Source organism: Nonomuraea sp. NPDC050394 (genome assembly GCF_044459065.1).
In the GTDB taxonomy this organism is placed as follows: domain Bacteria; phylum Actinomycetota; class Actinomycetes; order Streptosporangiales; family Streptosporangiaceae; genus Nonomuraea.
Map to the genome: position 1 here is coordinate 392,770 of NZ_JBITIO010000005.1, position 55,821 is coordinate 448,590.

The following is a 55,821-nucleotide window of genomic DNA, read 5'->3' on the forward strand; positions in this document are numbered from 1 at the left end:
ATGTCCACGTCCGCCGGAAATCTCGCGAGGAAGGCGGGCTCGGCGAGGTCGGCCACGACGGCCGATCCGCCCGTCTCGGCCGCGACCTTCTCCGCCGCCTCCCTATCCCGGTCGACCGCCACCACCGCGGCCCCCAGCGAGGCCAGCTTGAGCGCGCACGCGCGCCCGATCCCCGCACCCGCACCCGTCACCAGGGCGGTCCGGCCGCTCAGCTCGTTCCCCATGCTCCCGACCATAGGCGCTGGCCGATTCCGGACGCATGGGTGCGGCCGACATACCTGGGTGTTGATCTATGTGGCCGCCGCCGAGGTGCTAGGGTTTGGCTCATGAACGCGTTTTCGTACTCCTGGTGGCCCGTCTCCTAGGCGGACCCCCTAGCGTTCATCTCTACGGCCGCCTCGACGAGGCGGCCTTTCGCGTTTTTCCCTCCGCCTTGCCGAGCAGACTCGACACCCGGAGGCGTCACGTGACCACCACCTGGCCCGCACTTCTCACCACGCTGCTCGGCGGCGGGTCGCTGTCGGCGCGCGACAGCGCGTGGGCGATGGAGCAGATCATGTCGGGCACCGCGACCGACGCGCAGATCGCCGGTTTCGCCGTGGCCCTGCGCGCCAAGGGGGAGAGCGTCGAGGAGGTCGCCGGGCTCGCCGACGGGATGCTCGCCTGCTCGGCCGCGATCCGCATCCCGGGCGACCCCGTCGACCTGGTCGGCACCGGCGGCGACAGGGCCGGCACCGTCAACGTCTCCACCATGGCCGCGATCGTCGCCGCCGCGGCGGGGGCGAAGGTGGTCAAGCACGGCTCACGCTCGGCCAGCTCCGACTCCGGGGCGGCCGACGTGCTGGAGGAGCTCGGGGTCGCCATCTCCCTGGACCCGGCGGCGGTGGCCGAAGTGGCGGAGGAGGTGGGGATCACCTTCCTGTTCGCCCCGATCTTCCATCCCTTCCTGCGCCACGCCTCCAAGGCGCGCGGGCAGCTCGGCGTCCCGACCGTCTTCAACTTCCTCGGCCCGCTCACCAACCCCGCCCTGCCCGCCGCGCAGGCGGTCGGCGTCTTCCACCCGCGCATGGCCGAGGTGATCGCGGGCGTCCTCGCCGAGCGCGGCGGGTCCTCGCTGGTCTTCCGCGGCGACGACGGGCTCGACGAGCTGACCACCACAGGTCCGTCCACCGTCCACGTGGTACGGCGCGGCGCGGTGCACCGGACCGCCTTCGACCCGGCCGACCTCGGCATCCCCAGGGCCACCGTGGCCGACCTGCGCGGCGGCGACCCGGCCCACAACGCCGGCGTCGCCAGGCGGGTCCTGGCGGGAGAACCGGGCCCGGTGCGCGACATCGTCCTGCTGAACGCCGCCGCCGCCCTGGTCGCCGCCGACGGGACGCCACCGGCCGGCGACCTGACCGAGGCGCTGGGCAAGGCGATGGGGCGTACCGCCGACGCCGTGGACTCCGGCGCCGCCGCCGGCCTGCTCACCCGTTGGGCGGCGGCCACACAGGCGGCGTACCTCAGGAGAGGGAATGCGGACCCAGGAGCGCCTTGACGTCGGCGTGGAAGGCGGGGCCGGGGGTGACCGTGTAGGCGGGCAGGCTCATCAGGACGTCCTTGCCCGCCGCACGGCGTACCCGCAGGTGGACGGGGGTCTGGCCGGGATGCGTGGCCAGGACGCGCCTGAACTCCCGCACCAGCCGGATCGTCAGCTTCTCCTCCTCCAGCCGGATCACGAGCGGCTGGTCGGGCACCGTCAGGAACGTGACCTCCTCGCCGTAGACGCTCAGCGTCTCGTCGCGGACGTTGACCCGGCCGCTGACGGACACCACGTCGTCCTGCGCCAGCGACTCCCCGCACAGCGTGTAGACCTTGGGGAAGATGAGGCATTCGACGGCGGCCTCGTGGTCCTCCAGCGTGACGACGGCCCAGGGGTGCCCCTGCTTGGTCACCTTGCGTTGCAGGCCGGAGACGATGCCGCTGACCCGGGTTTTGGCGTCCTGACGGCCCGAGGACAGCAAAGCGGCGATCGTGGTGTCGCGGTGGGCGCGAAGGAGCTGCTCGGCGCCGTCCAGCGGGTGGCCGGAGACGTACAGGCCGAGCATCTCCCGCTCGTGGGCGAGCAGCGTCGGCTGGTCCCACTCCTCGTCGGGGATCGGGGCCGACAGGGCGTCCTCGGCGAACAGTGAGTCCTGGCCGTGGCCCTGGTTGCGTTTGAGGCCGACGACCGCGTCCACGGCCTGCTCGTGCACGGCGACCAGCGCCCTGCGGCGGTGTCCCAGGCTGTCGAACGCGCCCGCCTTGGCCAGCGACTCGATGACCCGCTTGTTGCAGACGGCGGCGGGCACTTTGCCGAGGAAGTCGTTGAAGTCGGTGTAGGGGCCCTTCTCGGTGCGGGTGGCGACGATGGCCTCCACGACGTTGGCGCCGATGTTGCGCACCGCGCCGAGGCCGAAGCGGATGTCGGCGCCGACCGCGGCGAAGTCCAGCCGGCTGGCGTTGACGTCGGGTGGCAGGACCTTGAGTCCGACGCGGCGGGCGTCGGCCAGGTAGACGGCCATCTTGTCCTTGTCGTCACCGACCGAGGTGAGCAGTGCGGCCAGGTACTCGCTGGGGTGGTTGGCCTTGAGGTAGGCGGTCCAGTAGGAGACCAGGCCGTATCCGGCGGTGTGCGACTTGTTGAAGCCGTAGCCGCTGAACGGGACCAGGACGTCCCAGACGGCCTTGATCGCCGGATCGGAGAAGCCGTTGGCGCGCATCCCGGTCGAGAACCGGTCCCATTCGGCGTCCAGCACCTCCTTCTTCTTCTTGCCCATGGCCCTGCGCAGCATGTCGGCGGCGCCCAGCGAGTACCCGGCGAGCTGCTGGGCGATGGCCATGACCTGCTCCTGGAAGACGACCAGGTGGTAGGTGTCGCCCAGGATCGGCTCCAGGGCCGACTCCAGCTCGGGGTGGATCGGCTCGACCGGCTGCCTGCCGGTCTTGCGCAGGGCGTAGTTGGTGTGGGCGTTCATCTCCATCGGGCCGGGCCGGTAGAGCGCGTTCACCGCGGCGATGTCGGTGAACGTGGTCGGCCGCATGAGCCGCAGCAGGACCCGCATGCCGCCGCTGTCCAGCTGGAAGACGCCGAGCGTGTCGCCGCGGGCCAGCAGTTCGTAGGTCCTGGCGTCGTCGAGCGGGACGTCGAGGATGTCGATGTCCACCCCCTTGTTCTCCCGTACGCCGGCTGTCGCGTCCTGGATGACGGTGAGGTTGCGCAGCCCGAGGAAGTCCATCTTCAGCAGGCCCATGTCCTCGGCCTGGGTGAAGGGGAAGGCGGTCACGACCGGGCCGTCGGCCTTGGGCTTGGCCAGAGGGAGTACGTCCAGCAGGGGCACGCTGGACAGGATGACGCCGGCGGCGTGGATGCCGGTGCCGCGGACCAGGCCCTCGACGCCGGTCGCCGTGTCGATCACCTGGCGGACCTCGGCGTCGGCGGCGTACATCTGCCGGAGTTCCGCCGCTTCGCCGTGGCGGGGGTGATCCTCGTCCTGGATGGCCTGCAGCGGGATCTCCTTGCCGCCCACGGCCGCGGGGAAGGCCTTGCTGATCCGGTCGCCGAGCGCGTACGGGTGGCCGAGCACGCGGCAGGCGTCCTTGACGGCGGCCTTGGCCTTGATCGTGTTGAAGGTGACGATCTGGCAGACGCGGTCGTCGCCGTACTTGCGGGTGACGTAGTCGATCATCTCGTCCCGGCGGCGGTCGTCGAAGTCGAGGTCCACGTCCGGCATGGTGATCCGCTCGGGGTTGAGGAACCGCTCGAAGATCAGCTTGTGCTCGATCGGGTCGAGCTCGGTGATGCCGGTGCAGTAGGCGACCATGGAGCCGGTGGCCGAACCTCTGCCGGGACCCAGGCCGATGCCGTTCTCGCGGGCGTGCCGGCAGATGTCGGAGACGACCAGGAAGTAGCCGGGGAAGCCCATGGCGTCGATGACCGACAGTTCGTACTCGATGCGGTCCAGGACCTCCCGCGGCGGGTCGCCGGCGTAGCGGCGGCGGGCGCCGCGCAGCGACTCCTCGCGCAGCCAGCTGGACTCGCTCTCGCCCTCCGGCACCGGGAACCTCGGCGTCAGGTCGCGGTGGGCGAAGACCTCGGCGTAGTCGCCGACCCGCTCGGCCACGAGCAGGGTGTTGTCGCAGGCCCCCGGCACCTCGGCGTCCCACTGGGCGCGCATCTCCTCGGCCGGCTTGAGGTAGTAGCCGCTGCCGCCGAACCGGAACCGGTCGGCGTCGGCCAGCCGCTTGCCGGTGCCGATGCACAGCAACGCGTCGTGCGCCTGGGACTGCGACTCGGTGACGTAGTGGGAGTCGTTGGTGGCCAGGGGCGGCAGGCCGAGCGCGGTGCCGATGCGCAGCAGGTCCTCGCGGACGCGGCGCTCGATGGCCAGGCCGTGGTCCATCAGCTCCAGGAAGTAGTTGCCGGGGCCGAAGACGTCGCGGTGGCGGGCGGCGGCGGCGAGCGCCTGGTCGTACTGGCCGAGGCGCAGCCGGGTCTGCACCTCGCCCGAGGGGCAGCCGGTCGTGGCGATGATGCCTTCGTGGTGCTCGGCCAGGAGTTCATCATCCACGCGCGGATATTTCTGGACGTGTCCCTCCAGCCAGGCCCGCGACTGCAGCCGGAACAGATTCCGCAGCCCCGCCGCGTCCGCCGCCCACATCGTCATGTGCGTGTACAGCCCGCGCCCCGAGACGTCGCCGCCCGCCCCGGTCTCGTCGTTGGAGCGCCGCAGCGACAGGTCCTCGCTCCAGAACACCGGCCGCCGGTCCCGCCGGGAGGCCGGCGCCACGTACGCCTCGATCCCGATCACCGGCTTGACGCCCGCCTCGCGCGCCGCCTGGTGGAACTCGTAGGCCCCGTGCACGTTGCCGTGATCGCTCATGGCCACGGCCGGCATCCCCAGCCTGACCGCCTCCGCCATGAGCGGCGCCACCTTGGCGGCGCCGTCCAGCATGCTGTACTCCGTGTGCACGTGCAGGTGTGCGAAGGACCTCATGCCACTCCTCCTGGTTGTACGCTCGGCGCGGAACCCGAGCATTCGATCCGAGGCCGATATGGGTTGTCCAACAAACGACACGCGGAAATGCACAACGAGTGGTTGTGGCAGGAGGTAGTAGTGGAAGGTCCCGAGCTCGACCTCGGCGCGGTGCGCGCGTTCGTGGCGATCGCCGAGGAACGCTTCTTCGGCGAGGCCGCCGCCCGCCTCGGCATCAGCCAGCAGGCCGTCTCCAAACGGATCGCGAAGCTGGAGTCAGACCTCGGGCTGACGTTGTTCTACCGCACGCGCGGCGGCGCCGACCTCACCCAGGACGGCGCCGCCTTCCTGACCCACGCCCGCGCCCTGGTGGGCCTGGCCGACCAGGCCGTCGAACTGGCCGGGCGGCGGCACCGGGCGCTGCGCGTGGACGTGCTGGACACCCGGGTGGCCTCCATCGAACTGGTCCGCTCCTTCCACCGCGCCCACGGCACGGCCGACATCGACGTCGTCACCTCCAACGGCCTCAGGAGCGCCCGAGAGAGCCTCGGCAAGGGCCACGTGGACGCCGTCTTCGCCCGCGCAGAGGGAGTGCTGCCCGACACGCTGGAAGCCGTCCCCGCCTACCTGGAACCGCTCTGTCTCCTGGTCGGCAGGACGCATCCCCTGGCCGGGCGCAGGCAGTTCGAGACGGCCGACCTGGCCGGGATGACCATCTGGATGCCGGGCAACGAGGAGGGCAGCGAGTGGGCCGGCTTCTACGCCGAGATGGCGGCCGCCTTCGGGTTCACGGTGGACACCTCGGGGCCGGACTTCGGCTGGGAGCACTTCGTGGAGACGGTGGCGGAGGGGGAGCGGGTCAGCTTCGCGGGCGAGCGGACCCGCATCCCCCGGCATCCGGACACGACACAGATCCCGCTGGTCAACCCGTCACCGGCCTATCCGTGCTCGCTGATCTCGCACCGTCAGAACCGGCGGGCGATCCTGCGGGCGTTCGTGGGGCACGTGCGAGAGGGGTTTCGCACCGTCGCCCCGGACCGGCACTGGCTGCCAGCCCGGGACCGGGAGGCGTTCTGCCGGGACCGGGAGGAGTTCGGCCGGGACCGGGAGGCGTTCGGCCGGCCGGGCGAACCTGGGTGACCTCGGGTGGTTCGCCCTTCGGGTGACCGGGGTGGTTCCCCGCTCGGGTGACCGGAGGGTTTCCCCGCTCGGGTGGGTTGTGGTGACCGGGGTGGTTCCCCTCGGGTGGGCTGTGGTGCTTTCCCCTCGGGCGGGCCGAGGGGTTTCCCTGTCGGGTGGTCAAGGGTGGTCGTTGCGGTGGGGCGTGTGTCCGACGTGGGAAGCGACCCCCACGATCGGCGCCCGCCCGCGTCGGCGGGTGGGGGTGGGGGCGGCTTCGCCGTAACGGATGGGCGGTCACGAAGCAACGTATGGGGTCAGGAAGCAACGTATGGGGTCAGGAGGCGGGCTTGGTCATGGAGAGCACGTCGAGGAGAGCGTCCAGCTGGGGCTCGGTGAGGGCGCCGTTGGCGACGTGGCCGCGTTCGATGACGACCTGGCGGATGGTCTTGCGTTCGGCCAGTGCCTGCTTGGCGACCTTGGCCGCCTCCTCGTAGCCGATGTAGCGGTTGAGCGGCGTCACGATTGACGGGGACGACTCGGCGTACTCGCGCAGGCGCTCCACGTTCGCCGTGATGCCGGACACGGTGCGGTCGGCGAGCAGGCGTGAGATGGCGGCCAGCAGGCGGATCGACTCCAGGATGTTGCGCGCCATCACCGGAAGCTGGACGTTCAGCTCGAACGTGCCAGAGGCGCCGGCGAACGTAATGGCCGCGTCGTTGCCGATGACCTGGGCGGCGACCATGGCCGTGGCCTCGGGGATGACGGGGTTCACCTTGCCCGGCATGATCGACGAGCCGGGCTGCAGGTCGGGCAGGTTGATCTCGCCGAGCCCTGCGCGGGGGCCCGAGCCCATCCAGCGCAGGTCGTTGGCGATCTTGTTCAGGGAGACGGCCACGACCTTGAGCTGCCCGGACAGCTCGACGATCGAGTCCTGCGCGCTCTGTGCCTCGAAGTGGTCGTCCGCCTCGCGGAAGGCGATGCCGGTCGCCTCGCGCAGCTTCGCGATCGCCTGCTCGGCGAAGCCCGGCGGAGTGTTGATGCCGGTGCCGACCGCGGTGCCGCCCAGGGGGAGTTCGAGCACGTGGGGCAGCGCCGAGCGCACGCGGGCCAGGCCGTGCTCGATCTGCGCGGCGTAGCCGCCGAACTCCTGGCCAAGGGTGACCGGCGTCGCGTCCATGAGGTGCGTACGTCCGGACTTCACGTGGTCGGCGAACTCCGCCGCCTTCGCGCGCAACGCCGCCGCCAGGTGCTCGAGGGAGGGCAGCAAGTGGAAGGTGACCTCGGTCGCGGCGGCCACGTGGATCGAGGTCGGGAAGACGTCGTTGGACGACTGCGAGGCGTTGACGTGGTCGTTCGGGTGTACGGGACGGCCCAGCCGCTCTTCCGCGAGGCTGGCGATCACCTCGTTGGCGTTCATGTTGGACGAGGTGCCGGAGCCGGTCTGGAAGACGTCGATGGGGAAGTGCGCGTCGTACTCGTTGTCGGCCACGTCGGCGGCCGCCTGCGCGATCGCCTCGGCCAGGTCCTTGTCGATCACGCCGAGCTCGCCGTTGACCTCCGCGGCCACGGCCTTGATCAGGCCGAGCGCGGCGATGTGGGCCGGCTCAAGCGGGCGGCCGGAGACCGGGAAGTTCTCCACGGCGCGCTGGGTCTGCGCCCGCCAGCGTGCCCCCGCCGGCACCCGGACCTCGCCCATGGAGTCATGCTCAATCCGAAACTCGCTCATGGCTCCCAGTCTGTCTCATGGGGGTCTGCCTCATGAGGGTGGTCAGCTGACGAGCGCCACGATGAGGATCGCGATGATGACCGCGGTCGCCGCCGCCACGGCCATGAGGATGAGCATGCCGCGCTTGTTGCCGGTCTGCGGGGGCTCCTGATTGGTCCCGGCGATGGCGAACAGGTCGGTGCCCAGCCCCTTCTCCTCGAAGATCGGCGGCGGCTGCGGTGGCTGCTGCTGCTGGGGGCGCATGTGCGGGGGCGGCGGGTAGACCTGCTGGCCGGGCGGGTAGACGCGCATGGTGTTGACGTCCCCCTCGTCGACCGGCGGCCGGCGCACGGGAGGAGCCGGGGGCTGGGGGCGGGACGTGGGGTGGGGCGCGGTGCCGGCCGAGGCCGGGTAGGCGGGGGCCTGGGGGTTGCGTACGGGCGGGGCGGGCGGCTGGGGGTTGCGTACGGGCGGGGCGGGCGGCTGGGGGTTGCGTACGGGCGGGGCGGGCGGCTGGGCCGGAGGACGGCCGGCCGTGGGCATCTGGGGTGGTTTGGGGACCCGTACGGCGATCGTGCGGTCCGGGTCGTAGCCCTCGGCGGGCCTCGGGGGCCGCGGCGGCGCCTTCGGCAGTTCGTCCTTGATGATCGGAATCTCGCTGGTGGGCGTGTCGGCGACCATCCTGAGCATGGTCTCGGCCTGCGCCGCGCTCAGCCGCTGCTTGTAGTCCTTGTTCAACAGCCCGGTCAGCGCCGGGCGCAACGGCCCGGCCTGCGTGGGCAGGTCCGCGTTCTCGCTGAGCAGCGCCGCCAGCGTCTCGGCGATCGACGAGCGCTCGTACGCCGGCCGTCCCTCGACCGCGAAGTACAGGGTCGCGCCAAGCGACCAGATGTCCGATTCCGGCCCGGTGTACTCGCCTCTGGCGCGTTCCGGAGCGGTGTAGCCGGGCGAGCCGATCACCATGCCGGTCTTGGTGAGCTTGCTGTCGCCCTCCTGCTTGGCGATGCCGAAGTCGGTCAGCACCACCCGCCCGCTCGCGGTGACGAGAACGTTGCCGGGCTTGACGTCGCGGTGGGTGATGCCCTGGGCGTGCGCGGCGCGCAGCGCGCCCAGCAGGTCGACACCGATCTCGGCGACGAGCCGCGGCGGCAGCGGGCCCTCTTCGTCGATGACCTGCTCAAGCGAACGGGCCTCGACCAGCTCCATGATGATCCACGGGCTGTTGTCCTCGATGATGACGTCGTGGATCGAGGCGACCGAGGGGTGGTTGATCCTGGAGGCGGTACGGCCTTCCCTGACCATGCGCTCGCGCAGCTCGGCACGCTGCTCCTCGCTGAGCCCGGGATCCTGGCGAATCTCCTTGACCGCCACGTCCCGGCCGAGGGCGCGATCACGGGCGCGCCACACGGTGCCCATGGTGCCCCGGCCAAGCGGGGCTGTCAGCTCGTAGCGCTCCGCGAGCAGGCGTGTGTGCTGTTCCGGCATGGGTAGAAGATATCGATTCTCGCTTAGGAAGTGCTTTACCCTCGCTTGCGAAGTTCTCGTGGCCAGAAGCGACGAGGAAGGCACAACTTTATCACCGCAGCTTTAAATCGGGCATAAGCCGACAGAGTGGGGCGTGGTTCCACACGCTTGCGGTGCACGCCCTCGCCCTGCCTGCGCTCCATCCTGGGCCCCGGTACGGCCAGCGCGGCCGCCGTGGCCTCCGCCCGATGCAGCCCGCGATGCGCGGGCCTGCGCGCGAAAGACGGGGTGGTGATCACCGGCGTCGGCCGCGCGCCCCTTTTCACCGGCAGCGGTTCCTCGGCCGAACCGCCCGCCGCCACGCGGGCCAGCATCAGCGAGGCGCGCACCGAGTCGAGCCGGGTCTCCGGGTCGATGCGCAGCAGGGCGTCGAGCACGGGCGCCAGCGGGCCCGCCTTGGCCATCGGGATCGGCTCGCCGCTGGTCAGGGCGGCCAGGGCGGCGGCAGCCGTACGCCGGCCATGGAGGCCTCTGCCCTCGGCGGCGGTGTAGAGGGTCGCGCCGAGCGACCACAGGTCGGCGGCGGGGCTGGCCTTGGCGCCGAGCACCCGCTCGGGCGCGATGTAGCCCGCGGACCCCAGCACGATGCCCGCCTGGGTGATCGAGACGTCGCCTTCCAGCGCGGCCAGGCCGAAGTCGGTGAGCACCGCGCGGTCCTCGGTCACCAGCACATTGCTGGGCTTCACGTCGCGGTGCAGGATGCCCTTGGCATGGACGGCGCGCAGCGCGCCCAGGATCTGCCGGCCGATCTCGGCGGCCTTGCGCGGGTGGAGCGGTCCGTCCTCAAGGATGAGCTGCTCCAGGGACTTGGCCTGGAGCAGCTCCATCACGATCCACGGCCGGTCGTCCTCGGTGACCACGTCGAAGACGGTGATGACCGAGGGGTGGGCGACCATCGCGGTGGCCCGGCCCTCGCGCTCGGTGCGGGCGCACAACTCCGCGCGCAGCTCTTCATCGAGTACGGCGGGCAGCCGCACCTCCTTGACCGCCACGTGCCGGTCAAGCAACTCGTCATGCGCTCGCCAAACGGTGCCCATGCCACCGCGGCCGACCGGCTCCAACAACCGGTAGCGCGCGGCGAGGAGGTAACCGGCGGGCGCACGCATGGCAGGCAGCTTACCTATTTGTGTAAACCGACCAGTAGAGGCCGGGCCGATAAAAAGTTGCGAACTTTGGTCAACTCGCTTGACTTGTGACGTCAGCGAACCTACGCGTTACGTCGTCCCAGTTGATTAGGCTCCACAGCTTCTCCACGTAGTCCGGGCGGACGTTGCGGTACTGCAGGTAGTACGCGTGCTCCCAGGCGTCGAAGACCAGGAGCGGCGTGCTGTTCATGCCGACGTTGCCATGGTGGTCGTAGACCTGCTCGACGATCAGGCGCTTGCCGAGCGGTTCCCATGCCAGGATTCCCCAGCCGGAACCCTGTACCCCGGCGGTGGCCGTCGTCAACTGCTTCTGGAAGGCCTCGAACGTGCCGAAGTGCTCGTCGATGGCCGCCCGCAGCGCGCCGTCGGGGCGGTCGCCGCCGTCGGGGGAGAGGTTCTCCCAGAAGATCGAGTGCAGCACGTGGCCGGAGAGGTTGAACGCGAACGTCTTCTCCAGGCCGACCAGCCCGCCGAACTCGCCCTTGTCGCGGGCCTCGGCGAGGCGCTCCAGGGTGTCGTTGGCGCCCTTGACGTACGCCGCGTGGTGCTTGGCGTGGTGCAGTTCCAGGATCTCGCCGGTGATGGCGGGCTCCAGCGCCGCGTAGTCGTAAGGCATGTCAGGAAGGGTGTACTCCCCCATGTGTCCTCCTAGTCGATCACTGGCATCCGACACTATTGCAACTATCTCGCAGCTGCATCAGACCTGCGACCTAGGTCTCGCTCTTCTTGCGAGTTATTCGCAACTAAGACATCATGGCAAGAGTCAGTTAGGTCCTGGTCGTGCGGGCGAGCGGTCTCCGTTCGCCCGCACCGCCGTTTGTGGCTGCGGCCGGTTCGTCCCCAACTCCCGTTGTAGGGGGACCCCTGAACCCGCTTACGAAACCCTTGTCGCGTCTTGTCAGTGGGTTGTAGGTGTGCGGTAAGAGGTACGGCGCAGAGTGAAGCCATGAAGCAGGCAGGCAGCCCCCGAAACTGTCGGTCCCGATCGTCAGAATGAGGGCAAGCGCCCAGACCTTAGGGACGTGATGAAGATGCGTCAGACCCAGATCCGGCCCCGTCCGAAGAAGCCCGCCGGGACCGCGCTGGACCTCCGCACTCCGTCAGGGCGCAAGCTGCCCTTCTGAAACCCCAAGCTTTTTCCAGGAGTCACCTGAGAGGTGCACGATGTGCAGTCACCAGCCGATCTGCCCCACTGCCTACTCCGCCGACCGTGAGGCGTCGCACGTGATCTCGGCCCACCCTGACCAGGGCTGGAGCTTGCTGTGCAACGGCGTGGTGCTGTTCGAGGACACCGGGTTGCTGCTGCCGGACGGCACGATCGTCGCTCCCCATCGGGAGCCGGTCGCCGCCTGAAGGCAAGGTCCTCCACCTTGGCGCGCTTCGCGCGTTGGAGGTTCCGGGCGTTTCTCCAGTCGAGCTGAAGCTCGACCCCTGTCGGTCCTCGCTCCGCTCGGGCCCCCTCCCCAAGGCGCGCCTCCGGCGCGCGTGGCTGGCGCCCCAGGGTCAGGACGAGACACGCGACCGGGAATCTCAGCCGACCTTCCAGACGCTCAGTCCTGGAGGCGATCTAGCTGGCGCCTTCCGCGTTTCGCCTTGGACGCCTCCGGCGGGAGCCTGGACAAGAGCACCAATACCGGGCTCAGTTTCCGTCTGACTCGCCGGCGCGTCGCCGCCATTCCGGCTCCTCATACAGGTCCGACCGCTGCCCCCTTCGCAGCCTGTTCTGCCAGAAGGCGGCCACGACGGCAGCGAGCACCAGGCCGGCCATCGCCGCGATGCCACCCGCTGACAGCAGCAGTTCCGGGGCCCAGGCGCTCATCCCGCCTACTGTGATCGCTCCCGCGAACACCAGCGTGAGCACGACCCGGTCCGTGGTGCCGGTGGATGGCCCCTGGTCGACGTTCTCGGTCGGCTTGACGCCTTCGGCCGGGAGCGGCTCCCACACCTGCCCGCACGCCGGGCAGCGCCATGGTGAGGGGTTTTCCGCAGGTCGGTCGCATTCGTGTGTGCCGGGCTGCTCGTCCACCTGATCAGCCTCCTCCGGCGGGTCAGCCGCGTTCGCGCTCGGCGGCTCTGGCCCGCCGTACCAACGTGTTCAGGTTGTCTGACCAGACCTGCACGTCAGCGCCCCTGTGCTTGGCGTGAACCCGTCGCAGCGCCGAGTAGGCTCGGCCATCCTTGGTGAAGGGTGTGAGCGGGCGCTTCACAGGCCCATGACGCATCACCTTCTGTCACGGCCAACTGCACGTCATGTAGCAGCATAAGCAACTCACGAGCCACCACGTGATGCATGTCGTACTCATCGAACCTGAGAACGGCATTGCGTTCGAACGGAACCACAGGTGGCAAGCAGGGAGCGAACACATCTGCCCGCACCCCGAAGGGCGAGCAGTCGCCCACGGTGAAGACGGCCGCGTTGCGCCGCAGATGCGAACACTGCGAAACCGCGTCCGGAATGCAGGCCGGGCACGTCGGCGGCGCGTTGGTGTAGCCGTCGCCGTCATCTCCATAACCGGATGACAACAGCCACCAGATCCGGCCCGTGTTCCGATCCACAGCCGACCGCGCGCAGACCTGGCACAGCCGTTTTTCCATGCAGCGCCACTGCCGCAGCGTGTTGACCGTCCTAAAGTCTGGCCGCCCCACGCGGTTCTGACTCTGCCGCAGTAGGAGGACGCCACTGCGGAAGTCGTTCCGATGGGGCACGGCGTAGCCCAGTCGCAGCCCACCATGGCGCGGCACCCACTTCAATGGAGGATTCTGAGCCTCTCCTGTCCACCCGATCACGTACGGGTAGCGAAAGGCCGTCTCTCTGGCCTTGGCGACAGCGCTCATGAGGCGCTCTCCCAGTAGCCGGGGATCAGCGCCGCTACGCATTCGGGATGGCTTCCTGAGATCACCTCGACCTTGTCCAGTCGCGGCTCGTTGTCCTCGCCCCACTGTGCCAGCTCAACCATGTAGCTACCGGAACGGGGGCCTATGGTTACGGTGGCGACCCGCCAACCGGCGTTCGCGTAGATGATGAGTTCCGGAGGATGCCAAAGGGGCTCACGGGTTACGGCGATCGTGATCGCGCACCGGTCGGTACGCCGCTGGATCAGTTGGGCGTTGATGCCTGCCGTCTTCAGATGCCCAAGAACCTGGTCAAGTGCCGCGTGGTGCGTGGCGGCTTCCTCTCCGGTGATTGGCTGGCAGAGCGGGATGCCACCCGATCCTGTGGTGTGTGTGGGCGCCATGGTTCGACGCTAGAAGTGGGCGTTTTCCAGGGGCAATGATGTTGCCCCTAGTTGCCCCCAATCAGTCGGCCTCCTTGGCGGCGGCGATCAGACGCCGCGCCTGGGCACCGTAGGCTGCGATGTTCGCAAAGGCCGCGAAGCGTTCCGCGTAGAGGGCAATCTCCCACTTTTGCGTTAGCTGAAGATGGCCGGACACCAGTTCAACGCTGACCATCTCATCATCGAACATGGTGAACCCTTCAACGGGCGCAGCATGAGGCGAATGGGCTCTTGGCGCACCCAAGGGAACGATCCCGAGCGATACAGACGGCAGGCGTGTGATGCTTTCTAGGTGGGCTAGCTGCGCCTGGAGAATTTCCCGGCCATACAGCCGATACCTGAGAGCTGACTCCTCAAGCAGGAACGCGAAGGTACGTCCCGGCTGCCGGAGAATTGCCTGCCTCGCCAGGCGCTCTTGGACGGCCGCCGACAGGTCGTCGGCCTGGACGTTGTGACGCTGCTGCACGGCGGTGAGAACTGCCGTCGCATAGTCCGCTGTCTGGAGTAACCCGGGGATCATTCTCGGCTCATACGTGCGCACGGATGTAGCTCGATCGAAGATCGGGCGCACGCCTTTTTGGGCGGCGCGCAGCCCGGCGCGATTGATCCGGCGGGAATCGGTCCACATCCCGGCTGCCTCGCCACGCGCGGCAAGCAGTTCGTTCGTGCGCTCTGGCGGCACCCCGCAGACACGGCACCAGGCCCGCAGGTCTTCAGCCGAGATCGGGCGTGCCCCACTCTCGATCTTGGACACCTTGGATCGCCCGTGCCATCCGGCAGCCTCGGCCAGCTCATCACCAGTCAGTCCCGCATCCTCACGGATCTCGCGGAGCTGACCGGCAAGCGCCTGTCTGGCCTGCTGGGCGCTGGAAGAGGACGACGACGGCACGGCTACTCGACACGGGGGGAGCTCATGGCCGGTATTCGTCGTGCGGGATGGCGAGATTCCATACCGCCTCGAATGCTGTCGAACACAGCTCGACCACGCGGGGATCGTCGCTGAACTGATGCCCCACCACTTCCCCGGCACCGTCGAACACCGAGAACCTGACCAGGCGGTTATCGAACACCCAGTAGGGGTTGCCCGGCAGGGCAAGCGCTGACGAGAGATGCCGGGGCAGCCAGCGCAGTTGTTCTCCAGCCGCCAGTTGGAACGCGGGCGCAACCGCGTGCATGTACCTGGTGTAGTCGCTCACCGGCTCCGAGACGATGCGAGCCCGCCGGACGGTTACGCCTCGCGCGACAGCGGGCGCTACGACATCGACCCATGCACGAGCCTGGTCGTGGTTGATGAAGTCTCGCCCGGCCTTGAACGCGATGAACCCTGGATCTGCCGTCATGTGTGCGTCGTGGATCTCCAGGTGTACGGCTGACACGGTGCAGTCTGCGAGCAGCTCAGCGAACGTCGGCTTTTTCGCGCTGGGTCCGAATATCTTCATCGGGCCTGGGGTGCTGCCCTTCGGCGAATCTGCGCTTTCCGCGTTCGTAGCTCCCACTGACCGCCTCCATGATGATTTCCGCCATCGCGGCCGGAAGCATCACAACCGCCTCGGTGTCCTTGATCCTGCTGTCGGAGTTGATCCACGCCAGGACGTCAGGGTCCATCACCAGATCGCCCTGGAAGTAGAAGTTGCCCGTCTCCGGATCTACGAACACTGCCGGACAGTCGTCGGTGGCGTTGTCCGGGTCTACACCCACGAACTCTAGCCACATGCGCCTCTCCCCACTGGTGGAGTTGCCCAATGTTGCCCTGGCATGGTGAGCCTGCGCCCTGTGGGGTTGGAGCGTCAAGGAAGAGTTGGGTGTCGCCCGCGAGCCGGTCTGATGCGGATGTCGCCCCGGAACGACGAGAAGCCCCGGACTTCGCACACGCCAAGTCCGAGGCCTGCGGGAACAACAAGGCCCCTATCAGGACCGGGATCTATCTAGCGCGGCGGACGGGTGATCGACAGGACGGGGCCGGTCCGGTCGGTGAAGAAGTCCTCGCCCTTGTCGTCGACCACGATGAACGCCGGGAAGTCCGCCACCTCGATCTTCCACACGGCCTCCATCCCCAATTCGGGATACTCCAGGACCTCGACCTTCTTGATGCAGTCCTGTGCCAGCCGCGCCGCCGGCCCGCCGATGGAGCCGAGGTAGAACCCGCCGTACGCCGCGCAGGCGTCGGTCACCTGCTTGGAGCGGTTGCCCTTGGCCAGCATCACCATGGATCCGCCCGCGGCCTGGAACCGTTCGACGTAGGAGTCCATCCGGCCCGCGGTCGTCGGGCCGAAGGAGCCGGAGGCGTACCCCTCGGGCGTCTTGGCGGGGCCGGCGTAGTAGACCGCGTGGTCCTTCAGGTACTGCGGCATCTCGCCGCCGTTGTCCAGCAGTTCGCCGATCTTCGCGTGGGCGATGTCGCGGGCGACGACGAGCGGGCCGGTGAGCGACAGTCGCGTCTTGACCGGATATTTCGTAAGCTCGGAGAGGATCTCGTGCATCGGGCGGTTGAGGTTGATCTCCACGACGTCGTCGGACAGGTGCTCGTCCGTGGTCTCCGGCAGGAAGCGGGCCGGGTCGGTCTCCAGCTTCTCCAGGAAGACGCCCTCCGGCGTGATCTTCGCCAGCGCCTGCCGGTCCGCCGAGCACGACACCGCGATCGCCACCGGGCAGGACGCCCCGTGCCGCGGCAGCCTGATCACCCGCACGTCGTGGCAGAAGTACTTACCGCCGAACTGTGCCCCGATGCCGAGCTTCTGGGTCAGCTCGAACACCTTCTTCTCCAGCTCCACGTCACGGAAGCCGTGCCCGGTCGCCGACCCCTCCGTGGGCAGCGCGTCGAGGTAGCGGGCGCTGGCGTACTTGGCCGTCTTCAGCGCGTACTCCGCGCTGGTGCCGCCCACGACCACCGCCAGATGGTACGGCGGGCAGGCCGCCGTACCCAGTGAGCGGATCTTCTCCTCCAGGAACGCCAGCATGCGCTTCTCGTTGAGCACCGCCTTGGTCTCCTGGTACAGGAACGACTTGTTGGCCGACCCGCCGCCCTTGGCCATGAAGAGCAGCTTGTAACTGTCGTCGCCCTCGGCGTACAGCTCGATCTGGGCGGGCAGGTTGCTGCCGGTGTTCTTCTCCTCCCACATCGTCAGCGGCGCCATCTGCGAGTAGCGGAGGTTGAGCTTGGTGTAGGCGTCGTAGACGCCGCGGGAGATGTGCTCGGCGTCGCGCCCGTCGGTGAGCACGTGGCGCCCGCGCTTGCCCATGACGATCGCGGTGCCGGTGTCCTGGCACATGGGCAGTACGCCGCCGGCCGAGATCGACGCGTTCTTGAGCAGGTCGAGCGCGACGAAGCGGTCGTTGCCGCTCGACTCGGGGTCATCGACGATCTTCCGCAACTGGGCCAGGTGGCTGGGCCGTAGATAGTGGGAGATGTCGTGGATCGCGGTCTCGGTCAGCGACCGCAGCACCTCGGGGTCGACTTCGAGGAACGTCCGCCCGGCCGCCTCGACCTTCCGCACCCCCTCCGTGGTGATGAGCCGGTACTCGGTCTCGTCGGCGCCAAGCGGAAGCAGGTCGGTGTAGTCGAACTCGGGCATTCTCTCGATCCTTTCGGTCCCCTAGAGGGTACGCCCACCGGAGGTCAGCGCCCGCCCGCCTGCCGGGCGGCGGCTTCCACCCGGGCGAGGCGTTTCTCCCACCACGCGGCCTCGACGGAGGGGAGGTTGTCGTTGCTCCGGCGCAGCCCGGCGGCGCCGTCGATCAGCTCCCTGACGATGTCGGCGTGCCCGGCGTGCCGGTTCGTCTCGGCCGTCATGTGGACGAGCAGCAGATGGAGGGTGGGGTGCCGGCGCTCCTCCGGCCACCAGGGCACGGTGCCGGTGGTGTCGAGGTCCAGTTCCTCGATGGTGGCGTCGGCGTGGGCGCGCGCCCGCTCGTACAGGCTCAGGATGTCGGCGCGTGACTCCTCCGGTGTGGCCCAGAGGTCGGAGTTGAACTCGGCGTCCTCGCTGATCCAGGGCATCGGCTCGGGGAAGAGCCGCCCGAACACGCTTCCGAAGTAGCCGGCCTCGACCCCGGCCAGGTGCTTGACCAGACCGAGCAGGTTGGTGCCCGTCGGCGTCATCGGCCGGCGTGCGTCGTACTCCGCCAGTCCCTCCAGCTTCCACACCACGGCGTCGCGGGCGTCGCGCAGGTAGCGGTGGAGCTGCGCCTTGTGATCGGTCATGCTCAGAGTCTCCTGCACGGGAAAGGGGTGTTCCAGCAATGGTCAGGGATGACTTCCTCGCCGCCGCCCGCTCGGCGGCCGGGCTGCTGCGCGCGCCGGAGGTGGCCGCGGCCTGGGCCGGTCCGAGCGCGCTCGCCGACTTCAGCGTGTCCGGCCTCGCCGGGCATCTCGCCTATCAGGTTCTGGGTGTACGGCAGGCGCTGGCCGGCCCGGTTCCCGAGGAGGAGACGGTCACCCTGCTCGGCCACTACGCCCGCGTGGAATGGATCGGATCGGCTCCCGACGACCCGGTGAACGTCCGGATCAGGGACGGCGGCGAGCAGGTCGCCGCAGAGGGCGCGGACGCCCTGGCCGATGCGCTCGACGCGGCGGTGGACGAGCTGACGCGGACGCTGGCCGTGGTGCCGGAGCGGGCGGTGCGCATCCCGCTGTGGGGGCCGTGGTCGCTGTCGTTGTCCGACTTTCTCCGCACGCGGATGATGGAGCTGGCGGTGCACAGCGACGATCTGGCCGTGAGCGTGGGGGTGGCGACTCCGGTTCTGCCCGACGGGGTGATGGAGACGGTGATCGACCTGCTGGCGCGGCTGGCCGTACGGCGTCATGGGGGGACTGAGGTGTTGCGGGCGCTGTCCCGGGCCGAGCGTTCGCCGGGGAGCATCGCCGCCTTCTGAATGAGACGAGACGGTCCGTCTTGACATGGGTGGGGCGCGCCTGCATACTTCTCGAAGCGAGACGAACCGTCTCGGTTCACTTTCTGGGGAGACACAGTATGCGTACCGCCCAAACGTGGTTCATCACCGGTGCCAGCCGCGGCCTCGGCCGCGCGTTCACGGAGGCCGCGCTGGAGCGCGGCGACAAGGTGGCGGCCGTGGCCAGGAACGTCGAGCCCTTGCGTGAGCTGGGGGAGAAGTACCCGGACGGGCTGCTGGTCCAGGTGCTCGACGTGACCGACCGGGACGCGGTGTTCGCGACCGTGAAGGCCGCGCACGAGCACTTCGGCCGCCTGGACATCGTGGTCAACAACGCCGGGACCATGTCCTCCGGCATGATCGAGGAGTTCACCGAGCAGGAGGCCAGGGCTCAGTTCGAGGTCAACTTCTTCGGGGCGTTGTGGGTGGCGCAGGCGGCGATGCCGTACCTGAGGGAGCAGAGGTCGGGGCACATCGTTCAGATCTCCAGCATCGGGGCGCTCGGCGCGTTCCCCACGACGGGCCTGTACAGCGCGAGCAAGTTCGCGCTTGAGGGCATGAGCGAGGCGCTGGCCATGGAGGCCGCCCAGTTCGGGGTCAAGCTCACGATGGTCCAGCCGGGCGGCTACTGGACGGATCTGTACACGAGCATGGCCACGGCCGAGCCGCGCCCGGAGTACGCGGAGCTGCGGGCCGAGCTGGCCAGGCAGTGGGCGGAGGGCTCGGTGGACAGCGAGCCGCGCCTGGCCGCCGAGGCCATGCTGAAGCTGGTCGACAGCCCCAACCCGCCGCTGCGGCTCCTGCTCGGCAGCCTGGTCTACGACCTGGCGTTCAGCGTCTCCCAGCAGCGTATGGAGACGTGGGCCGCCTGGGAGGAGGTCAGCCGGGCGGCCGAGAAGGCGGTGCCCGCTCCCGGGCTCAGTGCGTGAGCATGGAGACGGCGGTGTCCACGGCCTCGGCCACGTCGTCGTCCTGCGGGTACAGCAGCGCCCGGCCCGCGACCAGCCCGCGCACGCCGGGCAACTGCAGGGCCTTGCGCCACGCCGCGTACGCGAGGTCGGGCGCCTCGCCGGGATCGCCGCCCAGCAGAAGCGTGGGCAGGGTGGTGGCGGCCATGACACGCTCCATGTCCGCCACGACCGGGATCTTCAGCCAGGTCCTGGCCGAGGTCGCGCCGAGACCCTGGGCGACGTTGACGGCCCTGATGACGCCCTCAGGCGACAGGTCGTGGCCGGAGCGCGCCGACCAGAACGGCTCGACCATGGCGATCAGGCCACCGGCCGCGAGCTCGGTCACCGCCCTGCCGCAGGACTCCAGCGTGGCGGCGGTGCCCGGCTCGTCGAGGGCGATGCGGCAGAGCATCTTGCCGCCGTCCAGCCGCATCCGGGCGATCGTCGGCACATCGTAGGCGGTGAAGCGGTCGTCGAACTCGAAGGCCGCTCCCTGGATGCCGCCCCGGTTCATGGAGCCGATCACGATCTTGCCGTGCAGCGCGCCGAGCAGCAGCAGGTCCTCGACCACGTCCGGCGTGGCCAGCAGCCCGTCCACGCCCGGCCTGGCCAGCGCGGTCACCAGGCGGTCGAGCAGCTCCACCCGGCTGCCCATGGCCAGCGGGCGGCGGCCCGCCCCGAGCGCGCCGCGCGCGGGATGGTCGGCCGCGATGATCATGAGCTGGCCCCGGGCGCCGGTGGCGGGACGGCGCCGCCGCGAGGCCGCCGCGTCCGCGATGCGCTCCGGGTACAGGGCCCTGATCTGCCTGATCTCGCGGTAGTCAGTCAAGGCCCACCATCACGACACCTCCGTGATCTCTGTGATCTCGACGGGACGCCGCTCGCGCCGCGACAGCTCCGCCGCCTCGGCCACGTAGAGGGCGGCCAGCGCGTCCTCGATCGTGCACTGACTGGTCGAACCACGCAGAAAGGCATCGATCTCAAGCGTGTACGCGTCGGCGAACCGGCTGACGAAGTCCGGCCAGGGCGGCCCGTCGAACCCGCTGATCGGCGCGCGCGGGCCCAGCCCGACCGCGTGGGTGGCCTTGCTGCCGGCCAGTTCCATCCGCACGTCGTAACCGGCGCCGTTGTAGCGCGAGCCCTGAAGGGTGGCCAGCGTGCCGTCGTCGAGCGTGAGCAGCGCGGCGCTGGTGTCCACGTCCCCCGCGGCGGCGAAGAAGCCGGCCGGGCCCAGGTTGGCGCCGGTGGCGTAGACGGTGGCCACCTCGCGGCCGGTGATCCAGCGCACGAGGTCGAAGTCGTGGATGTGACAGTCGCGGAAGATCCCGCCCGAGGTGGCGACGTACTCGGCGGACGGCGGAGCCGGATCCGCGGTGATGAGGTGGAGCCGGTGCAGCTCGCCCAGCTCACCCGCGCGCAGCGCCCGCGCGGCCGCGGCGAAACCGGGGTCGAAGCGGCGCTGGAAGCCGATCTGCACGTGCGCGCCCTTCTTGGCGGCCAGTCGGGCCAGCGCGCGGGTCTCCTCGACGGTCGCGGCGACCGGCTTCTCGCAGAAGGCCGGGATGCCGCGCTCCATGGCCGTCCTCAGCAGCTCGGCGTGCGTTCCGGTCGGCGTGGCGATGACCAGCGCGTCGCAGGTGAACGGGTCACCCGGCCGCCCGTGCGGCGACGTGCGCACGGGGTCGGCGACGACCAGTTCCTCGACGAGCGGGTGGGCGGCCAGCGTGGCCGCGTGGAAGGCTCCGATCCTGCCCAGGCCGAGCAGTCCCACGCGCATCGCGCCTCCAAGGGTGTCGGTCTTCTTTCTAGGCGACGCCTCTGTCTCAGTCAATACTTTGTCCTGACATTCTGACCTTTAGCTCCCGTACGGCTCCCGCCGCCCGATGAACCGGTACCCGCGCGAAGCCGACCACCATCGCCGGCGGCCCCGGGCTGAACCGCATCGGCCCCACCGGCTCGGCGGCCAGCCCGAGCGCCTGCGCCGCGGCGGCCGCGGCCGGCTCGTCCCAGTGCTCGGGCAGCTCCAGGTAGACGTGCAGCCCGGCCTCGATGCCCCGCACCCGGATCTCGGGCAGCTGCTCGTTCAGCGCGGTGACCAGCGCGTCCCTGCGCCTCCTGTACTCCCTGCGGGTGCGCCGCAGGTGCCGGTCGTAGCCGCCGGTGCGCAGGAAGTGGGCCAGCGCGTACTGCTCGATCACCGGGGAGCCCAGGTCGAGCTCGCCGCGCGCCCGCCGTACGGCGGCGGCGAGGTCTTCCGGCGCGGCCACCCAGCCCAGCCGCAGACCCGGCGCCAGCGACTTGCTCACGCTGCCGGAGAGGATCACCCGGTCGGGCGCGAGCCCTTGCAGGCAGCCGACGGGGTCGCGGTCGAAGCGGAACTCGGCGTCGTAGTCGTCCTCCAACACGATCCCGCCCCACTCGATGAGCTCGGCGCGGCGGCCGGGGGAGAGTACGACGCCGGTCGGGTAATGGTGGGCCGGCGTGAGCAACACCGTGTCAGCCCCGCTGGCGGCCAGTGCCTTCACGTTCAGGCCCTCGTCGTCGCTGGGCACCGGTACCGGCGTGGCGCCCGCCCTCCTGACCAGCGGGACCTGGCGCGGGCTGCTGGGGTCCTCGATGGCCAGCCGTTCGACGCCGAGCACGAGCAGGCTCAGGCTGAGGCCCTGCGCGACGCCGCCGACGACGATGAGGTTCTCCGGACGTACGTCGGCGGCCCTGACCCGCTTGAGGTAGCCGGCCAGCTCCTGCCTGAGCTCCGGCACGCCGCCCGGGTCGCCGTAGTCGAGCGCGTCGGAGGGCAGCGTGGTCAGCACGTGCCTGACCGAGGCCAGCCAGCGCTCGCGCGGGAAGCCGCTGAGGTCGGGCGAGGTGGGGCGATGGCCGTAGAAAGGGGCGCAGACGGTGTCCTGACGCGGCGGCGGTGCCTGGCGCGGCGCGGCGACGGCGGCGGCCACGTGGGTGCCCTTGCCCACCCGCGAGACCAGGAACCCCTCGGCGACCAGCTGCTCATACGCCTCCACCACGACGCCTCGCGAGACGGCCAGATCGGCGGCGAGGTCGCGGCTGGCGGGCAGGCGGGTACCGGGCGCGAGGCGGCCGTCGCGGATCGACCCGCGCAGCTCGGCGGCGATCTGCGCGGCCAGCCCGCCCCGCTCCCGATCGAGCGGAACATGAAGATCGGTCACATTGGTCCCCGTTTATCGCGGGATATTGGACTGTTTCGGCAAGCCATTGTCTTTCTAGCATGCTGCCCATGAGAAACGGAGCCCTCGGCGCGGCCACGGCCATGTTCATGGTGGGGACACTCGCCGCCGTGTCCGGCCTGATCAAGGACTATCCCGTGTACGGCGGGCAGGCCGTGCGCTACCTCCTTGCCGCCGTGGTCCTGCTGGTGGTGACCAGGGCGCTCGGGCTGCGGTTCGTCCGGCTGACACTCCGGGAGGCCGGTTGCCTGGTGGGGCTGGCCGTACTGGGGCTGGTGGTGTTCAACATCTGCGTGATCGAGTCCACCCGTGACTCCGGCCCGGCGCTGGTCGGCACCGTGCTGGGGACCGTGCCGCTGGTGCTCGCTCTGGTCAGCGGGCGGCCGGCGCCGCGGCTGCTGGCGGGGGCCGTCGTCGTCGTGGCGGGGGCGACGCTGGCCACCGGGCTCGGGACCGGGAGCACCGGCGGGCTGCTGTGGGCGCTCGGGGCGCTGGTGGGGGAGGTGAGCTTCTCGCTCCTGGCCATTCCGCTGCTGCCGAAGCTGGGGGCGATCCGGGTGTCGGCGTACTCGACGGCGCTGGCGGTGCCCATGCTGGCCGTGGCGGGGGTGGCGGTCGAGGGCACGTCGATGTTCCGGACGCCCACGATGCCGGAGGCGCTCGGGCTGCTCTACCTGGCCGTTGTGGTGACGGTGGTGGCGTTCTTCCTCTGGTACTCGGCGTTGCCCAGGCTCGGGGCGGGGCGGGCGGGACTGTTCGCCGGAATGATCCCGGTCGGTGCGATCGTGACCGGGGTGGTGCTCGGCGTCGCCACGCCCTCCGCGTACGACCTGCTGGGCGCCGGGCTGGTGATCGTCGGCATCGTGGCCGGGCTCACCGCTCGGCGGGGATCCTCCACGGCTAGCGTTTCAGCGTCGGCCACTGTCCGCTCTTGATGCCGCTGAGCACGATGAAAACGGTGGCGACCCCGATGCCGCCCACGACGAGCAGGCCGATGACCGCGACGACGATGTATCCGACTTCCATGGCGGCCTCCCTCCTCTTACCGGGTGAAACGCCGGGAGGGAGGCACCCGGTGTCCCGATATTTCGCGTTTTACCGAGATTTTGCGCCATGAACAACCAGGGCCCACATGAAGCACCCGAACGACCCCGTAGCCGCCAGGGCCCGCACGATGTTCCACGTCACCCACCTCGCCTCGAAGGCGGCCCGCACCGCCCCCAGATCCGCGATCTTGTCCGGGTCACCCGCCGCGGCGAGCTGATCGTTCAGCGGAACGTTCACACCCGCGGTGATGAAGAACATCACCAGATAGAGCACGAACCCCGCGATGACCCACGGCAGCACGGGCCGCAGATCACCCCGCCAGTGCAGGATCACCGCCGCCAGCATGAACAGCAGGCCGCCCATGAAGACACTCATGAACAGCGGGTTGAGAATGGCGACGTTGATCCGCTGCATCGCCTCGACAAGCGTGCGGTCGCCGCTCTGTTCCAGACCCGGCATCACCGAGTAGGCGAACGCCGCGAACAACCCGGCCATGAGACCGGCGCTGAGCGTGGACAGGATCAGTGTGAGCGTGCTGAGAGCTTTCAAGCTGTTCTCCGTGGTGCGGTACGGCAGGCGAACGTCACCCTGACGCACCCCACCCCAAAACACCAACCCAACACCCCTGCACGCGGTAGCACCCCATCCACGTCCCCACCGCACCCCGGCCCACCGCACCCTGACCCACCGCACCCGCTCCCCCCGGCCCCACCGCGCCCCGGCCCACCGCGCCCTGGCCCACCGCGCTTCCGGCCCACGCGCCCCGCTCCACCGCGCCCCGGCCTCCCTGTGCCCTTTAGCCCCACCGCGCCCCCGGTCCGGGCTGCCCACGCCGGTTCAGGCGGCCTGGGCAGGGAGTTTGGGGTGGAAGCCGGGGGCCAGGGCGATGATGGCGGCCGCCAGGACCAAGGGTGCCGCGAACGCCACCTGCATCCCGGCCGCGTCCGCGATGCCGCCGACCAGCGCGGCGCCCACGATGAAGCCCACATAGTTGAAGAGGTTCACGCGGGCGATCGCCACCCCGGTGCCCGCCGGGTCCAGGCGCCCGGCGGCCGAGAACGACTGGGGTGCCACCACCGACAGTCCCACCCCGGTCAGGCCGAAGGCGACGATGGCGAGCGGCTGGTTCGGGGCCAGGACGATGCCCAGGAAGCCCAGGGCGGCGATCGCGCCGCCGATCCGGACGATGGCCGCGGGGCCGTACCTTCTGACGGCGAAGTCGCCGGCGAGGCGCACGAGCAGCGTGGTCGCCTGGTACGCGGCGTAGGCCAGCGGGATGACCGAGGCGCCGGCGGCCAGGACGTCCTTCATGTAGACGGTGGAGAAGTTGGAGATGGCGGCGTCCCCGACGTACAGGAAGGCCATCGCCAGGCAGAGCGGGATGATCGGCTTCCACGGGAAGCGGGCGGCGGCGGTCGTGGTCTGCTCGGTCTTCTCCTCCTCGATCGTGCAGAGCAACGGCCCGGCGACCAGTGAGCCCGCGACGGCCAGCACCATGGGCAGGGCCATCGTCAGCGACAGGGGCAGGACCGAGGCCATGGCCGATGCCCACAGCGCGCCGAGCAGGCTGGCGACGCTCCATACGCAGTGGAAGCCGTTGAGCAGCGGCCGGCCGTACCGGCGCTCGACGGCGACGCCCTGCATGTTCATGCCGGCGTCGACCGCGCCGACGCCCAGCCCGAACAGGAGCAGGGCGACGAGCAGGACGGGCACGTTGGGCGCCAGGCCGGTGAGGACGACGGCGGCGGCGACCAGCGGCTGGGCCAGGCGGAGCAGCCATTTGCTGCCCAGGCGCGCGGCCAGTGTGCCCGCGCCGACGCTGCCGACCCCGGCCAGGACCGGGACGATCAGCAGCAGGAGGGTCAGTTCGCCTTCGTCGAGCCGATGTCGGCCCTGAATGGCGGCGACCTGCGTGAGCAGGGTGGCGAAGGAGAGTCCTTGCACCGCGAACACGGCGAACGTGCCGGAGCGGGCCAGGCGGTTTCGGGGGGTCTTCACCGCGTGCCTCCTGCAGTAAACGTGAGGTGGCGTCAGGTTAGTGCCTTGGCCTCTCTCCTGACCAGGTCCTTCCGCAGCAGCGGCGCGAACCCCCACCACAGCAGCAGCGTCGTGCCCCCGCCCAGCAGCACGCCGCCGATCGTGTCGGAGAACCAGTGGGCGCTGAGGTAGGTGCGGTCCCAGACCATCAGGACCGTGAAGACGGCGGTTGCCGTCAGCCCGGCCCGCATGTTCCCGGCGGCCATCACGGCCACGATGACCAGGCAGAACGTCACCGCCGTCACCACGTGCCCCGAAGGAAACGAGCCGACGTCCACGCTCACCATCGGATCGGCCGGCCGTTCGCGCAGCACCAGCCGCTTGACGCCCTGCGCGACGACGGTGGTGGCGGAGGCGGCGGTGAGCAGCAGCACCGCGCCCCAGCGCCGCCCCGTCACCAGCCACCAGGCCATCAGGAGCGCCATGATCACCAGACTGCCCCGCCCGCCGCTGAGGTTGAGGAGGTGGGACAGCGCGGTGAGCGCCTCGTTGCGGGTGCCCAGCATGGCCGCGTGCCACGCCGTGTCGAAGCTCTGCGTGAACGGCGCCGCCGGGTCGGCCAGCATGATCCCGGTGAAGACGGCGCCCAGGGCGAGGAGGGTCAGGCCGCAGGCGAGCGTCCAGCGGGGGCGGGTTTCCATGCCCGGGAAGATAGGCGAGCCCCTTACTGCTTGGTAGGTTTGTTGCAATTATGTGACCTGGTAAGGTGCCGGGGTGAAACGCCGGGGATACGCCACTGGGGAGGCACGGCGCGAGCGCATCCTCGCCATCGCCCTGCTCGAGTTCGCCGAGAACGGCTACCGCGGCGCCTCACTGGCCCGCATCGCCGAACGCGCGGAACTCACCCAGGCCGGCCTGCTCCACCACTTCAAGAGCAAGGAACGCCTGCTCCTGGCCGTTCTCGACTACCGGGACGAGATGGACATGCGCCGCTACGGCTTCGACGCCAGCGACGGGCAGGAGATGCTGAAGGTGCTGGTGGACGTGGTCGAGTACAACTCCCGCGTGCCCGGCCTCGTGCAACTGTTCTCCGTCATCAGCGGCGAGGCCGTGACGGCCGACCACCCCGGCCACGAGTGGGCCAGGAACAGGTACCACCGCCTGCGCGAAGGCGTCGCCGCCGCCCTGCGCCGCAGTGCCGAGAGCGGCCAGTTCCGGGCCGACCTCGACGCCGAGGCCCACGCCGACCGCCTCATCGCCATGATGGACGGCCTGCAGACCCAGTGGCTCCTCGACCCGGACCGCGTGGACATGCCGGCGATCTTCCGCGGCTACGTCAGCGACCTGGCCACCGCCCTCCGCAGACCCTGACCGCGCGCCGCGCGGCCTGACCACGCACAACGCCCGGGACGCCTGACCGCGCACCGCCCGGGACGGCCCGACCACGCGCAACGCTCCGTACGGCCTGAGCGCGTTCAACCGGAGGCCGCCTCCCGGACCGGGCCGACGGCGGGAGTCGGTGCGGGACCCCTGAGGCCGGCCCAGGCGCCCAGGGCGATGACCGCGGCCACCTCCGTGGCGGCCATGCCGCGTTCGACCAGGCCGAGCGGCATGACCTGCCACCAGGCGAGACCGTTGCGGGTGGCCAGCACGACGGCCGCGCCGATGCCCGCCACCCACATCACCGACCCGAGCCCGAGCAGGAACGTCACCCAGGACATCCCGTGCCGATGCCGCCACGGCCGGGCGATGACCAGCGCCGCGATCGGCAGGCTCAGGAAGGCGATGAAGCTGCCCACCCGGTGGATGCTGCCGCTCAGGCTCGGCCCGACCGCCCAGTCGTGCTTGGGGAACGACGCGGTGATCAGCAGCCCCGCACTCCAGGCCAGCAGCGCGACGGTCCCGAACCGGCCCGCGATGCGCCGCCTGGCCAGCGACAGCCCGATCGCCGCCGAGCCGACGGCGAGCGTGCCCACGCCGAGTCCGAAGATCCATCCCTGGTCGCCCAGGCCGTGCTCGCTGATCGTGCGGCGCAGGGGATTGACCTCGCCCAGGTAGGCGAGGTCCAGCCCGATGATCACCGCCACCCCGGCCACGACCGCCCCGAGCCCTGCCCGTGCCGCTCTCTCCATGCAGAAGACAACGGCCGCGATCCCGGCCCGATTCCGGGTGGAAACGTGGAGGGGCTGGGTTACGTTCGGAAGATGGACAAGGGGATGCTTGCCGAATGCCGTCACCTGCTCGATCACGGCATGCCGCAAGAAGCCCGCACGGCGTTCGACGCCGATCGGGGCTATCTGCCGCTGGCCATGGACAGGTCGGGTGAGGGCGGGGCGGTGGCGGTGCTCTCCGATCGCAACGGCGGGCCCATGATCATGGTCCACCTGTTCAAGAAGCGGGGTGGCGACTGGGAGCACCGGGGCGGCGGCGGAGGCGGGACGATCGAGTATCCGCTGGTCGGCCGCGTGCCGGCGAAGGGGCCCGGGGACTACCTGCGGTGCCCGGGTAACGGCGGGGTGCTGATGAACCCGGAGCACCGGCTGCCCTGGACCGGCTGGTATCTGCGGCACGCCGAGCTGACCGCCTCGGCCGAGGTACGGCGGGTGCGGGTGCGCGGACGCCTCATCGAAGTCCCCTTCCACGGCTTCCTGATCGTGGTCTGGTCGGCCCGCCGGGCACCCGAGGTGGAGGCGCTCGGCGAGAACGGCGAAGTACTCGCCACACTGGACGTGAGCGGCCCCACCCTTCATTGAGCCGAAACGTTAGGCGTCGGCACCGACAGTTTCCGCCGCGCGCCGGATATCGTCGAAGTGTGAATGAACGTCCCGGATCCTGGCTGCCGAAGCTCGCCGAGGTGGGCGAGCGGCTGGCCGAGGAATGGCAGTCGGCGCGCGGCCAGCAGCCCGCGAGCGACCTGCCCCAGCCGCACGAACTGCGCGCCTCCGACGCCGACCGCGAGCGCGTCGCCCAAGTGCTCCAGGACGCCCACGCCGACGGCCGCATCACCCTCGACGAGCTGGAGGAACGCCTCGGCGTCCTCTACTCCGCCCGCACCCTCGGCGACCTGGCCGGCCTCACCGTCGACCTGCTCCCCGCCGACGAGCAGCCCCTGCTGCTGGATGGGCGGCCGGTCGCGGCGATCTTCAAGAAGGAAGAGCGCGGCGGCCGCTGGGTGGTGCCGGCGGAGCTCGCCGTGACCGCGATGTTCGGGACGACCAAGCTCGACCTGCGCGACGCGATCCTGCAGAACCGGCGCGTCATCATCAACGCGACGCTGGTCCTCGGCGGGCTGGAGATCCAGGTGCCCGAGGGTCTTGAGGTGATCCGCGTGGCCAAGGACAAGACCGTGCGCCTCACCAAGCAGCCCACCGAGCCCGACGGGCCGGTGGTCGAGGTCCGCACCACCAACTTCATGGGCGACGTGAAGGTCAAGGAGCCGCCTCGCCGTAAGCGCCGCCGCTGACTTCCGGTACGGCCCGCCGTACCGGAAGCCGGGAAGGCGGGCTCAGCCCGCGGTGTCGAAGTTGATCGCGGAGTAGGCGCGCAGCTTCCAGAGCTGGTGCTCGCTCTCGATCTTCCTGATCGTTCCCGAACGGCCGCGCATCACCAGCGAGTGCGTGACCGCCACGCCGCCGCGGAAGCGCACACCCTGCATGAGCTCGCCCTGCGTGATCCCGGTCGCGGCGAAGAAGACGTCGTCGGAGCGGACGAGGTCGTTGGTGGTGAGGACCTGGCCGAGGTTCAGGCCGGCGTCGAGTGCCTTACGCCGCTCGGCCTCGTCACGCGGCCACAGCTTGCCCTGGATGACGCCGCCCAGGCACTTCAGCGCGCAGGCCGCCACGATGCCTTCCGGGGTGCCGCCGATGCCGAGCATCAGGTCGATGCCGGTGCCGGCGCGCGCGGCCATGATGGCGCCGGCCACGTCGCCGTCGGGGATGAACTTGATCCGCGCGCCCGTCTCCCTGATCTCCTTGACGATCTGGTCGTGCCGCGGGCGGTCGAGGATGACCACGGTGACGTCGGCGGGGGAGGAGCCCTTGGCGCGGGCGACGGCCTGGATGTTCGCCGCCACGGGGGCTTCGATGTCCACCACGTCGGCCGCCTCGGGGCCGGTGACGAGCTTCTCCATGTAGAACACGGCCGACGGGTCGAACATCGAACCCCGCTCACTCACCGCGATCACCGAGACGGCGTCCGGCATGCCGAGCGCCGTGAGCCGGGTGCCGTCGATCGGGTCGACGGCCACGTCGCACTCGGGGCCGCTGCCGTCGCCGACCTGCTCGCCGTTGAACAACATGGGCGCGTGGTCCTTCTCGCCCTCGCCGATCACCACGACACCGTTCATGGACACGGTGTTGATGAGCTGGCGCATCGCGTTGACGGCGGCTCCGTCCGCGCCGTTCTTGTCGCCTCTGCCCACCCAGCGCGCGGCGGCCATCGCGGCCGCCTCGGTGACGCGGACGAGCTCCATGGCGAGGTTTCGATCAGGGGCGTGCTCGCCCGTGGCCAGCGCTGCGGGTACAGACGTCTGATCGGACATGATGGTGGGGCCTCCTCGTCGACAACTGCCTCGATCGTAGTTGCCCCTCTATCCCCGGTCAGCGGAGGATAATGTGCCTCTCATGAGCAGCGATGTGGAACGGGCGGTGACGGGCCGGGGCGCGGCCACCCGTGTCGGCCTTCTCACGGCGGCCAAAGAGGTCTTCGTCTCGAAGGGCTTCGCGGAGGCGGGCGTGACCGATGTGGTGGCGCGCGCCAACGCCAGCGTCGGTAGCCTCTACCACCACTTCTCCGGCAAGGCCGACCTCTACCTCACGCTGTTCGAGGACTTCCAGGGCAGACAGACGCAGCGGACCAAGCGGGCCGCCCGCGAGGCCCGTGAGACGGGCGAGCAGGACCCGATGCGCGTCTTCCTGCGCGCCGCCCGCGCCTACCTCGACGGCTGCCTGGAAGAGCGCGAGCTGGCCGCGCTGTTCCTGCGCGGGGACGGGCCGCCCGGTTTCGAGGTCGTCATGCGCGACCGGCTGCGCACGTGGGCCTCGCGCAACGCCGCCCTGTTCGAGGGACAGCCCGCCCTGGTGATCGCCATCACCGGCGCGCTGGCCGCGGCCGTGAACGAGGTCACGCTCTCCGGCGACCGCAAGCTGGCCGACGACGTCCTCGCCATCATCGGCCAACTCCGACCCGTCACCCCGGCAGGGTAGCCTCATCAGTTGTGCGGTTGACCCGAACTTTCTACTCCTACGCGGTGGCCCTGTTCGTCTGCCTGGCGGCGGTGGGCCTGTTCCTGCTCATGACACCCCAGAGCAGGACCGAGCGCATCCCCAAGCGGGACTACTCGATCACGCTGGCCAACTTCAACCGGGCCGTGCCGTACAAGGTGTGGGGCCCCGCCCAGGACCCCGGCGGCTGGGTCCCCAACAGCAACCGCATCGCCGACGGCGCGAACGGCGCGAAGGCCCTCTATCTGGGGTACGCGACCGCGAAGCGCGAGCATGCCATGTTCGTCCAGTCGGGTGAGCAGCCCAGCGCCGGATTCGGCAACCGCATGGCCAACAGCGACAAGTCCGTCGGCACCGAGCAGGTCAACGGCCAGCCCTGGGACAAGCGCTTCCGCGAGGACAAGAACCAGCGGACGCTGATCAGAACGCTGCCCGGGGTCACCCTCGTGGTCACCGGCACGGCAGACTGGCCCGAACTCGCCCAGCTGGCCGCCGCTCTCAAGGAAGTCCCCAAGCCCGCCTGAGCTACCGCGCGATCACCCCGACCAGCGCGTCGAGCCCGTCCTTGATCTGCTCGACCGTGAACCCGCGCTCGGTCCGCTGGAAGTTGAGCAGGCCCACGTTGACGGGCGCGAGCAGTACGTCGGCCAGGAACCGCTGGTCGGCGCCCGGCCGGAGCTGGGCGAGCAGGGCGGTCAGGTGGGTGTGGTAGACGTGGTACGGGCCGGTGAAGCGGGCCTTCGGCGAACTCTTCTCCAGGAGCAGAAAGAGTTCTTCCTGCCCGAAGAAGTGGTCGACGAGCGCCCGCAGGAACGCGGAGATCCGCTCGCCGGGCGTGCCACCCGGCCCCAGAGGTGAAGGACCGCTCAGGAACGCCGCCTGGAAGTGCCGCTCCCGTTCGTCGATGAGCGCGTAGAGGAGCCCCGCGCGGTCGCCGAAGCGGCGGTAGACGGTCCCGACTCCCACGCAGGCCTCGCGCGCCACCTCGTCGAGCGAGAGCTGCTCGGCGCCGCGTTCGGCGATCATGCGGGCGGCGCAGTCGACGATCTTCTGCCGGTTGCGTGCGGCATCGGCGCGTTCGGGAGGAGGCTGCCCGAGAACGGGGAGCTGCTGGCGTTCGCACACAGCTTGAGCATAGCCACTTGGAAACGGAGACTTCTCCGGTTACTCTGATTCGGAGAGTTCTCCGTTTACATGTCTTGGGAGTGGCAATGCCGAACGACTTCAACCAGCAGGTGATCGAGGAGTTCCGGGCCAACGCCGGCAAGGTGGGCGGATACTTCGAAGGCCACGACCTCGTCCTTCTCACCACCAAGGGCGCGAAGACCGGCAACGAGACGACCTCGCCGGTGATGTACCTCCCGGATGGCGACCGCTACGTGATCATCGCCTCGAACGGCGGCGCCGACAACCATCCGGCCTGGTACCACAACCTGCTCGCGCACCCGGAACTGACCGCCGAGATCGGCACCGAGACGTTCTCCGCGAAGGCCCAGCAGATCGACGGCGCCGAGCGTGACGAGCTTTATGCCCGCATGGTCGCCATCGCCCCAGGTTTCGCCGAATACGAGGCCAAGACCTCCCGCCGCATCCCCGTCCTGTCCCTGCACCGCACCTGACGCCGCCCCTTGGCGTGTGGTCCGCCTCGATGGGGCGCGAGTTCGCGTGCCTCTCGCGGGCGCTCGAAACCCCGCCCATCCCTTACGGCCCAGCCAAGTGAGCCCCACCCGCCGCCCGTGGCTGGGCCCCGTCCAGGGGAACGGTCGTCCAGCGTGCGTGGCGGGCCACCGTAACGGCCGCCCCGCCGGCCACCCGCGTGGTCCACGGGCCCGACCACGCGGCACCCCACCCAGCCCGGCCACCAGCACACCGCCAGCCCCCGAACCACGCGCATGCCACCAGCCCGAACCAACCGCAGACCGTCAACTCCTCACCACGCGGCGGTCTCACCGGCCGGAACCAGGCGCAGACCGCCGGTTCCTCGCCACGCGGCGTAGAGCCGGCACGCGGCGTGAAGCCGGAACCGGGAGCGTGGAACCATCACGGGGGCGTGAAGCCGGAACCGGGGGGCGTGGAACCATCACGGGGGCGTGAAGCCGGAACCGGGGGGCGTGGAACCATCACGGGAGCGTGAAGCCGGAACCCGGGCCGTGGGGCTAGAACGGGGCGTCGTTGGTGGGTTCGGTGCGGCGGGCCATGGCGGCGGCGAGTTTGACGCGGGCCCCCTGAAGCCACTCCTCGCACACCGCGGCCAGCTTCTCCCCCCGCTCCCACAGCTCGATCGACTGCTCCAAGGTCAGCCCGCCCGTCTCCAGGCGGCGCACCACCTCGGTCAGCTCCTCCCGAGCCTGCTCGTACGACGGTGTCCTGTCGGAGGAGGCCCCGGGTGCGTTCTCGTCTGCCACGCGACCCACCCTAGAGTCAGACACCGACAATCGCGCCCTGGCCCGCCGATGACCGGGCCGGCGTGACCTGGTTCGCCTAGGGCTCGTCGAGGGCAGGCTGCTCGGGCGCCGCCTTCTTGCGCGGCTTCCTGGCAGGCTTCGCCGCCGCTCCACTCCCCGCACCAGCGCCGCCGCCGCCCCCGCCGCCCGCGCCGCCCGCGCCACCTTGGCCTGTGCCGCCTGTTCCTGTGCCGCCTCTGCCTCTGCCGCCGGTGCCGGTGCCGGTGCCTGTGCCGCCCTCGGCCCGTACGGCCAGCCGGTCGTCGCTCAGCCGGATCGTCAGCACGTCGCCCGGCGCCACGTCCTTGGCCAGCCGTACCACGTCCCCGTCGGGGCGCTGCACGATCGCATACCCGCGCTCCAACGTCGCCGCCGGAGACAGGGCCACGAGCTGGGCCCGCAGGTGCGACAACGAGTCGGCGGCCCGGTCCAGCGAACCCGTCAGGCTGCGCCGCGTGCGATCCCGCAACGCGTCGACCTGCTCGGCCCTGCGTTCGAGCTCGCGTACCGGATCCGCCAGCGACGGGCGCGAACGCACCGACGTCAGCCACGACATCTCGCGGTCGAGCCAGCCGCCCATCACCCGGCGCCCCCGGTCACGCAGCTGCCGCACCAGCGTCAGCTGCTCGCCGACGTCCGGCACGACCTTCTTGGCCGCGTCCGTCGGCGTGGAGGCGCGCACGTCGGCCACCAGGTCGAGCAGCGGACTGTCCTGCTCGTGGCCGATCGCGCTCACCACCGGGGTACGGCAGGCCGCCACCGCCCTGACCAGGCTCTCGTCCGAGAACGGCAGCAGATCCTCCAGCGAACCCCCGCCCCGCGCGACCACGATCACGTCGACCTCGCGGTCGGCGTCGAGCTTGCCGAGAGCCTCGGTGACCTCGCCCACGGCGTAAGGGCCCTGGACGGCCACCTCCTCGACCTTGAACCGCACCGCCGGCCAGCGGCGCCGCGAGTTCTCCAGCACGTCGCGCTCGGCCGCCGAGTCACGGCCGCAGATCAGCCCGATCGTGCCCGGCAGGAACGGCAGCCTGCGCTTGCGGTCGGCGTTGAACAGCCCTTCGGCGGCCAGCAACTGCCGCAACCGCTCCAGCCTGGCCAGCAATTCGCCCACGCCGACCGGCCGGATCTCCAGGGCGGTGAACGCGAACGATCCCCTGTTGACCCAGAAGTCCGGCTTGACGTGCACGACGACCCTGGCGCCGTCGGTCGGCCTCGGCACGGTCGCCTCGTAGACGCCGCGCGGCGCGGTGACCCGCGCGCTGACGTTGGCCACCGGGTCGCGCAGGGTCAGGAAGACCGTGCCGCCCCGGGCGCTCAGGTCGGTGATCTGGCCCTCGACCCAGACCGTGCCGAGCTTGCCGATCCAGCCGCCGACCATCTGCAGGACCGTACGGATCGGCAAGGGCGACTCGGGAGAGGTCTTCGAGCTCATGGCGGCAGACTACGGTGCCCGGCCGACTATTCTCCGGCTTCGAGCTTGGCCAGGCGGTTCTCGTACATCTTCACGACCTCCGGCCGCCCCTGCGTGGCCCGCTCGTAGGCGAGCAGCTCACCGATCTGCGCCGCGCTCTTCCCACGCATCCGCGCGCGGAGCGAAGCAACCGTCAGCTCCCCATACCCCACCAAAGGCTCCCCAGGTACGGCTCCCGCCGCCTCGACAACCTCCCCGGCAACCGGCTCGGCAACCGCCTTCTTGGCCGCGGGCTTGGCAGCAGCCGCCCTTGAAGCGGTGGGCTTGGATGCGGCGGCCTCAGAGGCGGCGGGCTTGGATGCGGCGGCCTCAGAGGCGGCGGGCTTGGATGCGGCGGCCTCAGAGGCGGCGGGCTTGGATGCGGCGGGCTTGGAAGCAGCGGCCTTGGAGTCGGCAGGCTTCGCGGCGGCGGTCCTGGCGGGCGTCTTGCGCGCGGGCTTCTTGACCGGCGCCTCGGCCTCGGCTTCGGTCCCGACCGCGGTGTCGGAAGCGGCAGCAGTGGGCGCGGCCTCCGGGGTCGCGGTCTTCGGGGCCGTGGTCTTGGGGGCCGCTGTCTTCGGCTTGGCGCTCGCACGCTTGGCGGTCGTGCGCTTGGCCACAGGCTCGGCCGACTCGACGACAACCGCCTCGGTGACGGCCTCCTTGGCGACAGCCCCGGTGGCGACGGCCTCGGCGGTGGTGGCGGGCTCGGTGGTGGTGGCTTCGGTGGTGGCGGGCTCGGGGGCGGCGACCTTGGTGGTGGCGGCCTCCGTGGTGGCGGGCTTCTCGGTAGCCGGTTCCTCCACGACAACCGGCTTGACCTCGACGGCCTCAGGCGCGGAACCAGCCTCGGTCTCGGCGGCGACCGGGGCCTTGGCCTCGGCTGCCGGAGACGCGGACACGGTGGGCTCGGCGGCCGAAGGGTCCGGCTTGGTGGCCGGGGTGAAGATGACCGGGTCCGCCTTGGCCTTCGGGGCGGTGCCGTTCGGCTCGGCGGCGCCCGTGGCGCTCGGACGGGGCGCGAAGATGACCGGCTCCCTGCGCGCGGGCTTGTCCTCCGCGCTCTCGGCCAGTTGTTCGGCGGCGGGACGCTTGGTCTCCTCCGCCTCGTCCCGTGAGGCCAGCCCCTTGATCGAGTTCTTGACCCGGTCCACGAGCAGCAACGCCTGCCCGGCGGCGCTCAAGGTGGACTGGATGACGACGAGTGGCAGCTCCTTGGCCTTTTCCTTGTTGGTGATGGTCTTGGCGATGTTGCGTATCACGTCGCTGAGGGACATGAGGACTCCCTGGTTTACGCGGGGCGGGGGGCCCGTATTGGACGGCTAGTCTGGCAAACGCGTAACGGGCACGCACGCGCCGGCCGGTTCGCCGCTCCACGTAGCATAGGGAGCATGGAGCCGAAGACCCCCACCAGCCGACGCGTCCTCGTGGCCAAGCCCCGCGGCTACTGCGCCGGAGTCGATCGAGCCGTGGTCGCGGTCGAGAAGGCTTTGGAGCAGTACGGCGCCCCCATTTACGTGCGCAAGCAGATCGTCCACAACACCCACGTGGTCAAGACGCTGGAAGCCAGAGGCGCCATTTTCGTCGAGGAGACCGAGGAGGTCCCCGAAGGGGAGATCGTGGTCTTCTCCGCCCACGGCGTGAGCCCGGCGGTCCACGAAGAGGCCCGCAACCGGCAACTGCGCACGATCGACGCCACCTGCCCGCTGGTGACGAAGGTCCACAACGAGGCCAAGCGCTTCGCCGGCCAGGACTACGACATCCTGCTCATCGGCCACGAAGGCCACGAAGAGGTGGAAGGCACCGCGGGCGAGGCCCCGGAGCACATCCAGCTCGTCGACGGCCTCGACTCGGTCGAGCGCATCCAGGTCAAGGACCCGAGCCGGCTGGTCTGGCTCTCGCAGACCACCCTGTCGGTGGACGAGACCGTCGAGACGGTCAACCGCCTGAAGGAGCGCTTCCCGACGCTGCTCGACCCGCCGAGCGACGACATCTGCTACGCCACCCAGAACCGCCAGGTCGCGGTGAAGGAGATCGCCGCGGAGTCGCAGCTCGTCATCGTGGTCGGCTCGGAGAACTCCTCCAACTCCAAGCGCCTGGTCGAGGTGGCCAAGGACTACGGCGCCGATGCCTCCTACCTGGTCGACTACGCCGCCGACATCCGCGACGAGTGGCTGGAGGGTGTCGACACGGTCGGCGTGACCAGCGGCGCCTCGGTCCCCGAGGAACTGGTCGAGGAGGTGCTGGTCCGCCTGGCCAAGCACGGCTTCGACGACGTGCGCGAGGTCCAGCCGGTGGACGAGCGCGTGCGCTTCGCCCTGCCCCACGAACTGCGCAAGGACCTGCGCGCCTCCTGAGCCTGACCGGGCAGCGCTGGGGCTGAGCTGAGCCTGACCGGGCAGCGCTGGGGCTGAGCTGAGCCTGACCGGGCAGCGCTGGGGCTGAGCTGAGCCTGACCGGGCAGCGCTGGGGCCGGGCGTCCTGAGCGTGCGGGGCCGCGACGAGGGGCCGGCGGTCAGGGCTCGTCGCGGCGGGCGGTGCCGTACACGCGAGGCTCGAAGTAGCCCTCGGGCTCGGGCGCGAAGGCCTGTTCCCTGCGCGGGCGCGGCACGTCCGTCACGGACCGCAGCTCCTCGCGCAGGTCGCGCACGTTGTCGCGCAGGCCGCGCCGCCAGGCGACGGCCAGCACGATCGCCGACCCCGCGAACAGCCACGGCGCGCCCGCCGACATCGAGGTGTAGAGGCCGAGTGCGAGCGAGCCGAGCACCGACGCGGAGCTGAAGGCCCGCAGCAGCTCGACGATGAACGTGGCGCAGAAGAACACCAGCGGCGGCGTCACCACCAGCGACAGCAGTTCGCGCCGGTTGACCAGCATCGCCCCGAACAGGTTCCCCGCGATGAAGACCAGCCCCATCAGGAACCCCAGCCCGAACACCGATGCCAGGACATATCCCGCCACGGTGGCCACGAAGGCGAGCGCGACCGCGCCCCGGGCGGTCAGCTTCACAGCCGAACGCCTGCCTTTCCCACTCACCGGTCCCGCCCCCCTTACTGCGACCCGTTGGCCAACTTACCGTTCGCCTGCGAAATCAGAGACGAAGTTTCCAGTAGTTCGGGGGAGGCGAGGGGCCTGGGCAGCCCCTCAAGCATCTCGGGCACGTCGAGGTCGCCGTCGACGACGCCGAGATCGTGAAGCTTGCGCGCCGTGACCAGAACACGGCTTTCGAGCGAACCGACCGTCTTGTTGTACGCCTCCACGGACCGCGTCAGAGCCTTGCCCAGCGCGTCCACGTTACGCCCCAGCGACGACAACCGCTCGTACAGTTCCTTGCCCAGCTCGAACACCGCCCGCGCGTTCTCGCTCAGCGCCGCCTGCTGCCAGGCGTAGTGCGCGGTGCGCAGCATCGTGATCAGCGTGGTCGGGGTGGCGATGTGCACCCGCCTGACCATCGCGTACTCCAGCAGCCCCGGGTCACGCTCCAACGCCGGCGCCAGGAACGCCTCGCCCGGGATGAACAGCACCACGAACTCGGGCGACGGGTTGAACCCCTGCCAGTACGCCTTCGCGGCCAGCTGGTCGATGTGCTGGCGCACGTGCTTGGCGTGGGCGTCGAGGCGTACCGAGGCCAGGGACTCGTCCCCGGCCTCCGCTGCCTCCAGGTAGGCGGCGAGGGAGACCTTGGAGTCGACCACGATGTTCTTGCCGCCGGCCAGCCGTACGACCATGTCGGGGCGCTGGGCGCCCTCGGTGACCTGCTCGTCGAAGTCGCAGTGGCGCTGCATGCCGGCGATCTCGGCCACGCGGCGCAGCTGCAGCTCGCCCCAGCGTCCGCGCGCCTCCGGCCGCTGAAGGGCGCGCACGAGCGCCGTCGTCTGGGAGCGGAGTTGTTCGTTGCTCTGCCGTACGAACTCCATCTGCTGGGACAGCTCGGCGCGGGCGGCGCGCGCGCCCGACTCGCTGTCGCGCAGCTGCGTCTCGACCCGGGCCAGCAGGTCCTTCAGTGGTTCCACCAGGTGCTCGACGGCCTGTTTGCGCTGCTCCAGCTCGCCGCTGGCCTCGGCGCGGGTGGCGGCGAAGCGGGTCTCGGCGAGTTCGAGGAAGCGGATGTTGTTGACGTCGAGCGCGCGTGTCGACAGCGCCTGGAACCGCTCCGCGAGCTGCCCCTCGACGTAGGCGAGCTTGTCGGCGGACGCCTTGGCCCTCGCGTCGGCCTCGGCCACGCGTACCGCCATCCTGGTCCGCGCCAGCAGGAACCCGATGGCGACCCCGACGGCCAGTCCGATGAGAAGCGAGACGACATCCACTCCACGCATGGTCGCACGACATCGGGCAGTGGATCTTCCCGACACGCTTGTGCATTCCGCTTGTGCGGTACATCTCGCGTCACTCAGAGTACCCATATGGCTACCGGATCGCGGATGATCGTCTCGCTCGCCGCCACCGTCGCGGTGGCCGCCGTCGTGGTCGCCGCGGCGAGCACGGTGATCGCGGGCCGGTCCGGGCCCCCGCCGCCCCCACGCGCCCAGCCGCCCCGCCAGACGCTGATGTGGTCGCCCGGCGCCTGCGTGAGCCGCGACGGCGCCCGCTTCGCGCTGGCGCCGTGCGTCAGGGGTGCGGCCGAGGTTCTCACGCTCGCCGCCGACCCGCCCGGCCGCGGCCAGTGTCCCGACGACACCGACGAGGTAGTGCGGGTCGGGCGGGGCCGTACCGCCTGCGTGCGCGCGTTCCTGGAGCCCCATCCCGGCCGCGCGGGAGCGGGCGGCGGCGTGCTGCGCGCGGGCGACTGCGTGGCCTTGGACGGCCGCGAGCGTTCCTGCGCGAGCTCCGGCTGGTACGGCAGAGCCGTCGCGATAACCGGCGAAGCGGACGCCTGCCCCGCGGCCACCCTCGACGCCCTGGCACTCAGGGACGGCGTCGTCTGCCTCGGCAGGGGCGGGGACGTCCTGGCCGAAGGGATGTGCGTGGCGAAGCCGGGCAAGGGCGTGGTCATGCGTTCGGCCATCGCGGGCGTACCGTGCTCGTCGCGGCGGGCCTGGGCCCGCGTCACCTCGTTCGAGACCTCGGCCCGAGCCTGCCAGAAGGGCTCCGACCGCTATCTGCGCGCTCGCGGCGCCTTTCGCCCAGTGACCTGCTTGCACCTTGTGAGCAAGTAAACTCACCCGACGTGAGAGAGCGCAGCGAGCGAACCATCAAACACAGCAGTCAGAGACTGGCGCGAGCGACGGAGTCGATCGCGTGAGTCTCTCCATCGGCATTGTTGGTCTGCCCAACGTCGGCAAGTCCACGCTCTTCAACGCGCTGACCAAGACCGGCAACGCGCTGGCGGCCAACTACCCGTTCGCCACCATCGAGCCCAACGTGGGCATCGTGGGCGTGCCCGACGACCGGCTGCCCAAGCTGGCCGAGATCTTCGGCTCGGCCAGGATCCTCCCGGCGAAGGTCGAGTTCGTGGACATCGCGGGCCTGGTGCGGGGCGCCTCCGAGGGGCAGGGCAGAGGTAACCAGTTCCTCGCCAACATCCGCGACACCGACGCGATCTGCCAGGTCATCCGGGTCTTCGCCGACCCCGACGTGACCCACGTCGACGGTGAGATCTCTCCCAAGCGCGACATCGAGACGATCAACACCGAGCTCATCTACGCCGACCTGCAGACCGTGGAGAAGGCGATCCCGCGCCTGCAGAAGGAGGCGCGCACCAACAAGGACAAGAAGAGCGCGCTGGAGGCGGCGGAGGCCGCGGCCAAGGTGCTGGAGACCGGCAAGACCGTCTTCGAGAGCGGGCTTGACCTGGACGGGCTGCGCGAGCTGCACCTGCTGACGGCCAAGCCGTTCCTCTACGTGTTCAACCTCGACGCCGACGAGCTCATCGACCCCGCCCTGCGCGAGCAGCTGTCCGCGCTGGTGGCTCCGGCAGAGGCGGTCTTCCTCGACGCCAAGATCGAGTCCGAGCTGGTCGAGCTGGACGACGAGGAGGCCCTGGAGCTGCTCCAGTCGGTCGGCCAGGAGGAGTCCGGACTGTCCCAGCTGGCTCGGGTGGGCTTCGAGACGCTGGGTCTGCAGACGTACCTGACGGCCGGTCCCAAGGAGACGCGGGCCTGGACGATCAAGAAGGGCGCCACCGCGCCCGAGGCGGCCGGAGTGATCCACACCGACTTCCAGCGCGGCTTCATCAAGGCCGAGATCGTCTCCTTCGGTGACCTGGTCGATGCGGGTTCGATCGCCAATGCCCGGTCGGCGGGGAAGGCCCGGATCGAAGGTAAGGACTACGTCATGCGCGATGGTGATGTCGTCGAGTTTCGCTTCAACGTTTGACCATCTACGTCAACCCCTCCCGGCGCTCATGCGTCGAATCGTCACGGCGTTCACGCTGACTCGGGAGGGCCTGATGATCCGTCGCATACTTCGCAAACGACGCCCCACGCCGTCGCTGACCGGCATCAGCACGGAGGAGGAGCTCGCCTTGCTCAGGGTTGAGCTCATGTACGGCCTGCGGGTGAACCGCGAGGCCTATCTGCGCAGGAAGGTCGATGAGCGGGCCGAGGCGGCCGCCCGCCTGCACGGCGCGGACGCCGCGGACATCCTTGCCGGGCTGCGCGACTCGCTGGAGCGCGCGCTGCCCCGGCACAGAGCCATCGACCGGGGCTCCCGGCGCAATGTCATCGACCTTCGTGGCCGCAACGTCGTCGAGTTGCACGGGCGTCGCCAGGCGGAGGATCCTGAGCCCGCCTGACCAGCGCGAAGATCGTCAGACCGCACTCCACTCGGGGGTGCGGTTTGTCGCGTCTTATACCAAATGCGCAGATCGGGACAGTCCCCGCGCCATTTGGACAGCAATCTCTGGCCGTTGGGTAATGGGCGGCGCGCATCAGGCCTGGTCGAATGCCAATTCCACAGGAAAGGGACAGGAGGCGGCACTCCGTCCTGTCATACGGACTCGGTTTGCCCCCGAGCGGCGATGCCTGCAGCATGGGCGTGGCTTTCCTGGAACAATTGGCGGGACCGGATAAGGTGACACCTTCACCACGGATGATGGGGATCGGCAACGGACGACACCGCGCCAGCCGGGGGGACGGGCGCGAGCGGAGGCGTGATGGCTCGTAGGTCAACCGTCCAGCACGGTCCTCGGACCTCTGGCGACCCTGACCTTTCCGCGCGCCCTGAAACGGCTGACTTCGGCGCGCCGGCCACCAGGCCGCGGCGTGGCCGCTGGTCGGGCGGTGGCGGACGCTGGCTGGTCTGGGCCGGCCGCGCCATTCTCTGGGCGCTTATTGTGGTTATCGTGGTGAATGGGGTTCGTGCCCTATTCGAGCGGGCCACCCAGTCGAATACTCCGGCCGCGAATGAGACCTCGCAGGTCGCGCAGGGATTCCCCAGCGACCAGGCCTCCGCCTTCGCCGCGCAGTTCGCCGGCGTTTACCTGAATTTCACCGCGGCCGAGGCGCCGAGCAGGGCGGGCAAGCTCGCGGCCTTCCTGCCCGACGGCGCCGACCCGCAGTTCGGCTGGGACAGCTATGGCCGCCTCGGCGCGGTCGGCATCCAGCCGTACACCATCGACGTCACCGACGCGAAGAACGCGGTGGTCTCGGTGGTCTTCCAGACGGGCAACCGCAGATTGCTGCTGTCCGTGCCGGTCTACTACTCGGGCGACGACGGCGGGCGGAAGTTCGTCGTGTCCGGCAGGCCCGCCCTGCTGCCCGCTCCCGGCGCGGCCGACCTGCCCCAGGTGGCCGGGCCAGAGGGCGACGAGGCGGCGCAGACGGAGCTCAAGCCGCAGCTCGAAGCCTTCTTCAAGGCCTATGCGCAGGGCGACACCCAGTCGCTCAAGCGCTACTTCGTCGCGGGGGAGACCCTGCCCGACCTGGGCGGGGCGCTGTCCTTCGGCGAGCTCAAGAGTGTCGTGGTGCCTGTGGGGGGTGCCACCAGAGAGATCAAGGCCGAGGTGGTGTGGGTCGTGCCGACCGGTGCGACGCCGTCGGCCGAACCGACCGCCGACCCCAACACGGTCGGCGGCCGTCTCGAGCAGGCCTATCGCCTCACTGTCGTGAAGCAGGGCGACAAGTGGTACGTCCAGGACATCCGTGGCGCCGGTCGGGCCATTGGATAGACGCACACACTCGCGTTGCTGATCGGCACCCCCCGGGAGGACAAGAAGTGATCTTGAAGACCGTAGTGCTCAACCTGATCGACCTGGCGGCGGCGCTCACGCCCTCGCCCGCACCGACGGGCCCCGACACCTCGGGGCTCGCCAACTTCCTGCGCGGCTTCTTCGCCCCGCTCTTCCTCGTCGTCGTCTCCGTGGTCGCGCTCTTCTTCCTCTTCACCCGCGAGATCACGAGATTCGTGCAATTCCTGATCTTGGCTGTGGGGATCGGCGTGATCTTCTACGTTCCCAACATCATCGAAGTCACGGCCAAGGCGATCGCTGGGGCCCTGGGTATCAAGTAAGGGTTGAACCCGGGCCCTGGCGGTCATTGAACGAGCGAGCGGGTGGAGAGGAGGACCGCGTGGACCTGCCCACGTATACCAATATCTGGCGAATTGAGAAGCGGCTCTACAAGCTGTACGACCTACGGCTGCCGACGCCGCTCCCCATCGTCTGGATCGGGATCTTCGCCGGTGTCCTGGCCCCGTGGTCGTTCCTGCTCTACATCGTCGGCCTGCCGTTCGAGACTCCGTGGCACGTGGTCTACCTCGTGCCTCCCGGCATCGTCACCTGGCTGTCCACCCGCCCCGTCATCGAGAACAAGCGCCTGACCGAGGTCATGCAGTCGCAACTGCGCTACATGGGCGAGCCGCGCGCCTGGACCCGCATGGCCCCGGCGGCCGAGCCGGAGGCGGTGACGTTCTCCGGCCGGGTCTGGCGGGTGCTGCCCGTCCGGGCGAAGGCGCCCAAGAAGGCCCGCCACGCGATGCGCAAGCCCGCCACGGCTCCCGCGCCCTCCGTCCGTTCCGTCCGCCCCGCCGTGGCCGCGGCGGCGGCCGCCGCCACGTCAGCGCCGGTCGCCACCCCGCCCACCCGCTGGGGCGCCGTGACACCGGGCCGCCGCGGCGCCGCTCCGGCCCTGGCCACCGCCGCCGCTCAGCTCTCTCCCGCCGAGCCGGCCGCCGACACGCCCGTGCGGGCAGAAGAGCCCAAGCGCGCGCCCGGGTCGAGGCGCGCCACCAGGCGCCCCGCAGAGATCCCGGTACGGCACGCCGACCCGACCCCCTCCGAGCAGACCCACCCCGAACCGGTACGCCCCGAAGCGGCACGGCACGAAGGCGCACGCCCTGGCGCGGCGCACCCGGAGACGGCGCACCCGGAGACGGCGCGACCGGAGACGGCGCACCCGGAGACGGCGCGACCGGAGGCGGCGCGGGAGGACACCAGAGCGGCCGGGGCGCCTGGCCAGGGTGTCGCCGGGACCGGCCCCGGGGTTGCCGGGACGGGTCGTGAGGCTGCCGGGGCCGGGCGCGTACCGGAGAAGGGCGTCGCGGCGGGGAAGCCGATCGACGCCGAGGCGTTGCGCAGGCTGCGGCGGCTCGCGGCCACCGCGGACCCTGGTGCCGCACAGGGCGAGGGCGCCGCCGTTCAAGGTCCGCCGCTGCCCGAGGCGCCGGGTGGGCAGGAGGCCGGGGCGCAGGGTCCGGACGAGGCGCGGTCGCAGCACCGCAAGGGACAGCCGCCCAGACCGGGTGCTCCGCTGCCGTTGCCGGGAGGTCACCCCGCCTGGCCGTCCGCCAAGGAGCCCAAGGAGCCAAAGCCGGTTGCGGACCCTCTCACCAAGCCGGTCACCATCCCCGTGACCAAGCCGGTCACAGCCCCAGACGCCAAGCCGCCGACAAGCCCCGTCGCCAAGCCGGTGACGAGCCCCGTCGCCAAGCCGGTGACGAGCCCCGTTGCCAAGCCGGTGACGAGCCCCGTTGCCAAGCCGGTCACCAACCCCGTACCCAAGCCAGACGCGAAGCCGGTGGGCAAGCCAGACGTTCGGCCGGTCGGCAAGCCGGGTGTGGGTGTTCCGGCTGCCGCGCTGCCCGTCGCCGGTCATCCCGTGGAGGCCGAGCAGGTTGGTGGGCCCGGAGGGAAGCGGGCCGAGGCGGTTCGGCCCAGTGAGGGGCAGGACGACCGCGTGCCGGGGCCCAGGACGGGTGACGGGCGGGTGCGGCGGGTCGAGTCCGTCGTCGGGCGGGACTCCGGCGGCTGGCGGCGCATCGCGCAGGTCGTGGTCGGCGGCGGCGGGCCCAGAACCGACGGGTCGGAGATCGACGAGGCGCGCGCCCGCGCCGTGTTCGGGGGCAGCCGCCGGATCGTGGTGCTCGGGTGTACGGGCGGCGCCGGGCAGAGCACGACCGCGCTGATGCTCGGCCACACCTTGGCCAAGATCCGCGACGACCGGGTGGTGGCCGTCGACGCCAACACCGGCGCCAACACCCTGACCAGCCGCATCAAGCCGGAGTCGCCCGAGACGCTGGCCAGCCTGCTGTCCGGGCTGGACCGGGTCAGCGGGTATCTGACGATGCGTGGCTACACCAGCCGTACCTCTTCTGGGCTGGAGGTGATCGGGGCCGACACCGACGCGGAGGCCGAGCAGCGGATGTCGGACCGGACGCTGTTCTCCGACCACCGGCTCGGCCAGGCGGTTCACCTGCTGGACCGCCACTACAAGCTCGCCGTGATCGATCCGGCCGCCGCGCTGGCCGCCCGCGTCCTGCCGTACGCCGACCAGCTGGTCCTCGTCGTCCCCGCGAGCGAGGAGGCGTCGGAGGCGGTGGCGATGACGTTCGAGTGGCTCGACGGCCACGGCTGTGCCGACCTGCGCAGGCGCGCGGTGATCGTGGTCAACGGTGTGAGCAGGCGCTCGATGGCCGACGTCGAGCAGGCGGAGGCGGTGGCCCGTGGCAGGTGCCGGGCGATCGTCAGAGTCCCCTGGGAGGACGAGCTGGCGCCCGACGGCGTCGACGCCGTCGATCCGGGGCAGTTGCGCGCGGCCGGGCGGCGGGCCTATCTGGCCCTCGCGGGGGTCGTGGTGGCGGGCTTCGCGGCACAGACGGTCCGAGCGAGCGAAGAGGAGTTGGCGAGTGACCCCCCGGGCACGAGAATCGGTGAGCGTTAAGTGAACATGCGTGCAGGTCAGGCCCGTTCATGCGCCGAGGGGGCGGCATGAGCAGGGCGTCGCGAGCGCATCAGCGTCTTGCGGTCCGCTACTTCGACGACCGCATCCTGCTCACGGACTCCTGCGCATGGGCCTATTTCCGGCTTCCGACGGTCAGCTATGAGTTCGTCACCCCCGAGGAGCGCGAGGCTCTGGCGACCAACATCACGATCGCGCTGGCGGCGATCAGGATGCCCGACGCGGAGGTGCACCTGCGCGTGGCGCACCGCACGTACCCCGCCGCCGAGTGGGCGATGGCCCTGAACGGCACCTCCGACGAGGGGGCGGGCTGGCGCGACTACCTGGAGGAGATGTACCGGCACGTCTGGGCGAAGGACTTCTGGTCGAAAGAGGTCTACATCGGGGTACGGCTGGGCTCCCGCGGCCGCCAGCTCGGGCAGGGAGTCCTGGCCCAGTTGTTCGGCTTCTACCAGCGCACCGAGAAGGTGCTCGGCCTCGACGACGACCACGTGCCGGACGGCGAGATCAGCAGATGGACCGAACAGGCGGAACGCCTGGGCAGAGCACTCGCATCCAGCGCACTCTACGCCCGGCACGCCACCTCGACCGAGGTGGCGTGGTTGTTCCAGCACGCCGCCTCCGGCTCGCTCGGCGACCCGCCGCCGTCGGCCAGCCCGCGCCGCCGCTGGGGCAGGGGCGAGATCGAGTCGCTGGTCGAGGGCGAGATCCGCAACGGCAGGTCGCTGCTGCGCATGGTGCAGCCGCAGGGTGACTCCTATGTGGCCTACCTGTCGTTCGCCCGCTTCCCCGACCTGATGCCGTTCCCGGACGGCGAGCCGTGGATGCACTTCTCCGACCAGTTGCCGTTCCCGGTCGAGATCTCCAGCAGGATGCGGCTGATCCCGCCGGTCAGGGCCTCGAAGGACGTGGCGCGCAAGCTCGCGCACGCCCGCGACATGGACATCCACATCCGCGAGGCGGGCGCGGAGGCGCCGATCGCGCTGGCCGAGCAGATCGACGCCGCCCGCATGCTGGAGCACGGCATCACCAAGGAACGCCTGCCCTTCGTGTACGGCTGGCACCGCCTGATCATCAGCGCCCCGACCGAGGAGATCTGCGTGCAGCGGGTCGAGGCGGTCGTCGAGCACTATCGCGACATGGGCATCGACGTGGTCAACTCCACCGGCGACCAGTTCTCGCTGTTCTGCGAGACGCTGCCGGGGGAGAAGGTGCGGGTCAACGCCTACGCGCAACGCCAGCCCCTGCGGACGATCGCGGGCGGCATGGCCACGGCCACGGTCGACCTGGGCGACCGGATGGAGGATCCGGTTTCCGGCTGGCTGGGGCCGTACATCGGGGAGACGGTGGGAAGGGCGCGCAGCATCGTGCACTTCGACCCGCTCGTGGCGGCGATGCGCAACCGGCCCACGGCCATCGCGATCACCGGCGAGCCCGGCGGCGGCAAGACCACGCTGGCGCTGCTGATGATCTACCAGATGGCGTTGCGCGGCGTCACGGTGGCGGTGATCGATCCCAAGGGCGACGCCGACTCGCTGGTGCAACTGCTGCAGAAGCGCGGGCGCAAGGCCCGGATGATCCCGCTGGGCTCGGCGGCGCCCGGCCTGCTCGACCCGTTCTCCTTCGGCGACGACATCGCGGCCAAGAAGACGATGGCGACCGAGACGCTGCGGCTGCTGCTGCCGCGCATGTCCGAGGAGCGGGAGTCGGCGATGATCCAGGCGGTCGCCGCGGTCTCGAACGCGCCGGACCCGTCGCTGGGCAAGGTCGTGGACTACCTGGAGCAGTCCGACGACGCCGCCTCCAAGAACCTGGGCGCGGTGCTCCGTTCGATGTCGGAGATGCACCTGGCCCGGCTCTGCTTCGACCCGTCCGGTGGCGAGCAGATCGACACCGAGGGCTGGACGACGGTGTTCACGCTGGGCGGGCTGACGCTGCCCGACGTGGCCACCGGCCGCGACGACTACTCCTACGAGCAGCGGCTGTCGGTGGCTCTGCTCTACCTGGTCTCCCAGTTCGCCCGCAGGCTCATGAACAGCCTCGACCGGAGGGCGCCCAAGGCGATCTTCCTGGACGAGGCGTGGGCCATCACCTCCACGCCCGAGGGGGCCAAGCTGGTGCCCGAGGTCAGCCGTATGGGCCGCTCCCGCAACACGGCGCTGGTCCTGGTCTCGCAGAACGCCGGCGACCTGCTGAACGAGCAGGTGACCAACTGTCTCTCGTCGGTCTTCGCCTTCCGATCGACAGAACGGGTGGAGGTCGACCACGTGATGGCGCTGCTCGGTGTGGACCCCTCGGAGGAGCACAAGGCCGTGCTGCGCTCCCTGGGCAACGGCGAATGCGTATTCCGCGATCTGGATGGCAGGGCGGGACGCATTGCAGTAGACCTGATCTCTGAAGAGCTACTGCGCTGGCTCGACACGAATCCTACGCATGACAAACCCGGCGACAGCGGGAATGATCTTCAAGGGGGAGTGGGCAGCAGGGCGCAGGAGGTGCGGTCATGAAGGTCCGGCTAGCCAGGCGGCTGGCGGTTGCTCTGGCGCTGCTCGCGGGCATCATCGTGTTGCCCGCGATCGCGGGCGCCGCGTCACCCGCGGCCGCGGCTCCGTGTGATCTTTCCGGCACGCTCGCGCCGGAGCTGGTCGGCGGCGGCGTGGACGGGCTGCTCTCGCCCCCCGCGCCCAGCAGTACGGCGCCCGCCGCGCCGACGACCAACTACCAGCAGTTCGGGACCAGCGGCCAGTTCTGGCACACCTACGACATCGGCTGCGACTTCGGCTCCTTCATCGGCAACTCCTGGGCCAACCAGGTGTTCCTGTGGGCCAAGGCGATCGACCGGCTGACGATCACCACGTACCAGGCGGCCGCCACCGAGGGGCCGCTGGTGGCGATCAAGGACGTCGTCGACGACATCGTCACGAACCTGTCCGAGGCGATGTACTGGCCCTACCTGCGGCCGATCGTCATCCTCGGCGCGATCTGGCTGGCCTGGTACGGGCTGATCCGCAAGCGGGCCACCACGACCACCGAGGGCATCATCTGGATGGTCCTCGCCGTCACCGTGGCCACCTGGTTCTTCAGCCGCCCGCAGGACTTCACCGGACTTGGCAAGGTGGTCACCGACAAGACCGGCGAGGTGGTCAACTCCGCGTTCTCCGGCCTGCCCGGCTCCGGCGGCACCTCCTGCCTGCCCGGCCCCGGCCAGACGAGCCCGCAGGTCAAGGCGGGCGGTTACGCCCACACCGGCACGCCCACGGTCGACCAGAACGCCGACGCCCTCTGGTCCACGCTGGTCTGCAAGCCGTGGCTGATGGGCATGTTCGGCACCGCCGACCCCAACCAGCCGATCGTGCGCGACTACGGCCGGGCCATGCTGGAGATCCAGACGATCGACGCCGCCGAGATGGCGAGCGGCAGCCGTGACAACGGCGCACACCAGGCCAAGTACGCCGAGTACGCCGACAAGCTCAGGGGCGACCCGCGCTACTTCGTCTTCCAGGGCAAGGAGTGGACCAGCCGGGTCGGCGTGGCCATCGGCGCGCTCATCGCCGCACTGGTGGCCGGTCTGCTGATCTTCCTGGTGGCGGTCTCGCTGCTGGTACTGAAGGTCAGCTTCCTGCTCCTGCTCATCCTCGGGCCGATCTTCCTGCTGATCGGCGTGCATCCGGGCAGCGGGCGCATCATCGCCATGCGCTGGGTGGAGATGCTGATCGGCACGCTGCTGCGGCAGGCCGTACTGGCGCTGGTGCTCGGCGTCCTGGTCTACGGCTACGCGCTGATCATGTCCTCGGCGCTGCCCTGGGGCATGCAGATCCTGTTCATGGCGCTGCTGACGCTCGCGGTCTACTTCTACCGCCGGCCGTTCCAGCACCTGTTCGCCTCCATGAACGGGCACACGCTGACCACCCGCATGCTCGGTGACGCCACGACCGCCCCGGTACTGAACCAGGCGGCGACCGTGCTGCCTCCCGTCGCGGCCAACAAGGTCAAGAACTGGGGCGTACGCAAGGCTGAGCCGGTGCTCCAGGCGGCGGCGGCCGGATCCGCGGGCGCGGCGGCCGGAGCGGCCGCGGCACGTGCGGCGGCGGGCGGCGACGGCAACGGCAACGGCACGCCGTCCGGCAACCGGATGCCCGCGACCCCCGCACCACTCAACACCGACCAGCCCGGCGGCAAGGGCGGAGCCCGTACGGCTCCCGCCTCCAGAACCGGCTCGGCGCCGCCGCTCAACCTGGGCGGCACGCCCACCCGCACCCCCCGCTCCGGCGGTCGTGGTGGCGGAGGCGGCGGCGTGAGCGGCGGTTCAGGGGGCGGCTCCGGAGGGTCGGCGTCCGGTGGTTCCGGCGGCGGGTGGTTCGGCGGCCGGTCCGGTGGCGGCTGGGCGCCGCGCGGCGGCTCTGGCTCTCGCTCCGGCGGGTCTGGCTCGCGGTCCGGCGGTTCGCGCACCTCCTCGGGCGGTTCGCGCCCCTCCGGCGGCGGACTGTTCGGCGGCGGCTCGTCCGGCGGCAGGCGTAGCTCGTCGGGCGGCGGCGAGCGCCGCTCGTCGGGCGGCGGCGGCTTCTTCGGCGGATCCGGTGGTTCGTCGGGCGGCGGCATGTTCGGTGGCGGACGTGGCTCGTCCGGTGGCCGGAACTCGGCCGACGTGCCCAAGGCGCGCGGCTCGGAGCCGCCCCCGCTCTGGCTGCCGACCCGGCGGAGCGGTAGCGGCCGGGGCGGTGACGAGCCGTCGGTGCCGTTCTGGTTGAAGCCCAATAGTCCCGACAAGGATTGAGATGGCGCAGTCAGGTGACAAGCGCGGGGTGGTCTTCGTCGCGATCGTGGCGGTCGTGGCCGCGGTCGGTCTCTATGTGACGATGTGGCCGGGCGACCCTGACCCGGCGCCCGTGACCGCCGCGACCGGCAGCGCGGCGCCGAGCGTCCCCGTCTCCAGCAAGCCGCTGGCCACCGCCAGCGACGCGCCGTTCGACATCTACGACTACCTGCCGATGAGCAGGCAGCAGCTGGCCGCCGCCGCCGACCTGGCCGAGCGGTTCACCGCCAGCTACGGCACCTTCCGCCATGACGAGGACCCGTCCGTCTACGCCGATCGGGTCAAGGTGTTCACCACCGGCGAGCTGGCCGGCTTCCTCACCAAGGCGCTCACCTCGCCGGGCACCATCGAGCAGAACAAGACCGAGCAGACGGTCGCCACCGCCACGGCGAAGATGAAGGAGATCAGGCAGGTCGGCGCGACCTCGATCATCTTCGTCGTCACCAGCACCCAGAAGCTCAGCGGCAGGTCGGGCACCAGCGAGCGCACCGAGGACCTCGCCGTCACGCTCACACCCGTGGGCAACGACTGGCGGGTCTTCGACGTGCAGCCGGCCGGAGACGGCCAAGACGGGGACCCCGAAGGGTGAACGTCTCCTCACGCGCCCGCATCGGCCTGGCCGTCGGTCTGGCGGGCCTGCTGCTTCTCGGCGTCATCATCGTGTCGCCGATGATGATGATGCCGGGCATGCCGTCCTTCATCGGCAACTCCACGACCACCGATTGCGAGGACGACGCCCAGGTCGAGGACGTCTCCGACTCGGGCTCCTCCGACATCCCGCCCGACCTGCTGGAGCTCTACAAGAAGCACGGCAAGAAGATCGGCGTCCAGTGGAACATCCTGGCCGCCGTGGGCAAACGCGAGACCGACCACGGCCGTTCCAATCTGCAGGGCGTCAAGAGCGGCACCAACTACGCCGGCGCCGCCGGGCCGATGCAGTTCCTGATCAGCACGTGGGGCGGCAAGGCCAGGATCCCGATCCCGTCGAAGTTCAACGGCTACGCCTCCGACGGCGACGACGACGGCATCGCCGACGTCTACAACCCCGCCGACGCGATCCTGGGCGCCGCGCGGATGCTGAAGCGCAACGGGGCTCCGGAGAACGTACGGCGGGCGCTGTTCGTCTACAACCGGGCCTGGTGGTACGTGGACCAGGTCGAGGCCATCGCCAAGAAGTACGCCAAGTCCGGTGAGGTGAAGCTGCCCCCGCAGGCCGACCCCCAGTGCGACGAGCCGCTGGTGCAGGCGGCGCCGACCGACGTGGTGGCCAAGATCCTCTCCTATGCGCTGGATCAGCGGGGCAAGCCGTACCTCTGGGGCGGGACGGGACCCGACGCCTTCGACTGCTCGGGGATCATCTTCATGGCCTACCGCAGCGTCGGTCTGACGATCCCGCGCACCACGTTCGGCCAGTGGCCGTTCGGCATCAAGATCGAAAAAGGGAGTGAGCAGCCCGGCGACCTGGTCTTCTTCAACGCGGGCCCCGGAACCGGCCCCGACAATCCCGGCCACGTCGGCATGGTCGTCTCCAAGGGGAAGATGATCGAGGCGCGCTGCCGGCTGTGCGGGCCGATCAAGGTGACCAGCTACCAGACGCGTGACACGCTGATGGGCTTCACCCGGCCGCTGCAGAACCCCGCCGTCCTTGACCAGCTGAAGAAGCAGGAGAATGCGGCCCTATGAGCATCGTCGTGGTGGCCGCCGTCATCGTCTCGGACGGGCGGGTGCTCGCCGCCCAGCGCGCCGAACCGCCGGCGCTGGCCGGAGGATGGGAGTTCCCCGGCGGCAAGGTGGATCCGGGAGAGGGCGAGGAGGAGGCTCTGGTCCGCGAGTGCCGGGAGGAACTCGGGGTCGAGATCTCCGTCGGGCGCCGGGTGGGCGGTGACTGGCCGCTTTCGCCCGGGTACGTGATGCGGGTGTGGCTGGCCACGCTGGAGGCGGGGACGCCGGTGGCCAAGGAACACCTGGCGCTGCGGTGGCTCGGGCCGGAGGAGTACTTCTCCGTCGACTGGCTGGGCGCCGACCTGCCGGTGATGGAAGCCGTGGCGGATCTGCTCGGACAGGATTAGGCGACTCCGTTCTGTGACATAACCACTACTAGGTGTGTCCGCATTCGGGGGGAACCGTCATGTTCGAGCGCAGGCGATCCCGTGGGGTCGCGGTGGCGGTGGGAACCGGTGCCCTGATCCTCGGGACTCTGTCGGTGGCGTCGGCGGCCGTGGCCGGCGAGGTGGCCCTGGTCTTCGACCGTGTGGGCGACCCCGACGACATCGGCGCGTGGGTGCGGACCGGGGATGTGCTGCGTTTCCGGGTACGGCTCGCCGGCGACGCCCAGGACGCCCGCCTCGCCTTGGCCACCAGCCCGGGTGAAGCGCTGTCCACGGTCACCTGCGCTCCTCAGAGCCTGGCCGCCGGCGATCCAGGGGTGATCGCCGCACCTCCCGCCGCACCCCCGGCCGCGCCGCCCGTACAAGCGTCCGGGGCGCCCGCCGCCGCGTCTTCGCGAGCCTCCGGGGCGCCCGCCTTGCCGTCCCCGCCAGCGTCCCTTGTGCCGTCGGGGAGCGTTCCGCCACATGAAGGCCCGGCGGACGGCCGGGCGGCGGGGGCGTTGGGCGTGCCTCAGGTGGACGGGACGCTGACGCCCGGCACCGCGCCGACCCCTGCCGTGGGCGTGGCGGCGCGCGGAGCCGAGGTGTGCAGGCTGGGGAAGGTGTCGGGGGAGCGGGCCGTGGACGTGCGTCTGACGGTGCCGCAGGGGGTGAACGAGGTGGTCCTGGCCGCGGTGGCCCAGGTGTGGGGGAGCGGCGGCGTGTCCACGCTCAGCGGGAGCGCCCGGACGCCGGTGGGGACCGGGCCGATGCCGCGGCCCGCCGCCGCCCGGCCCCCGGAAGCCGTGGTGATCCCGCTGCCCACCCCGATGGCCAAGCCCGCCCAGGTTCAGCCACCCGGCAAGGGGGACGAGGACCGGCCGCGCGGCTCGTACACCGGACCACGCGGCGCCCTCACCAACGTCGGCCCGCGCCATGCCACCCACGACGCGGGCCCGCGTGGTGTCAGCCCTTATGCGGCCCCGCGCACCGTCAGCCCCCACGTCGCTCCGCGCACCGTCAGCCCCCATGCCGGACCGCGCCCCGCTCGGGTCGCCTCCACCCGGCCGGAGGGGTTGTGGAACGACCCGAATCTGCGGCTGCCCAAGGTCGCCCCCGCGTCCGCCGCCGCCACCGGGGCCGCCGGTGTGCCGCTGCCCCGGCAGATCGCGGTGGCCGCCAGGACGTTCGAGACGACCGAGCCCATGAACCTGCTCACCGGTCACCGCGGCCTGTCCGTCGTGGCGGGCGGGATCGCGGTTCTGCTGGTCGCGCTGTGGTTCGTCGCCCGCGGGCAGCGCCGCAGGATCGCCGAAAACCAGGATTGAACCGTTCCAGCCCAGGTCACAGCGTGACAACATCGGAGAACAGGGCTTTACTGTTACTTTGACCTGACTAGTATTCCCTTGACCATGGTTCCGGGATGGCGCGGAGGGCACCGGTGGCACGCACACGAGCGACGGCCGTGTCCGCGTTGATCCTCGCTGTCGGTCTCACCGGGGCGGTGGTCTCGCCGTTCGTCATCCAGGCGGCCAGCGCGTCCGCGTACGCCTTGGAGCCTCCGCCCGTCGAGGGCTGTGACGCGGGCGAGGTGTGTGACCCCGAGGTCACCATCACGCAGACCGTGACCGAATCGCCGGAGCCCGAGCAGCCGGAGACGACGATCACCAAGACCGTCACCAAGTCTCCGACCGCCAAGCCCACGAAGACGCCCAAGCCGAAGAGCACCCCCACGCCCAAGACGTCCAGCCCGGCGACCCAGCCGCAGCCGCTCGTGCCCAGTTCGAACGCCCCGATCCCGACGCCCTCCTCGGAGCCGCCGGCGACCGAGGCCCCGGTGCAGTTGCCCACGGTGGCCGGTACGCAGCCGCCCACCACGACGCCGCCGACCCCGCCGGCCTCGGAGGAGCCCACCGAGGAGTCGCAGCAGCTGGAGTTGCGGAACGCGGCGCCCGAGTTCGACCAGCGGACGCTGACGCAGAAGCTGAGCATCCCGGCGCTGGTTCTGGTGCTGCTGACCCTGTTCGCGGTACTGATCTTCGAGGGCAGGCTCCGCCGCATGGCCCACGCCGCCGCGGTCCGCAAGGCCGGCCCCGCCCCCGACACCCACGGCTACCCCGCCGGCCCGGCGTACACCGCCTACCCGGGCGCTCACCCGAGCGGCCCGCACCCTCCGCAGAGCGGCGGCTACCCCGGATATCCGGGTGGTACGGCGTATGCGCCGATCATCAGCTTCGTGCCGGTCCAGACGTATCCGACCAACCAGCCCGCTTACCAGGACCCGAGTCCCTACACCCAGCCCTACCCGTCGCAGCCCCCCACGCCCGAGCCGCCCGCCGAGCCCGTGGTGCTGCACCCGGACGAGTTCGACTCCTACAACCACGAGCACAGCCACGAGTACGGGCACGAGCGGGACGATGACAAGGTGCGGGGCGCGTTCGAGCCCCTGGTCCCTCCGGAGACCCCACCCGCCGACATCCCGTCAGGCGGCTCCGGGCCCTACGACGCGACCCGCGAGATGCCCCTGTCTCCCGGCTCCGCCGCCGAGTCCGGCGACGAGGACCTCTTCCGCCGGGATTAGGTGCTCTTTCTCTTCGTGGTGCCGTCAAGGCCCCCCATCCGTTACGGCAGGCCGCCCCACCCCCACCCGCCGTACGTGGCTGAGGACATTCCAGGGTCACGGCAGGCAGGCCGCGCATAGCCGGCCACCGACACGACCGCCCCGCCGGCCGGACAGGTCTTGACCACTTGGCGGGGCGGCGCAGGCCGTGGCGGCGGTGCGTTCGTCCGGCGTGAGAAGCGATCCCCCCGGCACGTGAGCCCGCGGCGGTGGGTGGCGGTGGGGCGGCTTGCCG

At 70.4% G+C, this 55,821-nt stretch carries 54 protein-coding genes and 1 pseudogene (1 of these 55 only partly in view); 26 read left to right on the forward strand and 29 right to left on the reverse strand.

What is annotated here, in order from left to right; genetic code table 11:
• Positions 1-224, reverse strand: partial view of a 3-hydroxybutyrate dehydrogenase gene (locus tag ACIBKY_RS22750; RefSeq protein ID WP_397099071.1) — the beginning only. Its footprint begins 526 nt before the window's first position; only the first 224 of its 750 coding nucleotides appear in the window; its start codon is at positions 222-224; its stop codon lies off the left edge, out of view.
• 242 nt (positions 225-466) lie between these two features.
• Between ACIBKY_RS22750 and trpD the strand changes: the two genes are divergently transcribed.
• Positions 467-1,540: an anthranilate phosphoribosyltransferase gene (gene trpD / locus ACIBKY_RS22755; protein ID WP_397099073.1), complete on the forward strand. Its 1,074-nt coding sequence runs from the start codon at positions 467-469 to the stop codon at positions 1,538-1,540.
• Here trpD and dnaE read toward each other — a convergent pair.
• Complete coding sequence (gene dnaE, locus ACIBKY_RS22760) at positions 1,506-5,018, reverse strand: DNA polymerase III subunit alpha (protein WP_397099075.1); 3,513 nt, start codon at positions 5,016-5,018, stop codon at positions 1,506-1,508. The two genes, trpD and dnaE, sit on opposite strands and share 35 nt — an antisense overlap.
• Positions 5,019-5,138: 120 nt before the next feature.
• Between dnaE and ACIBKY_RS22765 the strand changes: the two genes are divergently transcribed.
• Positions 5,139-6,137, forward strand: a complete 999-nt coding sequence (locus ACIBKY_RS22765; protein WP_397099077.1) for a LysR family transcriptional regulator — start codon at positions 5,139-5,141, stop codon at positions 6,135-6,137.
• A gap of 316 nt (positions 6,138-6,453) precedes the next feature.
• Here the strand turns inward: ACIBKY_RS22765 and ACIBKY_RS22770 are convergent, their stop codons facing one another.
• The 4 genes from ACIBKY_RS22770 to ACIBKY_RS22785 form a co-directional block, all read right to left on the reverse strand.
• On the reverse strand, positions 6,454-7,845 hold the full coding sequence (locus ACIBKY_RS22770; protein WP_397099079.1) for a class II fumarate hydratase: 1,392 nt from the start codon (positions 7,843-7,845) through the stop codon (positions 6,454-6,456).
• 42 nt (positions 7,846-7,887) lie between these two features.
• Positions 7,888-9,393 carry a protein kinase gene (locus ACIBKY_RS22775; protein ID WP_397099081.1) on the reverse strand — a complete coding sequence of 502 codons (1,506 nt, stop codon included), beginning with the start codon at positions 9,391-9,393 and terminating at the stop codon, positions 7,888-7,890.
• Positions 9,345-10,454: a serine/threonine-protein kinase gene (locus ACIBKY_RS22780; protein WP_379610702.1), complete on the reverse strand. Its 1,110-nt coding sequence runs from the start codon at positions 10,452-10,454 to the stop codon at positions 9,345-9,347. The genes ACIBKY_RS22775 and ACIBKY_RS22780 overlap by 49 nt, the downstream gene beginning before the upstream one ends.
• 70 nt (positions 10,455-10,524) lie before the next feature.
• Positions 10,525-11,133, reverse strand: a complete 609-nt coding sequence (locus ACIBKY_RS22785) for a superoxide dismutase (protein WP_379610701.1) — start codon at positions 11,131-11,133, stop codon at positions 10,525-10,527.
• Positions 11,134-11,657: 524 nt separating this feature from the next.
• Between ACIBKY_RS22785 and ACIBKY_RS22790 the strand changes: the two genes are divergently transcribed.
• Entirely contained in the window at positions 11,658-11,846 is a 189-nt protein-coding gene (locus ACIBKY_RS22790) for a DUF5999 family protein (protein WP_397099083.1), read from the forward strand.
• Between the two features lie 286 nt (positions 11,847-12,132).
• Here the strand turns inward: ACIBKY_RS22790 and ACIBKY_RS22795 are convergent, their stop codons facing one another.
• The 8 genes from ACIBKY_RS22795 to ACIBKY_RS22830 form a co-directional block, all read right to left on the reverse strand.
• Positions 12,133-12,519, reverse strand: a complete 387-nt coding sequence (locus ACIBKY_RS22795; RefSeq protein ID WP_397099085.1) for a hypothetical protein — start codon at positions 12,517-12,519, stop codon at positions 12,133-12,135.
• Between the two features lie 95 nt (positions 12,520-12,614).
• Positions 12,615-13,328, reverse strand: coding sequence for a hypothetical protein (locus ACIBKY_RS22800; protein ID WP_397099087.1), 714 nt, complete (start codon positions 13,326-13,328; stop codon positions 12,615-12,617).
• On the reverse strand, positions 13,325-13,729 hold the full coding sequence (locus ACIBKY_RS22805) for a hypothetical protein (RefSeq protein ID WP_397099089.1): 405 nt from the start codon (positions 13,727-13,729) through the stop codon (positions 13,325-13,327). The genes ACIBKY_RS22800 and ACIBKY_RS22805 overlap by 4 nt, the downstream gene beginning before the upstream one ends.
• A gap of 61 nt (positions 13,730-13,790) precedes the next feature.
• Entirely contained in the window at positions 13,791-14,657 is an 867-nt protein-coding gene (locus ACIBKY_RS22810; protein WP_397099091.1) for a helix-turn-helix domain-containing protein, read from the reverse strand.
• A 22-nt stretch (positions 14,658-14,679) separates the two neighbouring features.
• Positions 14,680-15,207, reverse strand: coding sequence for a DUF6879 family protein (locus ACIBKY_RS22815; protein ID WP_397099093.1), 528 nt, complete (start codon positions 15,205-15,207; stop codon positions 14,680-14,682).
• On the reverse strand, positions 15,164-15,481 hold the full coding sequence (locus ACIBKY_RS22820; RefSeq protein ID WP_397099095.1) for a hypothetical protein: 318 nt from the start codon (positions 15,479-15,481) through the stop codon (positions 15,164-15,166). Before ACIBKY_RS22820 ends, ACIBKY_RS22815 begins: the two co-directional genes overlap by 44 nt.
• Positions 15,482-15,693: 212 nt before the next feature.
• Complete coding sequence (locus ACIBKY_RS22825) at positions 15,694-17,340, reverse strand: fumarate hydratase (RefSeq protein WP_397099097.1); 1,647 nt, start codon at positions 17,338-17,340, stop codon at positions 15,694-15,696.
• Between the two features lie 44 nt (positions 17,341-17,384).
• Positions 17,385-17,969, reverse strand: a complete 585-nt coding sequence (locus tag ACIBKY_RS22830; RefSeq protein ID WP_397099099.1) for a DinB family protein — start codon at positions 17,967-17,969, stop codon at positions 17,385-17,387.
• Between the two features lie 38 nt (positions 17,970-18,007).
• Between ACIBKY_RS22830 and ACIBKY_RS22835 the strand changes: the two genes are divergently transcribed.
• A complete protein-coding gene (locus ACIBKY_RS22835) occupies positions 18,008-18,640 on the forward strand; it encodes a maleylpyruvate isomerase N-terminal domain-containing protein (protein WP_397099101.1) in 633 nt (210 codons plus the stop codon).
• A gap of 98 nt (positions 18,641-18,738) precedes the next feature.
• Entirely contained in the window at positions 18,739-19,587 is an 849-nt protein-coding gene (locus ACIBKY_RS22840) for an SDR family oxidoreductase (RefSeq protein ID WP_397099103.1), read from the forward strand.
• On the opposite strand, the gene ACIBKY_RS22845 is transcribed toward ACIBKY_RS22840, so the two are convergent.
• From ACIBKY_RS22845 to ACIBKY_RS22855, 3 genes are read right to left on the reverse strand one after another with little or no spacing between them, the layout of a single operon-like run.
• Positions 19,577-20,437 carry a deoxyribose-phosphate aldolase gene (locus ACIBKY_RS22845; RefSeq protein ID WP_397099105.1) on the reverse strand — a complete coding sequence of 287 codons (861 nt, stop codon included), beginning with the start codon at positions 20,435-20,437 and terminating at the stop codon, positions 19,577-19,579. The genes ACIBKY_RS22840 and ACIBKY_RS22845 overlap by 11 nt on opposite strands.
• Positions 20,438-20,446: 9 nt before the next feature.
• Positions 20,447-21,385: a Gfo/Idh/MocA family oxidoreductase gene (locus ACIBKY_RS22850; RefSeq protein ID WP_397099107.1), complete on the reverse strand. Its 939-nt coding sequence runs from the start codon at positions 21,383-21,385 to the stop codon at positions 20,447-20,449.
• Positions 21,386-21,431: 46 nt separating this feature from the next.
• Positions 21,432-22,793 (reverse strand): PLP-dependent aminotransferase family protein, encoded by a 1,362-nt coding sequence (locus ACIBKY_RS22855; RefSeq protein WP_397099109.1) that lies wholly within the window; start codon positions 22,791-22,793, stop codon positions 21,432-21,434.
• 68 nt (positions 22,794-22,861) lie between these two features.
• On the opposite strand from ACIBKY_RS22855, the gene ACIBKY_RS22860 reads away from it, so the two are divergent.
• Entirely contained in the window at positions 22,862-23,746 is an 885-nt protein-coding gene (locus ACIBKY_RS22860; protein ID WP_397099111.1) for an EamA family transporter, read from the forward strand.
• Here the strand turns inward: ACIBKY_RS22860 and ACIBKY_RS22865 are convergent.
• From ACIBKY_RS22865 to ACIBKY_RS22880, 4 genes are all read right to left on the reverse strand, one after another.
• On the reverse strand, positions 23,712-23,837 hold the full coding sequence (locus ACIBKY_RS22865) for a hypothetical protein (RefSeq protein ID WP_397099113.1): 126 nt from the start codon (positions 23,835-23,837) through the stop codon (positions 23,712-23,714). The genes ACIBKY_RS22860 and ACIBKY_RS22865 overlap by 35 nt on opposite strands.
• Before the next feature lie 69 nt (positions 23,838-23,906).
• Positions 23,907-24,353 (reverse strand): DUF1772 domain-containing protein, encoded by a 447-nt coding sequence (locus ACIBKY_RS22870; RefSeq protein ID WP_397099115.1) that lies wholly within the window; start codon positions 24,351-24,353, stop codon positions 23,907-23,909.
• A 342-nt stretch (positions 24,354-24,695) separates the two neighbouring features.
• A complete protein-coding gene (locus ACIBKY_RS22875; RefSeq protein ID WP_397099117.1) occupies positions 24,696-25,856 on the reverse strand; it encodes an MFS transporter in 1,161 nt (386 codons plus the stop codon).
• A gap of 32 nt (positions 25,857-25,888) precedes the next feature.
• Positions 25,889-26,536, reverse strand: a complete 648-nt coding sequence (locus ACIBKY_RS22880) for a phosphatase PAP2 family protein (protein WP_397099118.1) — start codon at positions 26,534-26,536, stop codon at positions 25,889-25,891.
• A 73-nt stretch (positions 26,537-26,609) separates the two neighbouring features.
• On the opposite strand from ACIBKY_RS22880, the gene ACIBKY_RS22885 reads away from it, so the two are divergent.
• The gene (locus tag ACIBKY_RS22885) at positions 26,610-27,206 is read left to right on the forward strand and encodes a TetR/AcrR family transcriptional regulator (RefSeq protein ID WP_397099120.1); all 597 of its coding nucleotides are present in this window, start codon (positions 26,610-26,612) and stop codon (positions 27,204-27,206) included.
• 104 nt (positions 27,207-27,310) lie between these two features.
• Here ACIBKY_RS22885 and ACIBKY_RS22890 read toward each other — a convergent pair whose 3' ends face one another.
• Positions 27,311-27,967, reverse strand: coding sequence for a DUF998 domain-containing protein (locus ACIBKY_RS22890; RefSeq protein WP_397099122.1), 657 nt, complete (start codon positions 27,965-27,967; stop codon positions 27,311-27,313).
• A gap of 72 nt (positions 27,968-28,039) precedes the next feature.
• On the opposite strand from ACIBKY_RS22890, the gene ACIBKY_RS22895 reads away from it, so the two are divergent.
• Entirely contained in the window at positions 28,040-28,588 is a 549-nt protein-coding gene (locus ACIBKY_RS22895) for a hypothetical protein (protein WP_397099124.1), read from the forward strand.
• Positions 28,589-28,647: 59 nt separating this feature from the next.
• On the forward strand, positions 28,648-29,298 hold the full coding sequence (locus tag ACIBKY_RS22900) for a DUF1707 domain-containing protein (RefSeq protein WP_397099126.1): 651 nt from the start codon (positions 28,648-28,650) through the stop codon (positions 29,296-29,298).
• A gap of 42 nt (positions 29,299-29,340) precedes the next feature.
• On the opposite strand, the gene glpX is transcribed toward ACIBKY_RS22900, so the two are convergent.
• Positions 29,341-30,375 (reverse strand): class II fructose-bisphosphatase, encoded by a 1,035-nt coding sequence (gene glpX / locus ACIBKY_RS22905; RefSeq protein WP_379610677.1) that lies wholly within the window; start codon positions 30,373-30,375, stop codon positions 29,341-29,343.
• A gap of 82 nt (positions 30,376-30,457) precedes the next feature.
• Between glpX and ACIBKY_RS22910 the strand changes: the two genes are divergently transcribed.
• Together ACIBKY_RS22910 and ACIBKY_RS22915 are read left to right on the forward strand one after the other, a co-directional pair.
• Positions 30,458-31,039, forward strand: coding sequence for a TetR/AcrR family transcriptional regulator (locus ACIBKY_RS22910; protein WP_397099128.1), 582 nt, complete (start codon positions 30,458-30,460; stop codon positions 31,037-31,039).
• Between the two features lie 11 nt (positions 31,040-31,050).
• Positions 31,051-31,581: a DUF4245 domain-containing protein gene (locus ACIBKY_RS22915; RefSeq protein ID WP_397099130.1), complete on the forward strand. Its 531-nt coding sequence runs from the start codon at positions 31,051-31,053 to the stop codon at positions 31,579-31,581.
• A 1-nt stretch (position 31,582) separates the two neighbouring features.
• On the opposite strand, the gene ACIBKY_RS22920 is transcribed toward ACIBKY_RS22915, so the two are convergent.
• Complete coding sequence (locus ACIBKY_RS22920; RefSeq protein WP_397099132.1) at positions 31,583-32,182, reverse strand: TetR/AcrR family transcriptional regulator; 600 nt, start codon at positions 32,180-32,182, stop codon at positions 31,583-31,585.
• A gap of 86 nt (positions 32,183-32,268) precedes the next feature.
• Between ACIBKY_RS22920 and ACIBKY_RS22925 the strand changes: the two genes are divergently transcribed.
• Positions 32,269-32,676: a nitroreductase family deazaflavin-dependent oxidoreductase gene (locus ACIBKY_RS22925; protein WP_397099134.1), complete on the forward strand. Its 408-nt coding sequence runs from the start codon at positions 32,269-32,271 to the stop codon at positions 32,674-32,676.
• 537 nt (positions 32,677-33,213) lie between these two features.
• Here ACIBKY_RS22925 and ACIBKY_RS22930 read toward each other — a convergent pair.
• The 3 genes and pseudogenes from ACIBKY_RS22930 to ACIBKY_RS22940 form a co-directional block, all read right to left on the reverse strand.
• Complete coding sequence (locus tag ACIBKY_RS22930; protein ID WP_397099135.1) at positions 33,214-33,462, reverse strand: exodeoxyribonuclease VII small subunit; 249 nt, start codon at positions 33,460-33,462, stop codon at positions 33,214-33,216.
• A gap of 277 nt (positions 33,463-33,739) precedes the next feature.
• A pseudogene (gene xseA, locus ACIBKY_RS22935) lies at positions 33,740-34,936 on the reverse strand (exodeoxyribonuclease VII large subunit); the annotation flags it as partial.
• Between the two features lie 26 nt (positions 34,937-34,962).
• The gene (locus tag ACIBKY_RS22940) at positions 34,963-36,231 is read right to left on the reverse strand and encodes a hypothetical protein (RefSeq protein ID WP_397099137.1); all 1,269 of its coding nucleotides are present in this window, start codon (positions 36,229-36,231) and stop codon (positions 34,963-34,965) included.
• A gap of 114 nt (positions 36,232-36,345) precedes the next feature.
• Here ACIBKY_RS22940 and ACIBKY_RS22945 point away from each other — a divergent pair, with 114 nt between their 5' ends.
• Positions 36,346-37,311 carry a 4-hydroxy-3-methylbut-2-enyl diphosphate reductase gene (locus ACIBKY_RS22945; RefSeq protein ID WP_379610668.1) on the forward strand — a complete coding sequence of 322 codons (966 nt, stop codon included), beginning with the start codon at positions 36,346-36,348 and terminating at the stop codon, positions 37,309-37,311.
• 158 nt (positions 37,312-37,469) lie between these two features.
• Here ACIBKY_RS22945 and ACIBKY_RS22950 read toward each other — a convergent pair whose 3' ends face one another.
• Positions 37,470-37,961 (reverse strand): DUF6542 domain-containing protein, encoded by a 492-nt coding sequence (locus ACIBKY_RS22950; protein ID WP_312896584.1) that lies wholly within the window; start codon positions 37,959-37,961, stop codon positions 37,470-37,472.
• 41 nt (positions 37,962-38,002) lie between these two features.
• The gene (gene rmuC / locus ACIBKY_RS22955; protein ID WP_397099140.1) at positions 38,003-39,268 is read right to left on the reverse strand and encodes a DNA recombination protein RmuC; all 1,266 of its coding nucleotides are present in this window, start codon (positions 39,266-39,268) and stop codon (positions 38,003-38,005) included.
• Between the two features lie 87 nt (positions 39,269-39,355).
• On the opposite strand from rmuC, the gene ACIBKY_RS22960 reads away from it, so the two are divergent.
• From ACIBKY_RS22960 to ACIBKY_RS23020, 13 genes are all read left to right on the forward strand, one after another.
• Entirely contained in the window at positions 39,356-40,108 is a 753-nt protein-coding gene (locus tag ACIBKY_RS22960; protein WP_397099142.1) for a hypothetical protein, read from the forward strand.
• An 82-nt stretch (positions 40,109-40,190) separates the two neighbouring features.
• Positions 40,191-41,267 (forward strand): redox-regulated ATPase YchF, encoded by a 1,077-nt coding sequence (gene ychF / locus ACIBKY_RS22965; RefSeq protein ID WP_397099144.1) that lies wholly within the window; start codon positions 40,191-40,193, stop codon positions 41,265-41,267.
• 73 nt (positions 41,268-41,340) lie between these two features.
• Entirely contained in the window at positions 41,341-41,685 is a 345-nt protein-coding gene (locus ACIBKY_RS22970; protein WP_397099146.1) for a hypothetical protein, read from the forward strand.
• Between the two features lie 549 nt (positions 41,686-42,234).
• Positions 42,235-43,059 carry a conjugal transfer protein gene (locus ACIBKY_RS22975; RefSeq protein ID WP_397099148.1) on the forward strand — a complete coding sequence of 275 codons (825 nt, stop codon included), beginning with the start codon at positions 42,235-42,237 and terminating at the stop codon, positions 43,057-43,059.
• Positions 43,060-43,106: 47 nt separating this feature from the next.
• Positions 43,107-43,400: a hypothetical protein gene (locus tag ACIBKY_RS22980; protein WP_379610661.1), complete on the forward strand. Its 294-nt coding sequence runs from the start codon at positions 43,107-43,109 to the stop codon at positions 43,398-43,400.
• 59 nt (positions 43,401-43,459) lie between these two features.
• A complete protein-coding gene (locus ACIBKY_RS22985) occupies positions 43,460-46,048 on the forward strand; it encodes a TcpE family conjugal transfer membrane protein (protein ID WP_397099150.1) in 2,589 nt (862 codons plus the stop codon).
• Positions 46,049-46,095: 47 nt separating this feature from the next.
• Positions 46,096-48,573 carry an ATP-binding protein gene (locus ACIBKY_RS22990; protein ID WP_397099152.1) on the forward strand — a complete coding sequence of 826 codons (2,478 nt, stop codon included), beginning with the start codon at positions 46,096-46,098 and terminating at the stop codon, positions 48,571-48,573.
• Complete coding sequence (locus tag ACIBKY_RS22995; protein WP_397099154.1) at positions 48,570-50,840, forward strand: type IV secretion system protein; 2,271 nt, start codon at positions 48,570-48,572, stop codon at positions 50,838-50,840. The genes ACIBKY_RS22990 and ACIBKY_RS22995 overlap by 4 nt, the downstream gene beginning before the upstream one ends.
• A 1-nt stretch (position 50,841) precedes the next feature.
• Complete coding sequence (locus tag ACIBKY_RS23000; RefSeq protein WP_397099156.1) at positions 50,842-51,468, forward strand: hypothetical protein; 627 nt, start codon at positions 50,842-50,844, stop codon at positions 51,466-51,468.
• Positions 51,465-52,562, forward strand: a complete 1,098-nt coding sequence (locus ACIBKY_RS23005) for an NlpC/P60 family protein (RefSeq protein WP_397099158.1) — start codon at positions 51,465-51,467, stop codon at positions 52,560-52,562. The genes ACIBKY_RS23000 and ACIBKY_RS23005 overlap by 4 nt, the downstream gene beginning before the upstream one ends.
• Positions 52,559-52,948 (forward strand): (deoxy)nucleoside triphosphate pyrophosphohydrolase, encoded by a 390-nt coding sequence (locus ACIBKY_RS23010; RefSeq protein WP_397099160.1) that lies wholly within the window; start codon positions 52,559-52,561, stop codon positions 52,946-52,948. Before ACIBKY_RS23005 ends, ACIBKY_RS23010 begins: the two co-directional genes overlap by 4 nt.
• A 59-nt stretch (positions 52,949-53,007) precedes the next feature.
• Positions 53,008-54,294, forward strand: a complete 1,287-nt coding sequence (locus ACIBKY_RS23015; protein ID WP_397099162.1) for a hypothetical protein — start codon at positions 53,008-53,010, stop codon at positions 54,292-54,294.
• A 113-nt stretch (positions 54,295-54,407) separates the two neighbouring features.
• On the forward strand, positions 54,408-55,547 hold the full coding sequence (locus ACIBKY_RS23020) for a hypothetical protein (RefSeq protein ID WP_397099164.1): 1,140 nt from the start codon (positions 54,408-54,410) through the stop codon (positions 55,545-55,547).
• Positions 55,548-55,821: the final 274 nt, after the last annotated feature.

Bases quoted from the DNA above. Each gene is read 5' to 3' on its own strand.
- dnaE (WP_397099075.1), bottom strand. From the start codon at position 5,018: ATGAGGTCCTTCGCACACCTGCACGTGCACACGGAGTACAGCATGCTG.
- ACIBKY_RS22770 (WP_397099079.1), bottom strand. From the start codon at position 7,845: ATGAGCGAGTTTCGGATTGAGCATGACTCCATGGGCGAGGTCCGGGTG.
- ACIBKY_RS22780 (WP_379610702.1), bottom strand. From the start codon at position 10,454: ATGCGTGCGCCCGCCGGTTACCTCCTCGCCGCGCGCTACCGGTTGTTG.
- ACIBKY_RS22785 (WP_379610701.1), bottom strand. From the start codon at position 11,133: ATGGGGGAGTACACCCTTCCTGACATGCCTTACGACTACGCGGCGCTG.
- ACIBKY_RS22790 (WP_397099083.1), top strand. From the start codon at position 11,658: ATGTGCAGTCACCAGCCGATCTGCCCCACTGCCTACTCCGCCGACCGT.
- ACIBKY_RS22800 (WP_397099087.1), bottom strand. From the start codon at position 13,328: ATGAGCGCTGTCGCCAAGGCCAGAGAGACGGCCTTTCGCTACCCGTAC.
- ACIBKY_RS22805 (WP_397099089.1), bottom strand. From the start codon at position 13,729: ATGGCGCCCACACACACCACAGGATCGGGTGGCATCCCGCTCTGCCAG.
- ACIBKY_RS22815 (WP_397099093.1), bottom strand. From the start codon at position 15,207: ATGAAGATATTCGGACCCAGCGCGAAAAAGCCGACGTTCGCTGAGCTG.
- ACIBKY_RS22820 (WP_397099095.1), bottom strand. From the start codon at position 15,481: ATGTGGCTAGAGTTCGTGGGTGTAGACCCGGACAACGCCACCGACGAC.
- ACIBKY_RS22825 (WP_397099097.1), bottom strand. From the start codon at position 17,340: ATGCCCGAGTTCGACTACACCGACCTGCTTCCGCTTGGCGCCGACGAG.
- ACIBKY_RS22830 (WP_397099099.1), bottom strand. From the start codon at position 17,969: ATGACCGATCACAAGGCGCAGCTCCACCGCTACCTGCGCGACGCCCGC.
- ACIBKY_RS22835 (WP_397099101.1), top strand. From the start codon at position 18,008: ATGGTCAGGGATGACTTCCTCGCCGCCGCCCGCTCGGCGGCCGGGCTG.
- ACIBKY_RS22840 (WP_397099103.1), top strand. From the start codon at position 18,739: ATGCGTACCGCCCAAACGTGGTTCATCACCGGTGCCAGCCGCGGCCTC.
- ACIBKY_RS22850 (WP_397099107.1), bottom strand. From the start codon at position 21,385: ATGCGCGTGGGACTGCTCGGCCTGGGCAGGATCGGAGCCTTCCACGCG.
- ACIBKY_RS22860 (WP_397099111.1), top strand. From the start codon at position 22,862: ATGAGAAACGGAGCCCTCGGCGCGGCCACGGCCATGTTCATGGTGGGG.
- ACIBKY_RS22865 (WP_397099113.1), bottom strand. From the start codon at position 23,837: ATGGAAGTCGGATACATCGTCGTCGCGGTCATCGGCCTGCTCGTCGTG.
- ACIBKY_RS22870 (WP_397099115.1), bottom strand. From the start codon at position 24,353: ATGGCCGGGTTGTTCGCGGCGTTCGCCTACTCGGTGATGCCGGGTCTG.
- ACIBKY_RS22880 (WP_397099118.1), bottom strand. From the start codon at position 26,536: ATGGAAACCCGCCCCCGCTGGACGCTCGCCTGCGGCCTGACCCTCCTC.
- ACIBKY_RS22890 (WP_397099122.1), bottom strand. From the start codon at position 27,967: ATGGAGAGAGCGGCACGGGCAGGGCTCGGGGCGGTCGTGGCCGGGGTG.
- ACIBKY_RS22895 (WP_397099124.1), top strand. From the start codon at position 28,040: ATGGACAAGGGGATGCTTGCCGAATGCCGTCACCTGCTCGATCACGGC.
- glpX (WP_379610677.1), bottom strand. From the start codon at position 30,375: ATGTCCGATCAGACGTCTGTACCCGCAGCGCTGGCCACGGGCGAGCAC.
- ACIBKY_RS22910 (WP_397099128.1), top strand. From the start codon at position 30,458: ATGAGCAGCGATGTGGAACGGGCGGTGACGGGCCGGGGCGCGGCCACC.
- ACIBKY_RS22925 (WP_397099134.1), top strand. From the start codon at position 32,269: ATGCCGAACGACTTCAACCAGCAGGTGATCGAGGAGTTCCGGGCCAAC.
- ACIBKY_RS22940 (WP_397099137.1), bottom strand. From the start codon at position 36,231: ATGTCCCTCAGCGACGTGATACGCAACATCGCCAAGACCATCACCAAC.
- ACIBKY_RS22945 (WP_379610668.1), top strand. From the start codon at position 36,346: ATGGAGCCGAAGACCCCCACCAGCCGACGCGTCCTCGTGGCCAAGCCC.
- rmuC (WP_397099140.1), bottom strand. From the start codon at position 39,268: ATGCGTGGAGTGGATGTCGTCTCGCTTCTCATCGGACTGGCCGTCGGG.
- ACIBKY_RS22960 (WP_397099142.1), top strand. From the start codon at position 39,356: ATGGCTACCGGATCGCGGATGATCGTCTCGCTCGCCGCCACCGTCGCG.
- ACIBKY_RS22970 (WP_397099146.1), top strand. From the start codon at position 41,341: ATGATCCGTCGCATACTTCGCAAACGACGCCCCACGCCGTCGCTGACC.
- ACIBKY_RS22990 (WP_397099152.1), top strand. From the start codon at position 46,096: ATGAGCAGGGCGTCGCGAGCGCATCAGCGTCTTGCGGTCCGCTACTTC.
- ACIBKY_RS22995 (WP_397099154.1), top strand. From the start codon at position 48,570: ATGAAGGTCCGGCTAGCCAGGCGGCTGGCGGTTGCTCTGGCGCTGCTC.
- ACIBKY_RS23000 (WP_397099156.1), top strand. From the start codon at position 50,842: ATGGCGCAGTCAGGTGACAAGCGCGGGGTGGTCTTCGTCGCGATCGTG.
- ACIBKY_RS23010 (WP_397099160.1), top strand. From the start codon at position 52,559: ATGAGCATCGTCGTGGTGGCCGCCGTCATCGTCTCGGACGGGCGGGTG.
- ACIBKY_RS23015 (WP_397099162.1), top strand. From the start codon at position 53,008: ATGTTCGAGCGCAGGCGATCCCGTGGGGTCGCGGTGGCGGTGGGAACC.